56 protein-coding genes and 2 riboswitches (1 of these 58 running past the window's edge) are annotated in these 55903 nt (G+C 74.8%); of the genes, 18 read left to right on the forward strand and 38 right to left on the reverse strand.

Features of this window, described 5'->3' with window-relative positions:
- Positions 1-379 precede the first annotated feature (379 nt).
- Both ABT006_RS00575 and ABT006_RS00580 read left to right on the forward strand, forming a co-directional pair.
- Positions 380-1315, forward strand: coding sequence for an ATP-binding cassette domain-containing protein (locus tag ABT006_RS00575; RefSeq protein WP_350701568.1), 936 nt, complete (start codon positions 380-382; stop codon positions 1313-1315).
- Positions 1312-2136 carry an ABC transporter permease gene (locus ABT006_RS00580; RefSeq protein WP_350701570.1) on the forward strand — a complete coding sequence of 275 codons (825 nt, stop codon included), beginning with the start codon at positions 1312-1314 and terminating at the stop codon, positions 2134-2136. Before ABT006_RS00575 ends, ABT006_RS00580 begins: the two co-directional genes overlap by 4 nt.
- 141 nt (positions 2137-2277) lie before the next feature.
- Here ABT006_RS00580 and ABT006_RS00585 read toward each other — a convergent pair whose 3' ends face one another.
- The 13 genes from ABT006_RS00585 to ABT006_RS00645 form a co-directional block, all read right to left on the reverse strand.
- On the reverse strand, positions 2278-3789 hold the full coding sequence (locus ABT006_RS00585) for a sensor histidine kinase (protein ID WP_350701572.1): 1512 nt from the start codon (positions 3787-3789) through the stop codon (positions 2278-2280).
- A gap of 177 nt (positions 3790-3966) precedes the next feature.
- A complete protein-coding gene (locus ABT006_RS00590) occupies positions 3967-4332 on the reverse strand; it encodes a hypothetical protein (protein ID WP_350701573.1) in 366 nt (121 codons plus the stop codon).
- 44 nt (positions 4333-4376) lie between these two features.
- Positions 4377-5165 carry an ABC transporter ATP-binding protein gene (locus ABT006_RS00595; protein ID WP_350701575.1) on the reverse strand — a complete coding sequence of 263 codons (789 nt, stop codon included), beginning with the start codon at positions 5163-5165 and terminating at the stop codon, positions 4377-4379.
- Positions 5144-6295 (reverse strand): FecCD family ABC transporter permease, encoded by a 1152-nt coding sequence (locus ABT006_RS00600; RefSeq protein ID WP_350701577.1) that lies wholly within the window; start codon positions 6293-6295, stop codon positions 5144-5146. The genes ABT006_RS00595 and ABT006_RS00600 overlap by 22 nt, the downstream gene beginning before the upstream one ends.
- Positions 6296-6336: 41 nt before the next feature.
- Positions 6337-7344 (reverse strand): ABC transporter substrate-binding protein, encoded by a 1008-nt coding sequence (locus ABT006_RS00605; RefSeq protein WP_350701579.1) that lies wholly within the window; start codon positions 7342-7344, stop codon positions 6337-6339.
- A 29-nt stretch (positions 7345-7373) separates the two neighbouring features.
- Positions 7374-7556: riboswitch (cobalamin riboswitch) on the reverse strand.
- An 84-nt stretch (positions 7557-7640) separates the two neighbouring features.
- Entirely contained in the window at positions 7641-8354 is a 714-nt protein-coding gene (locus ABT006_RS00610; RefSeq protein WP_350701581.1) for an ABC transporter ATP-binding protein, read from the reverse strand.
- Positions 8351-9409: an ABC transporter ATP-binding protein gene (locus ABT006_RS00615; protein WP_350701582.1), complete on the reverse strand. Its 1059-nt coding sequence runs from the start codon at positions 9407-9409 to the stop codon at positions 8351-8353. Before ABT006_RS00615 ends, ABT006_RS00610 begins: the two co-directional genes overlap by 4 nt.
- Positions 9406-10275, reverse strand: coding sequence for an ABC transporter permease (locus ABT006_RS00620; protein ID WP_350701584.1), 870 nt, complete (start codon positions 10273-10275; stop codon positions 9406-9408). The genes ABT006_RS00615 and ABT006_RS00620 overlap by 4 nt, the downstream gene beginning before the upstream one ends.
- Positions 10268-11305 (reverse strand): ABC transporter permease, encoded by a 1038-nt coding sequence (locus ABT006_RS00625; protein WP_350701586.1) that lies wholly within the window; start codon positions 11303-11305, stop codon positions 10268-10270. Before ABT006_RS00625 ends, ABT006_RS00620 begins: the two co-directional genes overlap by 8 nt.
- Entirely contained in the window at positions 11275-12867 is a 1593-nt protein-coding gene (locus tag ABT006_RS00630; protein WP_350701588.1) for an ABC transporter substrate-binding protein, read from the reverse strand. Before ABT006_RS00630 ends, ABT006_RS00625 begins: the two co-directional genes overlap by 31 nt.
- Before the next feature lie 368 nt (positions 12868-13235).
- On the reverse strand, positions 13236-13994 hold the full coding sequence (locus ABT006_RS00635) for an SRPBCC family protein (protein WP_350701590.1): 759 nt from the start codon (positions 13992-13994) through the stop codon (positions 13236-13238).
- Between the two features lies 1 nt (position 13995).
- Positions 13996-14622 (reverse strand): ArsR/SmtB family transcription factor, encoded by a 627-nt coding sequence (locus ABT006_RS00640; protein WP_350701591.1) that lies wholly within the window; start codon positions 14620-14622, stop codon positions 13996-13998.
- A 225-nt stretch (positions 14623-14847) separates the two neighbouring features.
- Positions 14848-16098, reverse strand: coding sequence for a hypothetical protein (locus ABT006_RS00645; protein ID WP_350701593.1), 1251 nt, complete (start codon positions 16096-16098; stop codon positions 14848-14850).
- Between the two features lie 208 nt (positions 16099-16306).
- On the opposite strand from ABT006_RS00645, the gene ABT006_RS00650 reads away from it, so the two are divergent.
- From ABT006_RS00650 to ABT006_RS00675, 6 genes are all read left to right on the forward strand, one after another.
- Positions 16307-16822, forward strand: a complete 516-nt coding sequence (locus ABT006_RS00650; RefSeq protein WP_350701595.1) for an RNA polymerase sigma factor — start codon at positions 16307-16309, stop codon at positions 16820-16822.
- Positions 16815-18002: a sialidase family protein gene (locus ABT006_RS00655; protein WP_350701596.1), complete on the forward strand. Its 1188-nt coding sequence runs from the start codon at positions 16815-16817 to the stop codon at positions 18000-18002. Before ABT006_RS00650 ends, ABT006_RS00655 begins: the two co-directional genes overlap by 8 nt.
- Positions 18003-18092: 90 nt before the next feature.
- Complete coding sequence (gene yidD / locus ABT006_RS00660; protein WP_350701598.1) at positions 18093-18470, forward strand: membrane protein insertion efficiency factor YidD; 378 nt, start codon at positions 18093-18095, stop codon at positions 18468-18470.
- A gap of 49 nt (positions 18471-18519) precedes the next feature.
- Complete coding sequence (locus ABT006_RS00665) at positions 18520-18975, forward strand: ATP-binding protein (RefSeq protein ID WP_350701600.1); 456 nt, start codon at positions 18520-18522, stop codon at positions 18973-18975.
- A gap of 88 nt (positions 18976-19063) precedes the next feature.
- Positions 19064-19897, forward strand: coding sequence for an MEDS and STAS domain-containing protein (locus ABT006_RS00670; protein WP_350701601.1), 834 nt, complete (start codon positions 19064-19066; stop codon positions 19895-19897).
- A complete protein-coding gene (locus ABT006_RS00675; RefSeq protein ID WP_350701603.1) occupies positions 19894-20856 on the forward strand; it encodes an anti-sigma factor RsbA family regulatory protein in 963 nt (320 codons plus the stop codon). The genes ABT006_RS00670 and ABT006_RS00675 overlap by 4 nt, the downstream gene beginning before the upstream one ends.
- Positions 20857-20883: 27 nt before the next feature.
- On the opposite strand, the gene ABT006_RS00680 is transcribed toward ABT006_RS00675, so the two are convergent.
- The 3 genes from ABT006_RS00680 to hflX all read right to left on the reverse strand — a co-directional run bounded on the left by ABT006_RS00680 (position 20884) and on the right by hflX (position 23592).
- Positions 20884-21693, reverse strand: coding sequence for a hypothetical protein (locus tag ABT006_RS00680; protein ID WP_350701605.1), 810 nt, complete (start codon positions 21691-21693; stop codon positions 20884-20886).
- Positions 21690-22271, reverse strand: coding sequence for an RNA polymerase sigma factor (locus tag ABT006_RS00685; protein ID WP_350701607.1), 582 nt, complete (start codon positions 22269-22271; stop codon positions 21690-21692). Before ABT006_RS00685 ends, ABT006_RS00680 begins: the two co-directional genes overlap by 4 nt.
- A gap of 172 nt (positions 22272-22443) precedes the next feature.
- Positions 22444-23592: a GTPase HflX gene (gene hflX / locus ABT006_RS00690; protein WP_350701609.1), complete on the reverse strand. Its 1149-nt coding sequence runs from the start codon at positions 23590-23592 to the stop codon at positions 22444-22446.
- Between the two features lie 212 nt (positions 23593-23804).
- Between hflX and ABT006_RS00695 the strand changes: the two genes are divergently transcribed.
- The 3 genes from ABT006_RS00695 to ABT006_RS00705 all read left to right on the forward strand — a co-directional run bounded on the left by ABT006_RS00695 (position 23805) and on the right by ABT006_RS00705 (position 26781).
- Entirely contained in the window at positions 23805-25043 is a 1239-nt protein-coding gene (locus ABT006_RS00695) for a DUF2786 domain-containing protein (protein ID WP_350701611.1), read from the forward strand.
- 98 nt (positions 25044-25141) lie between these two features.
- A complete protein-coding gene (locus tag ABT006_RS00700; RefSeq protein WP_350701613.1) occupies positions 25142-25510 on the forward strand; it encodes a YciI family protein in 369 nt (122 codons plus the stop codon).
- Entirely contained in the window at positions 25507-26781 is a 1275-nt protein-coding gene (locus ABT006_RS00705) for an RNA polymerase sigma factor (protein ID WP_350701615.1), read from the forward strand. The genes ABT006_RS00700 and ABT006_RS00705 overlap by 4 nt, the downstream gene beginning before the upstream one ends.
- A gap of 52 nt (positions 26782-26833) precedes the next feature.
- Here ABT006_RS00705 and ABT006_RS00710 read toward each other — a convergent pair whose 3' ends face one another.
- From ABT006_RS00710 to ABT006_RS00745, 8 genes are all read right to left on the reverse strand, one after another.
- Positions 26834-28351, reverse strand: a complete 1518-nt coding sequence (locus ABT006_RS00710) for an alpha/beta hydrolase (protein WP_502890841.1) — start codon at positions 28349-28351, stop codon at positions 26834-26836.
- Between the two features lie 180 nt (positions 28352-28531).
- The gene (locus ABT006_RS00715; protein ID WP_350701618.1) at positions 28532-28801 is read right to left on the reverse strand and encodes a hypothetical protein; all 270 of its coding nucleotides are present in this window, start codon (positions 28799-28801) and stop codon (positions 28532-28534) included.
- Positions 28798-29154 (reverse strand): ArsR/SmtB family transcription factor, encoded by a 357-nt coding sequence (locus ABT006_RS00720; RefSeq protein WP_350701620.1) that lies wholly within the window; start codon positions 29152-29154, stop codon positions 28798-28800. Before ABT006_RS00720 ends, ABT006_RS00715 begins: the two co-directional genes overlap by 4 nt.
- 139 nt (positions 29155-29293) lie before the next feature.
- Positions 29294-29794 carry a methyl-accepting chemotaxis protein gene (locus tag ABT006_RS00725; RefSeq protein ID WP_350701622.1) on the reverse strand — a complete coding sequence of 167 codons (501 nt, stop codon included), beginning with the start codon at positions 29792-29794 and terminating at the stop codon, positions 29294-29296.
- A gap of 182 nt (positions 29795-29976) precedes the next feature.
- Complete coding sequence (locus tag ABT006_RS00730; protein ID WP_350681140.1) at positions 29977-30150, reverse strand: CsbD family protein; 174 nt, start codon at positions 30148-30150, stop codon at positions 29977-29979.
- A 210-nt stretch (positions 30151-30360) separates the two neighbouring features.
- Entirely contained in the window at positions 30361-32613 is a 2253-nt protein-coding gene (locus ABT006_RS00735; RefSeq protein WP_350701623.1) for a heavy metal translocating P-type ATPase, read from the reverse strand.
- Positions 32614-32623: 10 nt separating this feature from the next.
- Entirely contained in the window at positions 32624-33625 is a 1002-nt protein-coding gene (locus ABT006_RS00740) for a DUF8832 domain-containing protein (RefSeq protein WP_350701625.1), read from the reverse strand.
- 29 nt (positions 33626-33654) lie between these two features.
- Complete coding sequence (locus tag ABT006_RS00745; protein WP_350701626.1) at positions 33655-33864, reverse strand: heavy-metal-associated domain-containing protein; 210 nt, start codon at positions 33862-33864, stop codon at positions 33655-33657.
- A gap of 148 nt (positions 33865-34012) precedes the next feature.
- On the opposite strand from ABT006_RS00745, the gene ABT006_RS00750 reads away from it, so the two are divergent.
- Entirely contained in the window at positions 34013-34315 is a 303-nt protein-coding gene (locus ABT006_RS00750) for a metal-sensitive transcriptional regulator (protein WP_350681148.1), read from the forward strand.
- A 54-nt stretch (positions 34316-34369) separates the two neighbouring features.
- Here ABT006_RS00750 and ABT006_RS00755 read toward each other — a convergent pair whose 3' ends face one another.
- Together ABT006_RS00755 and ABT006_RS00760 are read right to left on the reverse strand one after the other, a co-directional pair.
- On the reverse strand, positions 34370-34999 hold the full coding sequence (locus ABT006_RS00755) for a DUF305 domain-containing protein (protein WP_350701628.1): 630 nt from the start codon (positions 34997-34999) through the stop codon (positions 34370-34372).
- Positions 35000-35076: 77 nt separating this feature from the next.
- On the reverse strand, positions 35077-35649 hold the full coding sequence (locus tag ABT006_RS00760; protein ID WP_350701630.1) for a hypothetical protein: 573 nt from the start codon (positions 35647-35649) through the stop codon (positions 35077-35079).
- 418 nt (positions 35650-36067) lie between these two features.
- Between ABT006_RS00760 and ABT006_RS00765 the strand changes: the two genes are divergently transcribed.
- A complete protein-coding gene (locus tag ABT006_RS00765) occupies positions 36068-37420 on the forward strand; it encodes a YibE/F family protein (protein WP_350701631.1) in 1353 nt (450 codons plus the stop codon).
- A gap of 166 nt (positions 37421-37586) precedes the next feature.
- Positions 37587-37718: riboswitch (cyclic di-AMP (ydaO/yuaA leader) on the forward strand.
- A 3-nt stretch (positions 37719-37721) separates the two neighbouring features.
- Positions 37722-38741 carry a coiled-coil domain-containing protein gene (locus tag ABT006_RS00770; protein WP_350701633.1) on the forward strand — a complete coding sequence of 340 codons (1020 nt, stop codon included), beginning with the start codon at positions 37722-37724 and terminating at the stop codon, positions 38739-38741.
- A 190-nt stretch (positions 38742-38931) separates the two neighbouring features.
- On the opposite strand, the gene ABT006_RS00775 is transcribed toward ABT006_RS00770, so the two are convergent.
- The gene (locus tag ABT006_RS00775; RefSeq protein ID WP_350701635.1) at positions 38932-39720 is read right to left on the reverse strand and encodes a carbonic anhydrase; all 789 of its coding nucleotides are present in this window, start codon (positions 39718-39720) and stop codon (positions 38932-38934) included.
- 206 nt (positions 39721-39926) lie between these two features.
- Between ABT006_RS00775 and ABT006_RS00780 the strand changes: the two genes are divergently transcribed.
- Positions 39927-40253: a helix-turn-helix transcriptional regulator gene (locus ABT006_RS00780; protein ID WP_350701637.1), complete on the forward strand. Its 327-nt coding sequence runs from the start codon at positions 39927-39929 to the stop codon at positions 40251-40253.
- Between the two features lie 50 nt (positions 40254-40303).
- Positions 40304-41554, forward strand: coding sequence for a type VII secretion-associated serine protease mycosin (mycP, locus tag ABT006_RS00785; protein ID WP_350701639.1), 1251 nt, complete (start codon positions 40304-40306; stop codon positions 41552-41554).
- A gap of 155 nt (positions 41555-41709) precedes the next feature.
- On the opposite strand, the gene ABT006_RS00790 is transcribed toward mycP, so the two are convergent.
- The 10 genes from ABT006_RS00790 to eccCa all read right to left on the reverse strand — a co-directional run bounded on the left by ABT006_RS00790 (position 41710) and on the right by eccCa (position 51863).
- Positions 41710-43002, reverse strand: a complete 1293-nt coding sequence (locus ABT006_RS00790) for a WXG100 family type VII secretion target (RefSeq protein ID WP_350701641.1) — start codon at positions 43000-43002, stop codon at positions 41710-41712.
- Positions 43003-43019: 17 nt separating this feature from the next.
- Positions 43020-43601: a hypothetical protein gene (locus ABT006_RS00795; RefSeq protein WP_350701643.1), complete on the reverse strand. Its 582-nt coding sequence runs from the start codon at positions 43599-43601 to the stop codon at positions 43020-43022.
- A 33-nt stretch (positions 43602-43634) separates the two neighbouring features.
- On the reverse strand, positions 43635-45134 hold the full coding sequence (locus ABT006_RS00800) for a S8 family serine peptidase (RefSeq protein ID WP_350702657.1): 1500 nt from the start codon (positions 45132-45134) through the stop codon (positions 43635-43637).
- Between the two features lie 118 nt (positions 45135-45252).
- Positions 45253-45531, reverse strand: coding sequence for a WXG100 family type VII secretion target (locus ABT006_RS00805; RefSeq protein WP_350701645.1), 279 nt, complete (start codon positions 45529-45531; stop codon positions 45253-45255).
- 28 nt (positions 45532-45559) lie between these two features.
- Positions 45560-45868 (reverse strand): WXG100 family type VII secretion target, encoded by a 309-nt coding sequence (locus tag ABT006_RS00810; RefSeq protein ID WP_091592956.1) that lies wholly within the window; start codon positions 45866-45868, stop codon positions 45560-45562.
- A gap of 171 nt (positions 45869-46039) precedes the next feature.
- Complete coding sequence (locus ABT006_RS00815; RefSeq protein ID WP_350701647.1) at positions 46040-46300, reverse strand: hypothetical protein; 261 nt, start codon at positions 46298-46300, stop codon at positions 46040-46042.
- Positions 46301-46327: 27 nt separating this feature from the next.
- Positions 46328-47053 carry a hypothetical protein gene (locus ABT006_RS00820; RefSeq protein ID WP_350701649.1) on the reverse strand — a complete coding sequence of 242 codons (726 nt, stop codon included), beginning with the start codon at positions 47051-47053 and terminating at the stop codon, positions 46328-46330.
- Between the two features lie 31 nt (positions 47054-47084).
- The gene (locus ABT006_RS00825; RefSeq protein WP_350701650.1) at positions 47085-47378 is read right to left on the reverse strand and encodes a hypothetical protein; all 294 of its coding nucleotides are present in this window, start codon (positions 47376-47378) and stop codon (positions 47085-47087) included.
- A 17-nt stretch (positions 47379-47395) separates the two neighbouring features.
- Positions 47396-47818: a YbaB/EbfC family nucleoid-associated protein gene (locus ABT006_RS00830; protein WP_350701651.1), complete on the reverse strand. Its 423-nt coding sequence runs from the start codon at positions 47816-47818 to the stop codon at positions 47396-47398.
- 82 nt (positions 47819-47900) lie between these two features.
- Entirely contained in the window at positions 47901-51863 is a 3963-nt protein-coding gene (gene eccCa / locus ABT006_RS00835) for a type VII secretion protein EccCa (RefSeq protein ID WP_350701653.1), read from the reverse strand.
- Positions 51864-52031: 168 nt separating this feature from the next.
- Between eccCa and eccD the strand changes: the two genes are divergently transcribed.
- Positions 52032-53432, forward strand: coding sequence for a type VII secretion integral membrane protein EccD (gene eccD, locus ABT006_RS00840; protein ID WP_350701655.1), 1401 nt, complete (start codon positions 52032-52034; stop codon positions 53430-53432).
- A gap of 146 nt (positions 53433-53578) precedes the next feature.
- On the opposite strand, the gene ABT006_RS00845 is transcribed toward eccD, so the two are convergent.
- Positions 53579-54760: a type VII secretion protein EccE gene (locus ABT006_RS00845; RefSeq protein ID WP_350701657.1), complete on the reverse strand. Its 1182-nt coding sequence runs from the start codon at positions 54758-54760 to the stop codon at positions 53579-53581.
- 150 nt (positions 54761-54910) lie between these two features.
- On the opposite strand from ABT006_RS00845, the gene eccB reads away from it, so the two are divergent.
- On the forward strand, positions 54911-55903 hold the 5' portion of the coding sequence (gene eccB, locus ABT006_RS00850) for a type VII secretion protein EccB (RefSeq protein WP_350701659.1). 600 nt of this gene lie beyond the right edge of the window; 993 of the gene's 1593 nt are visible here — the first part of the coding sequence; its start codon is at positions 54911-54913; the stop codon falls past the right edge of the window.

The following is a 55903-nucleotide window of genomic DNA, read 5'->3' on the forward strand; positions in this document are numbered from 1 at the left end:
ACGTCGGGGTGCCTCGGCGACGGGCGGTCGAGCAGCGCCCGGGGTCGCTGGCGGAGGTGCTGGTCGAAGAGGCGGTGAGGTAGACGCGTTGGGAGGTGACGATCCGGCCCGGGTCGACGGTGCCGATCAGGCCGGCGACGAGTCCCTCCGGCAGCGGGAACGCCGCGGCGAGCTGCGGCAGCAGCACCTGGTGGTCGGTGAAGGTGAAGTGCTGGCCCTCGGGGACGGTCACGGGCCACCGTCCCGGCCCCGCGCTTCTCGACGGCGGGCGTACCCGGGTCCTGACTTTCGTCAGGTCCGGCCGGTGCCGATCGGCGGCTGTGCCGCACCCGGCGGATTCCTACCGTCGACGCGAGATGGCACATCCACCGGGAGAAACATGATCACACTACGCGGGTTGACGAAACGTTTCGGCGCGACGACAGCCGTCGACAACCTGACCCTGGACATCACGCCGGGCCGGGTCACCGGTTTCCTCGGCCCGAACGGTGCGGGGAAGTCCACCACGATGCGCATGATCGTCGGTCTGGACCGGCCCACCGCCGGCGAGGCGCTCGTCGGCGGCCGGCGGTACGCGACCCTGCGGCACCCGCTGCGTGAGGTCGGTGCGCTGCTCGACGCCAAGGCGGTGCACCCGGGGCGGAGCGCCCGCAACCACCTGCTGGCGATGGCCCGCAGCAACGGCGTCCCCACCCGACGGGTGGACGAGGTGCTCGCCACGGTGGGCCTGGCCAACGTCGCCGGCAAGCGGGCCGGCGCGTACTCCCTCGGCATGGGCCAGCGCCTCGGCATCGCCGGCGCCCTCCTCGGCGACCCGGGGGTGCTCATGTTCGACGAGCCGGTCAACGGGCTCGACCCGGACGGGGTGCGCTGGGTCCGCGAACTCATGCGGTCCCTGGCAGCCGAGGGTCGGACTATCTTCGTCTCCAGCCACCTGATGAGCGAGATGCAGCTCACCGCCGACCAACTCGTGGTGGTCGGCAAGGGCCGGCTCATCGCCGACGCCCCGATCGCCGACGTCATCGGGGGCAGTTCGTCGACGGCGGTGCTGGTGCGCAGCCCCCAACCGGCCGGCCTGGCCGAGCTGCGGCGCCGGCTCGTCGCGGCGGGCGTCGCGGTCGAGCAGGAGAACCACGGCGCACTCGTCGTCACCGGTGCCGGCGTCGAGCAGGTCGGCGACCTGGCGCACGAGATCGGCGTACGCCTGCACGAGTTGAGCGTGCGCGAGGCGTCACTGGAGGAGGCGTACATGGAACTGACCGCCGACGACGTCGAGTACGGGGCCCTGGCGACCGGATCGGGGGCACGGGCATGACGACGGCCACGACGACCCTGCCCGCCGGCCGGTCGACCCGGCGCGGCGATGCGACCGGCGGCGGCCTGACCGGCGCGATCGCCAGCGAGTGGACCAAGCTCTGGTCGGTGCGCTCGGTCTGGTGGAACCTGCTCGCCAGCGCCCTGCTGATGGCGGCGGCAGCCGGGCAGGAGGCCATCTACGTGGTCAACGAGAACACCAACTCCGACCCCGTCGACGACCCGGGGGTGGTCGGTGTCGGTACCGTCGCGATCAGCTCCGTCCTCCTGGCGCAGTTCACGGTGATCGCGCTGGCGATGCTGGTGATCACCGCCGAGTACGCGACCGGCACGATCCGGAGCACGCTGCAGTGGACCCCGTCACGGGGCCGGCTGCTGCTGGCGAAGACCGCCGTGGTCGCCGTGGTCACGTTCGTCGTGGGCGCGCTGCTCGCCGCGCTGGGCTCCGCCGTCGCCGACCCGGTGCTCGGCGAGTGGGGCCGGTTCCGGGCGGCGGAAACCGTCGGCGACGTGCTGGCGGTGGCCGCGTACCTGTCGTTGATCAGCGTCTTCACCCTCGGGCTCGGGACGGCGCTGCGCAGCGCCGTCGGCACGCTGACCACCGTGTTCATGATCCTCATGGTGGTGCCGATCGCGCTCGGCGCCCTCGACATCGAGTTCGTCAACCGGCTCGTCGACGGGCTGCCAGGGGTGGCCGGATCCCACTTCATGAGCGGCGACACCGACCCGTACCCGCCGGCGGCCGGCCTCGCCCTGCTCGCCGCGTGGGCCCTCGCCGCGATGCTCGCCGGTTACGCGGTGCTGCGGTCCCGGGACGCCTGATCCGGGGCCGGGTGGCGGCGGTCCGAGGCGACCGCCGTCACCCGGCGCCGTCCACCGGGCCGGCGTCGCATTCGACCCGCGCGGGTACGCATCGCGGCGACGAGCTGGCGGCCGGGCGGGCCGGGTCGTCGCCGGCCGCCGTCAGTCGGACATCCGGTCCTTGGTCAGCAGCCGACCCTCGGCGAAGCAGAGCCGGTAGGCGGCCTGGCCGAGGGGGAAGTTGCCGTCGGTGTAGAACTCGCAGGAGGCACCCGGGGGCAGCGGCCAGTCCGCCGGGTCCGGCCGTTCGACGACCTGGCGGTCCGGCAGCATGCCCCGCAGTTCGGTGCGGTACTGACCGATCCGCATCCGGTCGAAGTCCGCCGGAGCGAGGACCGCGTCGAAGGTGGCGAACGGGTAGTAGGCCAGTGACAGCACGCCGGCGACCACCACCGGGGCGGTCACCGCGACCACGAGGCTGCGCCGCACCCGCCGCCGCGCCTCACGCAACCCGGTCGCCGACGCCGGCCGGGCCGGACGTACGCCCTCGTCGGCGTCGACCGACGCGGCACCGGCGGCGTGGGGCAGGCGGGCGGTGACCTCGAAACCGCCGCCTCGTGGCCCGGCGCTCAGCGCACCACCGGCCAGCCGTACCCGCTCCCGCAGGCCCAGCAGGCCGGAACCCGTCGAGGACACGCCGGGCAGCAGACCACCCGGCGGCGGCTCGTTGACCACGCTCACCACCGTCTGCTCGGCCGAGCGGGTCAGCACGACGGTCACGGCGGCGCCCGGCGCGTGCCGGGTGGCGTTGGTCAGCGCCTCCTGGACCACCCGGTACACCGCCCGCTCGACCATCGGCGGTGCCGGCGCGTCGAGCCCGTCCCCGCTGAGCCGGACCGGCATCCCGGCGTCGCGGGCCCGCCCCACCAGGTCGGCGACACCTTCGGCGGCCGGCCGGGTCGGAGCCGGCGCGCCGTCCTCGCGGAGCACGCCGATGATCTGGGCGAGCTGCTCGGTCGCGGCGGTGACGCTGGCACGCAGCTCCCCCGCCGCCCGCCGGTGCCGCTCGTCGAGATCGGTGGCCAGCTCCAGCCCGCCGGCCTTCAAGGCGATCAGCGCCAGGTCGTGGCCCAGGGAGTCGTGCATGTCCTGCGCGATGCGGGCCCGCTCCCGCATCCGGACCCGCTCGGCGGCGGCGCGCTGCTGCCGTTCGAGCAGGTCGGCGTGTTCCCAGCCGGCGTGGACGAGCGCCCGCTGCTGGCGGCGGTAGCGGCCGACCAGCCAGGGGAACACCCCGACGAAGAGCAGGGTGGTGGTGAGGAAGAACCAGGTGGTCACGCCCGAGCCGAGGACGCCGACCGTCAGCGCGGTCCCGCCCGCCGCGATCGCGGCGAACGTGTACGCGGCCGGGCGGGCCCGGGGCATCCGCAGACCCACCAGGTAGCTCATCACCGGAACGGCGAACACGAAGTTGCCCTCGAACGCGGTCGGCACCACGACGATGAGCAGGGAGATCGTCGGGTGGTGCCGGCTGACCACCACCGCGAGGGCCATCAGCAGGAGCGAGCCCGCCAGCCGCCAGCCGGCGTACGGGCCGGTCGGGGCGACGACCAGGTCCCAGGCGATCGGCGCCGACAGGACCGCCCAGAGCGACACGTCGGTCAGGACCGTCACCCACGATCCGGCCCACCCGCCGGAGGGCGGCCCGCCGGACCGGGGAAAGGGCAGCCACCGCCGCCGCCCGCCGCGCCACCAACCTGCCACGCGGCCCAGGCTACAAAGCCCACCACCTGCGTCGTCACCCACGAAAGTCAGGTCGTCGGCACGACGGCCCGGGCAGCCCCGACCGCCTCACCCACCGGTGGGGAGCACCGGAGTGACCACCGACAGCTCCAGTGCGGCGGGCAGCGGCGCGACGCCCGGCCCGCCGGCGCGCACCCAGGCGGTGATGTCGTCGACCACGGAGTCGTGCAGGACGAGGCCGAACCAGACCGGCCGCGCGCCGGCCCGTCGCGCCGGCGGCGCGGGGTGGACGACGACCAGGTTGGACTGCGCGCAGAGGTCGAGGCAGGCGCTGACGCGTACCCGGTGCGGCGCCGGCAGCGCGGCCCGCAGTCGCCGCAGCTGCGCGTCGTGGTCGACGGCGGGGTGTTTGCGGGTGCTGCCACAGCAGCAGTCGCGGCACACGGTGACCAGACAGCCCGGTGCGTCGGTCATGTCCGACTCCTTGGTCCCGGTCGAGCCCGACGGCACGTGCCGGGTCATGACGCGGGCGGGTGGTAGGTGATGGTGGGCCGCCCGGTGCCCGGGTGCGTCGCCACGTCGGCCTGGACGCCGTAGACGTCGGCGAGCAGCCCGGGTGTGAGGACCTCGGCGGGCGGACCGGCGGCGACGACCCGGCCGGCGGCCAGGACGACCACCGTGTCGCAGAACATGGCGGCCAGGTTGAGGTCGTGCAGCGCGGCGAGGGTGGTGACCCCGGTGCGGCGGACCAGGTGCAGCAGCTGCAACTGGTGGCCGATGTCGAGGTGGTTGGTGGGCTCGTCGAGCAGCAGCAGGAGCGGTTGCTGGGCGAGCGCGCGGGCCAGCTGGACCCGCTGCCGTTCGCCGCCGGAGAGGGTGTGCCAGCGACGATCGGCGTACCCGTCGAGGTCGACCCGGGTCAGCGCGTCGGCCGCGGCGGCGCGGTCGGCGTCGCTGTCCGACCATCGCGAGCGTCGGTGCGGGGTACGGCCGAGCAGCACCACCTCCCCGACGGTGAGGTCCAGGTCGGTGTCGGCGTGCTGGGCGAGCAGCGCGGCACGGCGCGCCAGCGCGGCACGGGGCAGGGCGGCGACGTCGTCGCCGCCGACGGTGACCCGTCCGCTGTCGGGCGCGGCGAGCCGGGCGACGATCCGCAGCAGGGTGGTCTTGCCGCAGCCGTTGGGGCCGAGCAGCCCGACGAGGCTGCCCGCCGGCACGGCGCAGGTGACGTCGTCGAGGATCCGCCGGGCCGCGACGGCCCAGGACACGTCGGTGACGGTGAGCATCAGTCGCGCGCCTTCCGGCACCCGGCCCACCGTCCCCGGGGGGGTCGCCGCGAGTCGGCCGGCTGCGCCCGGTGCAGCAGGACCACGAAGGCGGGCACCCCGAGCAGCGCCGTCAGCACGCCCACCGGCAGTTCGCGGGGCGCGAACAGGGTCCGCGCGGCGGTGTCCACCCAGACCATGAAGATCGCGCCGGCGAGGACGACGACGGGCAGCAGGCGCCGGTGGTCCGCGCCGGTGAGGAACCGGGCGGCGTGCGGCAGGATCAGCCCGACGAAACCCACCGCGCCGCTGATGGCGACCAGCGCCGCGGTGAGCAGCGCGGTGGCGACCAGCAGCAGCCACCGGACCCGGGTGACGGGCACGCCGAGGGTCTCGGCGGCGTCCTCGCCGAAGGCGAAGGCGTTGAGCGTGCGGGCGTACGCCGCCACGAGGGTGAGCACGGCGGCCAGCACCGGTACCGCCCAGGCCAGGGCGGCCCAGTCGACGCGGGCCAGCGAGCCGGAGAGCCAGAAGGTGATGCTCTGCGTGGCGTGCGGGTCGGCGACCCAGACGATGACGAACGACGTCGCCGCCCCGCACAGCTGCGCGACGGCGACCCCGGCCAGCACCACCCGGGTGGGTGCCAGCGCGGCCCGCCGGCCGGCCACCACCGCCACGACGGCGAACGCGGCCAGCGCGCCGGTGAAGGCGCCCCCGGTGAGCGCCGCGACCCCGCCGCCGACGCCGAGGACGAGCACCGCGACCGCGCCGAGCGACGCCCCGGAGGAGACCCCGAGCAGGTACGGGTCGGCCAGCGGGTTGCGGGTGACGGTCTGCGTCACCGCCCCGACGGCCGCCAGCCCGGCGCCCACCACCGCGGCGCCGAGCACCCGGGGCAGGCGCAGCCGCCAGACGATGTGCTCGCGCAGCAGCGGCATGTCGGCGTGGGCCAGGCCCAGGCGGTCGGCCACGACGGCCCAGACCGTCGACACGGGGATGTCGGCCGGCCCGACGGTGACGGCCGCCCCGATCGACACGACCAGACCCGCCAGCAGCGTGACCAGCAGCGCGACCGTGCCCACGGGACGGACGGGCCGGCCGCGCCGGACCTCGGAGGCGGTGGCGCCGGGGTCCGCGCCGGCCCGACCGCGCACGGCGCGGCGACGGGCCACGGCGAGACGGTGGGCCACGGCGGTACGGCGCGCCACGGCGGTCAGCGGTTCGCTCCGGCGGGAAGCTGCGCCACCCCCGCGGCGAGCGCCTCGACGCCGAGCACCGCCCGCACCCCGGCGGAGGTGGACGAGAACGGGACGACGACGAACCGCTGCCCGGCCACCGCGGGCAGATCCTTGAGGGTGGGGTGCCGGGCCAGGAACGCCTGCTTCGCGGCGGCCGGGTCCCAGGTCGCGTCGACCAGCACGATCGCGTCGGGGTCGCGCGCGACGACGCTCTCCCAACTGGTGTCGGCCCAGCCGCCGGCGAGGTCGCCGAGGGAGTTGTCGACCCCGACCGCCGACATGATCATGTTGGGGCTGCCGCAGCAGGCGCCCACGCTCGGGGCGTCGGTGCCGGCGTCCCACCAGAGCACGGAGACGTCCCGCGTGCCGTCGAGCGTGGCGGCAGCGGCGGCGATCCGGGTGCGGTGGTCGGCGATGAGCCTCTCGGCCCGCTCCGGCACCCCGAAGACGGCCGCGACGTCCCGGATCTCGGCGAACACGTCCTCGACGGTGAGCTTCCCCGGCCGGTGCGGCTTCGGGCACCCGGCGGGTGAGAGGTAGGTGCCGATGCCGAGCCCCGCCAGGGCGGCCCGGTCGCCGACGCCCTCGTCACCGAAGGCGCTGTGGAACGAGGCGTAGACGAAGTCCGGCGCCGTCTCCAGGAGTTTCTCCTTGGCCGGGTACTTTCCGGACAGCACCGGCACCGATGCGTACGCGGCGGCGTGCTCGGGCAGGATCGCGTCGTCCAGGTACGCCGTGCCGGCCATGCGGTCGGCCAGGCCGAGCGCCAGCATGATCTCGGTGGCGGGCTGGTTCAGCGTGACCGCCCGCTGGGGCGGGGCGGCGACGGTGACCGGCGTGCCGCAGTTGGTCAGGGTGGCCGGCGCGCCGGATGCCGGGGCGGGGTCGTCGTCCGTGGCGCAGGCGCCGAGCAGGACGAGGAGGACGGACAGGGGCGCGGCTACGCGCCGGGACAGGGTGGACCGCACAGCGCGTACGCGCATCGGGACCGCCTTCCAGCACCTCGTGGACGGGTCATCGCAGTGCCGTGGCCGGTCTCCTGGCTGACGGGAGGTGCGTCCGTGGCCGGCCTTCCCAGGCGTGCGACACGCCCAGTGACCTCTGACGACGAGGGCCGCGGACTTCCCGATCACAGTGGCGAGGGCCGCACCGGTCTTCCACCGGCTTCCCGAACACCACGGCAGCGTCACCCTAGCCTGCGCCCGACCCCGAATGCCACGGTGACGAATGCCATGGAGCGGCCTTTCTCACCACTGTGGACGGTGCGGCGCGCGGCGGTTCACGCTTCCGGCGGGGGCGGAAGGTCGACGACCCGGGTCGCCCAGCGGGCCATCAGGGCCGGGTCGTGGGTGATCAGCAGGACCCCGGCGCCGTGCTGTCGCTGGTAGTCGGTGATGACGGCGGCGAGGTGGGCCTGGGTGGAGGCGTCGAGCATGGCGGTGGCCTCGTCGCAGAGCAGGTAGGCCGGCCGGTGCACGAGCGCCCGGGCGAGGCAGGCCCGTTGCAACTGCCCGTCGCTGACCGCGTGCGGGCGGCGGGCGAGCAGGTCCGTGGTGAGGCCGACGAGGTCGGCCAGCTCGGCCGCGCGGGCCCTGGCCTGCTCGGCCGGCACGCCGGTGGCGCGGAGCGGTTCGGCGACGATGTCCGCGAGGCTGAGCCGCGGGTCGGTGGCGGCGCGTGGGCTCTGGAACAGGATCGCGACGCGGGTGCGGACGGCCGCCGGCAGCCGGTGGCGGACTCCGGCGACCCGGTGACCGTCGAGGGTGACGTGCCCGGCGTCGGGGGCGTGCAGCAGGGCGAGTACCCGGGCCAGGGTGGACTTGCCGCTGCCCGAGGGGCCGCGCAGCCCGACCGTCTCGCCGGGGGCGACGTGCAGGTCGACGCGGTCGAGGACGCGCTGCCGACCGTAGGCGACGGTGACCTGGTGGGCGGCGAGCGCGGTGGCGGTCGCCTCCGGTCCGACGTGTTGACGGGTGGCCGTGGTCGTGGTCATGCCGGCGCTCCGACGGGCAGCGGGTGGTGGCAGGCGACCTGGCCGGAGCCGTCCACGACCGGGGTGGGCGGCGTGCGGCAGATGTCGGTGGCGCGGTCGCAGCGCGGGGCGAAGGCGCAGCCGGCGGGCAGGTCGGTGAGCATCGGCGGGTGGCCGGGCACGGGGCGGAACGCCCGCTCGGGCAGGGCGTCGAGCAGGCCGGCGGTGTAGGGGTGGGCGGGCGCGGCGAACAGCGCCTCGGTGGGCCGGCGCTCGACGACCCGGCTGGCGTACATGACGGCGACGGTGTCGGCGACGCGGCGGGCGGCGGCCAGGTCGTGGGTGATGAGCAGGACGGCGTTGCCGGCGTCGCAGCGGCGGCGCAGCAGGTCGAGGGTGTGGTCGACCAGGGGCCGGTCGAGGCCGGTGGTGGGTTCGTCGGCGAGCAGCAGCGGCGGGTCGGGGGCGAGCGCGAGGGCGGTGGCCAGGCGTTGCGCCATGCCGCCGGACAGCTCGTGGGGGTGGCGGTCGAGGTCGGCGGGGTCGAGCCCGACGTCGGCGGCGACCCGCTCGGCCGCCGAGGGCGCGTCGCGGCGGGCGTGCCCGTGGGCGCGCAGGGTCTCCGCCAGCAGCCGCCGGCCGGTGCGTACGGGGGTCAGCGCGGTGGCGGGGCTCTGCGGCACCAGCCCGACCGCGCGGCCGCGTACGGCGCGGGCGAGGTGGCGCTCGGTGCAGCCGATCAGGTCGACCTGGTCCCCGCCGGGCGGGCGCAGCCGGGCGTGGCCCGAGACGGTGGCGTTGCCGGGGAGCAGGCCGAGCAGGGCGTGAGCGAGCACCGACTTGCCGCAGCCGGACTCCCCCACCACGGCCACCAGTTCGCCGGGGTGGACGGTCAGGCGCAGGTCGGTGACGGCCCGCACCACGGCGTCGCGGAGCTGGAAGCGGACGGTCAGCCCGTCGACCTCCAGCAGCGTGGGGCGCGGGCCGGCGGCGGCGGCGCCGGCCGTGGCGGGCGTGGCGTCGCCGGTGGCGGCGGTGCCGGCCGTGGCGGCGCGGGGCTCGCGGGTGGTGGTCACAGGTTCAGCTCCGCTCGTACGCGCGGGTCGAGGCGGTCGCGCCAGCGGCCGGTGAGGGTGGCCAGGGCCAGCGTGACGACGACGAGGAGGAGGCCGGGGACGAGGCTGGCCCACCAGGCGCCGGTGAGCAGGGACCGCTGCCCGTCGTTGATCATGTTGCCGATGGAAGCCAGGTGCGGGGGCAGGCCGAGACCGAGGAAGGACAGCGCGGTCTCGTGCCAGACGGCGTGCGGCACCATCAGCGTGGTGGCCAGGGCCAGCCGGGGCAGCACGTGCGGGAGCAGGTGCCGGGTGATCACCCGCGCGCGGCTGGCGCCGCCGGCGATCGCGGCGTCGACGAACGGCCGGGTGCGCAGGCTGAGCAGCTCGGAGCGGACGATGCGGGCGGTGGAGAGCCAGTGTGTCAGCCCGATCGACACGATCACCGCGCCGAGGCTGGGGCGCAGCATCGCGACGATGAAGATGCCCAGCAGCAGGTGCGGCAGCGCCGCGATGGTGTCGACCACCCGCATCAGCACCCGGTCGACCCAGCCGCCGAGGGTGCCGGCAACCGCCCCGACGAGGCCGCCGATCACGGTGGCCACGAGCGCGGCGACCGCGCCGACGAGCAGGGAGACGCGCAGGCCGTAGAGGCTGCGGTGGGCCACGTCGCGGCCCAGGTCGTCGGTGCCGGCCGGGTGCGCGGCCGAGGGCGCGAGCCGGGTACGCGCCAGGTCGACGGCGCTCTCGTCGAGCGGCCAGAGGACGGGGGCGAGCAGGCAGGCGGCGACCGCGCCGACGAGCACGGCCCACGCGACCGTGGTACCGGCGCGGCCGGCACGCGGCTTCGGCCGCCGGACGCGGGCGGGGCGGGCGAGGTCAGTCATCGAGGCGTACCCGGGGATCGGCGGCGGTGTAGGCGAGGTCGGTGGCCAGGTTCGCGGCCAGCACCACGACGGTGGTGGCGAGGGTGGTCGCGGCCAGCAGCGGGAAGTCGCTGCCCAGCGCGGCCTGCACCGTCACCGCGCCGAGACCGGGCAGGGAGAACACGGTCTCGACCAGGACGGCGCCCCCGATCAGCTCGGGCAGGTGGGTGCCGACGAGGGTGAGGAACGGCAGCAGCGCGGTGCGCAGGGCGTGGCCGAACAGGACGGTGCGGCCGGGCAGGCCCCGGGCCCGGGCGGCGAGGACGTGGTCGTCGCGGAGGCTCTCGGCGACGGCGTCGCGGATGAACAGGACGAACCACGGCGCCTGGGCGACCGCCAGCACCGTCACCGGCAGGACCAGGTGCCGGGCCACGTCGGCGGGATCGGTGGAGGTGGCGGTGACGTCGGTGAGCCCGCCCGCCGGCAGCCAGCCGAGGGTCAGGGCGAACAGGGCGATCGCGGCCAACCCGATCCAGAACACCGGCATGGACTGCACCGCGTACGCGCCGGCGCGCAGCGCCCGGTCGAACCAGCCGCCGCGCCGGTACGCGGCCAGGGTGCCCAGCAGCAGGCTCGCCACGAGGACGAGGGCAAGGGCGGCGCCGACGAGCAGCAGGGTCCAGCCGGCGCGGGCGGCCAGCACGGAGGTGACGGGTTCGTGCCGGCTGGTCGACCAGCCCAGGTCGCCCTGGAGCAGGTTGCCCACCCAGCGGAGGTACTGCACCGGCAGCGGGTCGTCGACCCCCCAGTTGGCGCGGATCTGCGCCAGGTTCTCCTCGCTGGTGGTGAACGCCGCCGCGCCCGCGTACTGGTGGGCGGGGTCGATCGGCGAGGCCGCGCCGAGGGCGAACATGCCGACGCTGGTGGCGGCGAGGATCGGCACGGCCACCAGCAGACGCCGGCGGACCACGGCACCGGCTCCCGCCAGCCGTCGGCGGCGGGCGGGGGTGGCCGGTGCGGTCACTTCCTCGTCCAGGTGTGGATGTTCCACCAGAGGCTGTTGGCCACGTCGTGCTCGTGCGGCTCCACCCGCGGCGTCACCCCGGCGAGGCCGTCCTTCACCACGTAGGTGTGCTTGAGGTAGGTGAGGAACACCCACGGCAGGTCGGTGGCGAGCTGCTTCTGGAACGTGGCGTACGCGGCCTTGCGGGTGGCCGGGTCGGCGTTGTCGCGGGCGTCCTGCAACGCCTTGTCCACGACGGCGGACCGGTAGGAGCCGGGGTTGAAGAAGCCCTGGCCGGCGAAGTCGGAGCGGAACAGCTTGTAGGTGAGGAAGTCCGGGTCGTACGGGGTGCCGAAGCCCATGACCACCGCGTCGTGCTTCATCCGGGGGGTGATCGCGTCCCAGGTCAGGCCCTCCGGGGTGATCTCGATGCCGACCTTCTTCGCGTCGGCGGTCACCGCGAGGGCGAGTTCCTTGCGCAGGCTGTCGGTGGCGGGGTACATCAGCGCGAAGGCCGCCCGCCGGCCGTCCTTCGCGCGGATGCCGTCCGGGCCCGGCTTCCAGCCGGCGGCGTCGAGGGCGGCGGTCGCGGCGGCCGGGTCGGCGGTGGGCCTGCCGACGATCGACGGCTCGGCGAAATCCGACGACGACGGGACCGGCCCGAACGCCGGCTCACCCGCTCCGCCGAGCAGGCCGGTGACCATCGCCGCGCGGTCCACCGCCGCGTTCAGCGCCCGCCGCACCGCCGGGTCGCCGGTGACCGGGTTGCCCATCGGCAGCACCACGCCCCGGTAGTCGGCGGTGGACACCCGCTCCACCCGGTGGCCGGCCAGCCCGTCGAAACCGGCGGCGAGCTTCGGCGCCAGCTCCGCCGCGTCGAACTCGCCCGCCCGCATCCGCTGCGCGCGGACGTTGTCGTCGGGGACGAACGCGACCACGACGCCGGAGTTGGCGGGCCTGCCGCCCCAGTACTTCTCGTTGGCCGCGAGCACGAGCCGGTCGCCCGGCGTCCACGACGTCACCCGGTACGGGCCGGTGCCCACCGGCCTGCGGTTGAACTCGGCCTTGTTGACGTCCTGCCCGGCCAGCGCCTTGGCCGGCACGATGCCCAGCGCCAGCCGCTGCGGGAACGGCGCGTAGGCGTACTTCAGGGAGAACACCACGGTCGACGGGTCCGGGGCGGTGACCGAGGCGAGCATGTCGAGGTCGGAGCGGAGCGTGGAGTCGACCTTCGGGTCCAGCACCGCCTGATAGGTGAAGACCACGTCCTGGGCGGTCAGGGGGCTGCCGTCGTGGAACAGCACCCCGTCGCGCAGCTTCACGGTGACGGTCCTGCCGTCCGCCGACACGACCGGCAGCTCCCGCGCCAACGCCGGCACCAACTGGTTGCGCGCGTCGCGTTCGACCAGCCCGTCGAAGATCAGCGAGCCGCCGTCGACCCCGTAGTTGAGCACGGGGTTCAACGCCTCCGGCTCTCCCGCCGTCGCCACGACGAGGGTGTCGGCCGCGCCCGCGCCCGTCGACGTGCTCGTCGGGGACGAGCAGCCCGCCACGGCCAGGACGGCGCCGACGGCCATCGCCGCCACGCGCGCGGACACAGGCGTACCCATCACATGCTCCCCGGGTCTGTTCGTCGCACGACCCCGGCGTTCGCCGCGCCGGGGCCCTGAGGTGGGCCGGCCGTCACCGCGGCCGATGGTGCGCGGCGTGGCCGGTGGCGGGCCGGATCGGCGCCGCGCGGTGGGGAACTCCCACCGTGCGGCCAGATGATCTCCAGCGCCGCTGCCGCAAGCATCCCGCAATTGCCAAAGATGTGCAAGAAGCGCCCGGGGCGCCCGCCCGTGGTCTCCGGCCCGGACAACGCGAAGGATCCACCCACCGCTGGCGCCGGGGATCTTCAGCCGGGCCAGGGCGCCCGGAAGCGGCCCTCCGCTCGCGGAGAGCCGCTTCCGGGCCGCGGGGTGGCGCCGCCGGCGGTTCAGCCGATCGGCAGGGCCGTCACCCAGCTCTGCCAGGCCTGCTCGGCGCGGACCGGATCCTGGTCGGCCGCGAAGACGTGGTGGCCGAGGACCAGGGCGTCGCCCCGCTCGGCGCCGGAGTAGAGGAACCGGTAGAGCCCGTCGGCGGTGCGGACGCCGACGTACGTCGGGAGGCAAGCGAGGTCGACGACCCCCTCGATCGGCGGCAGACCGTCGACGGCGAGCCGGACCGGCTGCCCCTCCGCGACCGGGCCGTCGAGGCCGAGGGCGCGGGTCACCGCCGCCCACACCTTGTCCGGGCCGCCGGCCCCGGGACGGAACGCCGAGACCGGGGCGGCGGTCCGACCGGGGAAGTGGGCGAGGTACGCGGCCAGTGTCCCCAGATACATGTCCCAGCCGACCGCCATCGCCTCGTACTCGGTCTCCCAGTTGTCCCCGAGGACGCCGCTCTGGACGAGCCGCAGCACCGTACTGCCCTGGTCGCGGCCCTCGATCAGGTATTCCATGGCCATGAAGGTGCCGTCCGGGCCCGGCTCGGTGCGGTCCGCGAACCGCTTCCCGGGCTCCCAGGCGGTGATCGTCGCCTCCTCGACGTGGCCGGCCATGGTCAGCCGGGTCCGCCCGCCCTCGCCGGGCTCGACCTCGCTGCGGCCCATGAACCAGGAGTCGATGCCCGGGCCCGTGGCGATGGCCTCCCACACCTGCTCGGGGGTGGCGGCCAGCTCGACGTTCTTGTGCAGCTCGAAGCGGTGTCCCATGTCAGTGCCCTTCGATCGGTGTGTCGGTGTCGGACGAGGTCGCCGAGGCGGGTTCGGCGCTGGGGTGCAGGGCGAGCACGACGCGGTGGTCGCGGCCGCCGGGGGTGCTCTCGTCGTGGTACCGGGCGACGAGGGTGGTGATGGTGGAGGCGAGTTCCTCGGCGAAGGCGGCGCGGTCGGCGGGGGTGGCGAAGCGGACGGTGGCGTCGACGGCGAAGGTGGCCACGCGTTTGCCGGCGCGGTCGGCGCCGGTGACGAGGGAGCCGACGTCCTGGACGAGGCGGGCGGCGAGGGCGAGCAACCAGCGGGCGGAGAGCCGGTCGGGGGCGTGGGAGGGGTCGGGCCGCACGGCGGCGAGAGCGGTCGGTGAGATGACGTAGGAGGCGGCGGTGGCGCGCAGGACGCGTTCGGTGACGTTGCCCTTGCGACGTTCCTCGACCAGCTCGACGAGGCCGTGTTGCTCGAGCGCGCGCAGGTGGTAGTTGACCTTCTGCCGGGGGAGGCCGACCCGGGCCGCGAGCATGGTCGCCGAGGCCGGCTCGGCGAGCTCGGCGAGCAGCCGGGCCCGGGTGGGGTCCAGCGACGCCTCGGCCGCCGCCGGATCCTCGATCACCGCGATGTCGAACATGGCACCACTCTCCCACCGACAATTTTTCTTGTCAAGACAAGATTGGTTGTCGGTGGCGTCCGTCGGCGAACCCACGTCCGGGGAGGCGGGCCCGCACCGCATGGGTGGGGCCAACGGCGTCGCGAGCCCGGTGCTCCCGTCAGCGCTGTCGAGCTGGGCGACGCCGGACGCGGCGCCGGGGAAACCGCAGCCCGCAGCCGGCCGGCCAGCGCGGGCGGTCGCGCGTCAGGGCCCGGCCGGCGGGCAGAGAAGCCGGTCCAGCAGGGGCAGCCGGAGGACGTCCAGACAGAGGTCGACCGTGGCGGGCTCCGACGCCGGCGGCGCGGCGGTCGGGGCCGGCGCCGGGGCGACCGGCGCGGTGGTGGTCGGCGCCGGGGCGGCAGGGGGCGTCGGGGCGGGCGGGGCCGGGGCGGCGCCCGGCGGCGGCGAGGGCACCGGACCTCTCGCCGGGGCGGCCGGCGGAACGGCGTCACCCCGGCTCACCACGTCCTGCCGCACGAGCGGCACCCGCGCTCCCGCGGCGACGCGGGCCCGGGGAACCGCCGTCCCGCCGGTGCCCGGCCCGACCTCGTCCGGCACCACCGGCTCCTCGACAGTGGTCGCGGTGACGGTCGGCACCACCGTCACGGCGGGAAGGCTCCCGGCGCCCCCGTCCGCCCGGTACGACGGGCCGGGCTGCTCCGACCCGGACGTGCCGACGGTCAGCATCGCGTACGCCAGCGTGGCGACGGCGGCGGCGAGCGCCGTCCGGCGATCGGGGCGCAGCGCGGTCAGCGGAGCCTGGCTCGGCGCGGCCGGCGACGGCGGGACCGGCCGCGCGTGCTGGTGGGCGGCCAGCAGGGCGTCGAGCTGCGCGGTGACGGCGGCGCGTTCCCCGACGGCGGTGGCGAGGGCGAGCGTGAGATAGAAGCGGAAGTTCACCGTGGCGGTGGCCGGCACCCGCAGCCCGGCGAGCCGACCGCCGTCGGTGGCGTGCAGCAGGGTGAGCGGGACGTCGGGGTGGTGCGCGGGCCCGAGCATGTCCGCGTACGCCCACTCGCGCCGGCCCGCACGGCCGGCGAAGGCCACCCGGCGGTTGGTCACGACGGCCGGGCCCGCGTCGACGACCCGGAGCCCCTTCGGCAGCGCGCGGCCCGCCGCCGCGACCTCGGTCGTGGCGACCGTCAGCCCCGGCGCGGGCAGCCCGGGCACGTGCCGGGCCTCCGCCTCGACCAGTTCCGCGGCCGGCAGCACCCGGAACACGACCTCGTCGTCGCCGAGGTCCACCGGCAGGCCGGTACGCGGCTGCGCGTACCCGAGGAAACCGGCGGCCTCGATCCGCAGCCGGACCAGGTGGTCGTGGCGCCGGCGCCAGCCCTCGACCTCGGCGTCGTACGCGCAGGACCGCCGCCCGCTCTCGCGCTCCGCCCACCTGACCCGCCAGGCCGGGCAGGCTGCCGCCGGGATCGCGATGTTGGTGCGTGGTTCCACCGTCACGCCAGGTACAACCGCCCGCCTTCCGTCCAGGACACGTGCAATGATCGATACTTCCCATTGTTCCGATAGGTGGCGGTGTGTGAACCGCAGGGATCTGTCGCCGGCCGAGGGCGACCCGCTGACCATCGGCCGATCTTCCGCACGCAGCGGATGCAACCCGTCCGCTCTGCCGCTGGTCCGTGTAGTAGGGGCGGCAGAAGGAGAGCGGATGGACGGCGTGACGGCGGTGCACGAGGCATACCGGGCGCACTACCGCCGGCTGGTGGGTCAGGTGTACGCGTTGACGGGCAGCCTGCCCGAGGCGCAGGACGTGGTGCACGAGGCGTTCGCGCGGGCGCTGGCTCGGCCCGCGCGCTTCCTCGCCGTGCACGACCCGGAGACCTGGCTGCGGACGGTCGCGATGAACCTGGCGCGGACCCGGCACTGGCGGCAGCGGTTCCTCGACCGGCTGATCCGCAGCGGCCGGGCCGGGCCGCCCGACGACCATCCCGGGCTCTCGCCCGACCGGGTCGCGCTGGTGGCCGCGCTGCGCAAGCTCCCTCGCCCGACCCGCGAGGCGGTAGTCCTGCACTACCTGGCCGACCTGCCGGTGGTGGAGGTGGCGGCGGCGCTGGACGTGCCCGTGGGCACTGTCAAGGCCCGCCTCTCCCGAGGCCGGGCCGCGCTCGCCCGGCACCTGACCGACGAAGCCATCAGCGACGAGAGGACGATGCGGTATGCCTGAGCCGGACTTCCACGGACTCCGCGACGAGGTCGACCGGCTCGTGCGGCAGCCCGACTTCGACACCGTGCGGCAGCGGGCCGGCCGGCTGCGGACGCGGGCCCGGGTCGCGGCGGCCACCGGCGCTCTCGGGGTGCTGGTCGCCCTCGCACTCGGTGCGGCCTCCGTGCTGCCGTTCCTGCGGACGCCAGTCGCCCCAGCGGCGGGCGAGTCCCGCGTGCTGTGGGCCGGTGGCGGCGACCGAAACCACCTGTACGCGGTGCTGGTCGACTGTGCGACCTGCCCACACCGCCTGGTCGCCTCGACGGACGGGGGACGCAGTTGGGACCACCGCGTGGATTTCCCGTCCAGTGGTGGCGACCCGGTCACCGTGACCGTGCTCGGCCCGAAGTTCCTGGTGGCGCGGGTCCCGGTGGGACCGGCCGGTAAGGGCGGAGGCGAGACCGTCCGGCGAATCAGCACCGACGGCGGCGCGACCTGGCGGGACGCCGGCCCGGGCGGCACGCCGCGCGCCGCGGCCGTGCCGGACACCCGGCTCTGGGGCTGCCTGATCCACGTTCCGCAGGGCTGCGACATTCTGGTGCCCGATCCGGGGAGCGCCGCCGTCGTGCCGCTGGCGACGCAGCCACCGCTGGACGCGGCCGTGCCCGTCGACGCGCCACCGGCGGCCGGATACTGGGTACGCGGCTGTGATCCGGCGACCGGGCGGAGAGCCGTCGCGGTGAGCCGCACCGGCGGCCGGAGCTGGCAGAAGATGGTCTTCGACCGGGAACCGGAAGCCGACCGTCCGGTCGACTGCGCGTTCGATCTCGCCACCACCGACGGCAGTACGGTGTTCGCGACGCTCTCCGACGGGCAGGGCGTCCCGCGCCGGGTCTACCGCAGCGTCGACGGCGGGGGCACCTGGCAGGCAGCGGACCCGCGACTGCCGGATGGCTGGGTCGTGCAGGCCGGTTCGACGGTCACCGCGGACGGAACCCACGTCCTGCTCGCTGAGCGTGAGTCCCGGTTCGGGCTACTGACCAGCCGGGACGGACGGGCCTACGCGCCACTGGCGGTCGACGGTCCGGTGCACCACGACGCGCCGCAGGCCGTGGCCCTGGACCGCTGGATCCGCCACGACGAGCGGACGGTGTACCTGTCCGACGACGGCCTACACTGGCGACCCCTGGACCTCGGCTGAGTGACACCGAGGCGACCGCCGCGTACCGGTGCGCCGAGCGGGCTGGGGGTCGACGACGGGCCGGTGGCGGCACTGGCCCATGATCGGGCCATGTTCAGGCGCATGCGGGAGACGGCCCGCGAGAACCGGCGGCAGCAGCAGCGCATGTCGAGGTCGAAGAACCCCGACGGCTGCTGCGACTGCTGCGACCTCGGGCTCTTCTCCACGCTGCTGATGTTCGGGTCGGCGACGGCCGCCGCGACCCGGGCGCCGGTGCTGGACCGGGCCGGGGTGGCCGCGATCCGGGGCTACCGCCGGTGGCTGTCGCCGCACTGGCCGGGGCGGTGCCGGTTCTCCCCGACCTGCGGAGCGTACGGATTGACGGCGGTGGAGCGGCACGGTCTGGCGGTGGGCGGCCGGATGGCGGCCGAGCGGGTGCGCCGCTGCCGTCCCGGTATGCCGCGCGGCACACACGACCCGGTGCGCTGATCGACCCGTTCCCGGCTTGAGCCTGGCGGGGACGGGGTACCACCCCGCCATGGGTCAGCTCAGCAGTTCGCCACCCCCGCCGCAGGCCGTCGAGCTGCGGCGGTGGACGTTGTCCGAGGGGGCGGACCTGCGCGGCCTGCGGGCGTCCCTGCACGAGGAGTTGACCGGCGACGTGCTCGGCGAGGGCGAGGCCCTGGAGGAGGTCCCCGAGCTGGTCGTGCTGATCGCCACGGAACTCGCCACGAACGCCCTGCGCCACGGGAGACCGCCGACCATCGTCCGGCTGCTCGCCACCGAAGACCACCTCGTCCTCGACGTCGCCGACCACGACCTCGGCTCCCTGCCGGAGCTCGCCGACACGCAGCCCGAGGGTGCCGGCGGGCGCGGTCTGCAACTCGCCCGCGCCCTGTCCCTCGACGTCGGCTGGTACGCCACCGGCACCACGAAGAACATCTGGGCGTCCTTCCCCCGCACCGCCCGGCTGGGCGGCGCGCGGCGCGCCTGACCGGCGGTCCGCCCGCACCGGCCGGGCAGTTCGGGCCCCTGGCCCCCGTCTCCCGACGACCTACACTGGTTGCCGTGGGGCAATCAGCGTGATCACCGAAGGGCGGCGGACCGCGCCGCGGGGGCACTTCTGCTGGGCGTACGAGGACCTGGGGTCGCTCGCCGCCCAGGCGGAGCGCTACCTGCTCGCGGGCCTCGCCGCCGGCGAACGCGTCTGGTACGTCACGCCGCACCCCGCGGACGCGGTGGCCGACCGGCTGCGCCGCCTGCCCGGCTTCGCCGCCGCCGTGCGCCGGGGCGCCGCCGCCGTGGTCCCCCTGTTCTCGACCTACTCGCACGGCCACGTCGTCGACCCGCCGACGCAGGTCGCCGCCTACACGGCCGCCACCGACGAGGCGCTCGCCGCCGGGCACACCGGGCTGCGCGTGGCCGCGGAGGCCACCGAGCTGGTCCGCACCCCGGCCCAGCTGGAGAGCTTCACCCGCTACGAGCACCTCGTCGACCGCTACATGCGCACCCGGCCGTTCTCGGCCATGTGCGCCTACCACCGGCCCGGGCTGGGCGACCGGGCGGTCGCCCAGCTCGCCTGCCTGCACCCGGCCAGCAACGTCGACGACGTGCTGTTCAAGTTGTACGCCGTCGCGCCCGCCGACGGGCACGCCGCGCTGGCCGGCGAGCTGGACCTGTCCAACCACGAGCTGTTCCGCGCCGCCCTGGACCGCGCCGACCTGCGCCCCACCGACGGTGAGCTGGTGCTGTCCGCGGCCGGGCTGCGCTTCCTCGACCACCGCGCCCTGACCCACCTCGCCGAGTACGCGCGCCGCCGCGGCGCGACCGCCGTGCTGCGCACCTCCCGCTCGGCGGCGGCCCGGCTGGTCGACCTGCTGGACCTGCCGGGCATCCGGGTGGAGGTCGCGCGATGAGGACCGGCGCGGCCGCCCAGCACCACGGCTACTACCACGAGGCCGTCCGGTACGACTCCGACGACGAACTGCTCGCCGTGGTGGTGCCGTTCCTGCTCGGCGGCGTCGAGGCGGGCGAGCCCACCTACGTGGCCCTGGGCGAGCGCACCGGCGGGCTGGTCCGCTCGGCGCTGCCCGCCGGCCGCGGGGTGGAGTTCCTGCCCGGCGGCGACGTCTACACCCGGCCCGCCTCCGCCATCCGGTCCTACCGGGAACTCCTCGCGGCACAGGTGGCCGCCGGCGCCCGGCAGATCCGGATCCTCGGCGAGGTGCCCCCGGCCGCGTTCGGCGCGACGTGGGACTGGTGGGCCCGGTACGAGTCGGCGATCAACCACGCCTACGACGACTTCCCGCTGTGGAGCATGTGCGCGTACGACACCCGGTGCACGCCGCCGGAGGTGCTGGCGGACGTGGCCCGCACGCATCCCCGGTTCGCGACCGCCGACGGCCGGCACGTGCCGAGCACGACCTGGACGTCACCAACGGATTACCTGCGGGAGACCCGGCGGGTCGTGCCCGACCCCCTCCAGGCGGAGCCGCCGGTCGTCGAGCTGACCGACCCGACGGCGGCCGAGGCGCGCGCCGCCGTGCACAAGGCCGACCGGGGCCAGGTGTCGGCCGACGACGTGGACGATCTCGTCGTCGCGGTCAGCGAGATCGTCACCAACGCGCTGCGCCACGGCCGGCCGCCGGTCCTGCTGCGCGTCTGGTCCGGCGACGACCGCATCGTGGCGACGGTCCGCGACGGCGGCGACGGGCCGGGGGATCCGTTCTGCGGGCTGCTCCCCGCGTCTGGCGGCGCCCCGGGCGGGCTGGGCCTGTGGATCACCTACCAGTCGTGCAGCCACGTGACCTGGCACCGCGACGGCGAGGGCTTCACGCTCCGGCTGACGGCCGGGAACCCGCACGCCGCCCGCTGACCGACCGGCGCTCTGCCGGGGGCGGCGTCACCGCCCCCAGGGCTCGGCCGGTCGGCAGTCACCGCCGGGCCGGCCGTACACCACCGTGCCGGCGGGGTCGACGTAGCAGTGCTCGAACTCGTTCGAGGGTTGGAACAACCGGCGGCGGTCGATCTCGGCGCCGGCGGCGTCGTAGCTGACCAGGCGCGGCCCGTCCTCGTCGAGGTCGGCCCCGACCGTCATGACGGCGAAGACGCCACCGGAGATCCGGGCGGTGGTGGTCTTCCCGTCGCCGTGTTCCAGCACCAGGCGGGCGACCCGGGAGCTGACCCGGCCGCTGACCGTCACGTCGCCACCGGACCGCTCCGTGGAGGTGAGCAGGAGCCGTTGCACCGGGCCGGGCAGCAGGTCGTGCGAGGGCCAGCGGTCGACGGAGCGCGCGCCCGACACCTCCGCGCCCGCCGGCCGGTCGACGTCGCAGGTCACGTAGCCCCTGTCGGTCAGGAAGAACACGACCGCGCCGTCGCCCCGCTCGGCCGCCATCGCCAGATCGGCCATGGTCGGCTGCACCTCCCCGTCCCGCGGGCCCCACTCCAGGCACTGCCGCGCGGCGGCCCGCAGGGTGGGCGACAACTCGCCGTACCCCATCGCCAGCACCTCCACCGTCTCGACGTCGGAGGGCTCCCGCACGGCGAATCCGGCCGCGACCACCGCCAGCGCGGTCAGGCCCACGGCGAACCGCAGGCGGATCCGTCCCGTCGTCGGGCGGCCGACCGCACGGAGGACGTCGGCCCGTATCCGGTTCGTCACCCGGGGCGGCAGGTCCCGCTCGCCGGGCGGTTCGAGAGCCCTCGTCATCGCTGCTCCTCCTCGTTCTCGTCGGTGACCAGCCGCGCCAGCCGTTTCCGGGCGCGGCTGACGCGGGACCGGACGGCGACCTCGCTGACGCCGAGGGCCGCCGCCGCGTTCGCGTACGACACCCCCGACCAGAGGCAGAGCGCGACGGCCTCCCGCTCCGCCCGGGGCAGCCGTCGGGCGGCGGCCAGGATCGCCCTCATCCGCCGCTCGTCGTCCAGCCGCTGCGCGATCTCCTCGGCCGGGTCGTCCGCCGCCTGCCGGTCGGCCGGCAGCCGGCGCAGCAGCGCCGCCCACCGCCGCGCCGAGCGCCACTCGGTGCGTACGGCGTTGCTTGCCACCACCAGCAGCCAGGGCAGCACCGACCCGTCCACCAGGCGTGCCGCGTCCCGCCTCCGCCAGGCGACCAGGAAGGTGGCCTGGGTGACGTCCTCCGCCGTGCACCAGGAGCCGGTCAGCCGGAAGGCGTGGTTGTAGACCGCCCGCGAGTGGCGGTCGAAGAGCCGCCCGAACGCGCCCTCGTCGCCGGCGGCGACCGCCGGCCAGAGCTCCTCGTCGCAGGGCGGGGTCTCGGTCTTCACACCCCACTATTGCCGGGTCGCCCGGTGTTGTTGCGGCAGCCGCCCGCCGGCACCCGGACCGCCGACCGGGCGGTCGCCGGGCGGGGCCGCCACGCGTCCACGGGCCGCGGCCGGCACCGGTGGCAGCGGGCGGCGAGGACGGGCCGGCGGAGGTCCGGGACGCCCGGTCGGGTCACCGGCGGGCCAGGCGGGCGGCCAGCGCGGCGCGCAGCTCGTCCATGCCGGCGCCGGTCAGCGCCGACACGGCCACCGCGCCAGGGTGGGCTCGCCGCAGCGCGTCGACCCACTCCACCGGGGTGACGTCGATCTTGTTGAGCACCAGCAGCTCCGGGACGTCGCCGGCGCCGATCTCGTGCAGCACGCCGTGCACGGTGGTGATCTGGTCGAGCGCGTCCGGCGCGGAGGCGTCCACCACGTGCGTCACGAGGTCGCTGCGGCTGACCTCGTCGAGGGTCGACCGGAACGCGTCGACCAACTGGTGCGGCAGGTGCCGGACGAACCCGACCGTGTCGGTCACGGTGAAGAGCACGTCGCCGACGCGGATCCGGCGCACGGTCGGGTCGAGGGTCGCGAAGAGCACGTCCTGCACCTGGGCGTCCGCGCCGGTCAGCCGGTTGAGCAGGGCGGACTTGCCCGCGTTCGTGTAGCCGGTGATCGCCGCCGAGGGGACCTGGTTGCGGGCCCGCCGCTCCCGGTTGCGCTCCCGCCGCCGGGTCAGCTCCGAGGCGTTGCGGCGCAGTCGGGTGGCCCGCTGGCGCAGCCGGCGACGCTGGGTCTCCAGCCGCATCTCGCCCGGCCCGCGTACGCCCATGCCGGCGCCGCCGGCCATCCGGCCGCCACCGATGCGGGACATCGAGCGCCCGTCGCCGCGCAGCCGCGGCAGCTGGTACGCGATCTGCGCCAGCTCCACCTGCACGCGGCCCTCGCTGGTGCGGGCGTGCTCGGCGAAGATGTCCAGGATCAGCGCGGTCCGGTCGACCACGCGTACGCCGACCCGCTCCTCCAGGTTGCGCACCTGGCCCGGGGTCAGCTCGCCGTCGGCGATGACCAGGTCGGCGCCGGTCCGCTCGGCCAACGCCGCCAGCTCGTCGACGGTGCCGGAGCCGACGAAGGTGGCCGGGTCGGGGCGGGGCCGGTTCTGCACCACCTCGTCGACGACGGCGAGCCCGTCGGTGTCGGCGAGCCGGCGCAGCTCGGACAGCGACACCTGCGTCCCCGGCCCGGTGTCGCCCGCCTCGTGCTGGTGCACCGCGACCAGCACCGCCGTCGGCCGCTCCGCCGGCGTGCCGGAGCCGTTGCCCAGCAACCACGATCCCGCCATCACGAAACCTCGCATCACCTCGCGCCGGCCCCCGATCTACCCCGGACCGGGCGAAGCATGCCGACGCCGTCGGCCGGGGAGAGCCGGCGTGCGGCGGGCTCCGGTGGCACCCGTCACGACCGGCGGACGGCGGGCAGGCCTGGGGGTACGTTCGGCGGGCAGGCGACGATCGTTTCCGGGCGCGCCGGAGCAGACCCCAGGAGGACGCGGCCGTGCCGGACGCCGAGGAACTGATCAGCGACGCCCTCGCGGCGGTACGCGGCACCGACGTACGCCTCGCGGAGCGGCAGCTGGACCGGCTGATGATCGGCACCGGCGCGGCGGACGGCGCGGCGGCCGTCGACGCCGCGCTCCTGCGCCGCCTGGTCCGCGGGGTCGGCCGGCTGGCGCCGCGCGGCTGGCAGCCGGTGGACCTGGCCCGGCTCGCCACCCGCCGGCTCGGTGCCCGGTCGGCCGGGCTGGTGACCGACGCCCTCGCGGCGCACCGCCGCGACCTGACCGGGCCGGTGCCCCCGTGGTGGGACGACCAGCTCCGGGACCTTGGCGCGCGGGTGTGGTGGGACGCCGACGAGGGCCACCTGGCCGCCTGGTCGGCCCGCGCCGGATGGGACCGGTTCACCGCGCTGCGCGCGGCGGTCGACGCGCTGGCCCTGGTCGAGGGGCTCCCGCCGGTCGCCGTGCTGCGCCCGCCGCCCGGCGCCACCGGGGCGGTCGCCGCGCGCGGCGGCTCCGGCGGCGGGTCGCGGATGCTCGACCGGGTGCGGGCGCTGCTGGCCAAGGCGGAGTCGACGACCTACCCGGCCGAGGCGGAGGCGCTGACCGGCAAGGCCCAGGAGCTGATCGCCCGGCACAGCATCGACCAGGCGCTGCTGGCGGGCGTCGCCGAGCGCGCCGACCAGCCCGGCGGGGTGCGCCTCGGCACGGACCCCCCGTACGCGGGCGCCAAGGCGCTGCTGGTGCAGGAGGTGGCGGCGGCGAACCGCTGCGAGGCGGTGTGGTCCGACGACCTGGGCTTCACCACCGTGCTGGGCTGGCCGGCCGACCTGGAGGCGGTCGAGCTGCTCTACACCTCGCTGCTGGTGCAGGCCACCACCGCGATGCTGCGCGGCCGGGACGAGCGGCGGACCAAGGGTGCCGGCCGGCGCACCCGGGACTTCGACGAGTCCTTCCTCAACGCCTTCGCGCTGCGGATCGGCGAGCGGCTGCGGGCGGCCACCGAGGACGCGGACCGGCAGGCGGCCACCGAGGCCGGGCCGGAGCGGCTGCTGCCGGTGCTCGCCACCCGCGCCGAGGCGGTGCGCGAACGCCTCGACACGCTCTTCCCCGGCGTCACCCGGGCCCGGCTCACCGTCCGCGACGCCGACGGCTGGTCGTCCGGCACCTCCGCCGCCGACCGCGCCTCGCTCGGCGGCGGCCCCGGCCCGAAGCGCCAGGTACGCGGCCGGCGCTGAGAATCTTCCCGCACCGCTGTCGGATCCGGCGGGTCGGCTCCGACCCTTCACCGGAGACGCGTCACCATGGGCGCGGCCGAGCCGACGAGGAGCACCCGATGAAGTACATGCTGCTGATCTGGAACCGTCCCGGGTTCGCCGAGGAGCTGTCGGAGCAGGAACGCACCGCGCTCTTCGGCGAGGTCGACGAGATCATGCGCGAGCTGACGGAGTCCGGCGAGCTGGTCGGCGGCCAGGCGCTGGCCGACCCGTCGCAGGCGCGTACGGTCCGGCTGACCGGTGACCGGCCGGAGGTGACCGACGGGCCGTTCATGGAGAGCAAGGAGCAGTTCGCCGGCTACCTGATGGTCGACTGCGACGGCCCCGAGCGGGCCGCCGAGATCGCCAGCCGCTGGCCGGACGTGCGGCTGGGCTTCGGCGCGCTGGAGGTGCGGGCGGTCATGAACGAGGCCGGGACGGACATGTGAGCGGACGGCACGTCGAGGACCTGCTGCGCGACCTGGCGCCGCAGGTCCTCGGCCTGCTCGTCCGCCGACACGGCCAGTTCGACGCGGCCGAGGACGCCGTGCAGGAGGCGCTGCTCGCCGCCGCCATGCAGTGGCCGGAACAGGGCGTGCCGGACAACCCCCGGGCCTGGCTGCTCACCGTCGCCGGCCGCCGGTTGACCGACGAGTGGCGCAGCGAGCGGGCCCGCCGGGACCGGGAGGTCGCGGTGGCCGTCCGCGAGCCGGCGTACGCGACGGTCGCGCCCGCGGCCGACGAGGAGCCGCCGGCCGGGGACGACACCCTGACCCTGCTGTTCCTCTGCTGCCACCCGGCGCTGGCCCGGTCCGCGCAGGTCGCGCTGACGCTGCGCGCGGTCGGCGGCCTGACCACCGCGCAGATCGCCAGGGCACACCTGGTGCCCGAGGCGACCATGAGCCAGCGCATCCGCCGGGCCAAGCAGCGGATCGAGGCTGCCGGGGCCCGGTTCCACATGCCCTCGTCCGGGGATCGGGACGAGCGGCTGCGGGCCGTGCTCCAGGTGCTCTACCTGATCTTCAACGAGGGCTACACCGCCTCCGGCGGGCCGGACCTGCACCGGGCCGACCTGACCGCCGAGGCGATCCGGTTGGCCCGCACGCTGCACCGGCTGCTCCCCGACGACGGCGAGGTGAGCGGGCTGCTGGCGCTGATGCTGCTCACCGACTCGCACCGGGCGGCCCGGACCGGGCCGGCCGGCGAGCTGGTCCCGCTCGCCGAGCAGGACCGCGACCGCTGGGACGCCGCCGCCATCGCGGAGGGGATCGCCCTGGTCACCGAGGCGCTGACGTGGTCGCCGCCCGGCCCGTACCAGCTCCAGGCGGCGATCGCCGCGGTGCACGCCGAGTCGTCGTCGGCGGAGCTGACGGACTGGCCGCAGATCCTGGCGCTCTACCGGCTGCTCGCCCGGATCACCCCGAACCCGATGATCACCCTCAACCAGGCGGTCGCGGTGGCCATGGTGGACGGTCCCCGCGCCGGTCTGGCCCTGCTCGCCCCGCTCGACGCCGACGACCGCACCGCCGGGCACCACCGGCTGGCCGCCGTCCGCGCCCACCTGCTGGAGCTGGCCGGCGAGCCGCGGGCGGCGCGGGCGGCGTACCTGGCGGCGGCCCGGGGCACGACGAGCCTGCCGGAGCAGCGCTACCTGGAGCTGCGCGCCGCCCGGCTGGCGACACCGACGAGTCCCGGCGGGCCCGGCCGAGAGCCGCGCTGACGGGCGCGCCGGCCGGCGTGCGGCACGGGGGCGCACGCCGGCCGGCGCTCCGTCAGGCGACCGGGACGGCCGGGCAGCGGGTGTCGCGGGCGGGCACGTCGACCGAGATCAGATAGCGGTCGACCGCGTCCTGCACGCAGGTGCTGCGGGTGTAGTTGCCGTGCCCCCAACCCTCGTAGGTCAGCAGCACCCCCGAGCGGCCGAGCTGCCGCGCCACGTTCGTCGCCCAGTTGTGGCCGCTCGCCGGGTCGTGCCGGGTGTTGGCGAGCAGCAGCGGCACGTCGGTGCGGACCCGCAGCCGGTGCTGCGGGTTGGCGACCGGGGCCGGCGTGCCGAGGCACGTCGCGATCGCCAGCAGCCCCTGCGGGTAGCGCAGGTCGGGCGCTATCCGGGCCATCCGGCGCAGGTGGGCGGCGTACTCCCGGTGGTCGCGGACCGGCAGGTGCCAGTCGGCACAGAAGACCGCGAAGGGGTGCGGCCGCACGGCGTCCTCGCCCGCGGCAGCGGCGGTGGCGGGGAGCCCGGTGGGAGCGGGCGGGGTCGCCCGCAGGGCCACGATGTCCCGGGCCAGTCCGGCCCAGTCCGGGCCGTACAGCGCGCGCTGGGCGAGCCGGCTGAGGTCGTACGGGGTCAGCGCCGTCCCGGGCCGGTCCGGGTCCGCCAGCTCGCCCCGCTCCGCGCGGGGGAACAGGCCCGCCCAGGCGGCCCGGACGTCCTCGCCGTGCAACGGGCAGCTCGGCGTACGGGCGCACCAGGCGACGAACTCGTCGAAGGAGTCCTGCGCGGCGGCGCCCTGGGTGTCGAGGAACGCCCGGGTGCCGAGGCTGTGGTCGACCACGCTCTCCAACACCATGGCCCGGACCCGGTGCGGGAACTCCTCGGCGTACTGCGCGCCGAGCAGGGTGCCGTACGAGCTGCCGTGGAAGGTGAGCCGGGGCTCGCCGAGCGCCGCCCGGACGGCGTCCAGGTCCCGCGCGGCGCTGCGGGTGTCGACGTGGTCGAACAAGGGCCCGGTCCGCTGCCGGCAGTCCTCGCGGAGCAGCGCGTTGTCGGCCAGGGTGGCGTCGAACCGGGCCTGGTCGGTGATGACCTGGGGCTGCCGGTCGAGCAGCGCCGCCGAGCAGAGCACGGGGTTGCTCCGGCCGATGCCGCGCGGGTCGAAGCTGACGATGTCGAACCGGCGGCGCAGGTCGTCGCTGAACCGGTCGTTCCGGATGATCCGCCGGACGCCGGAGTCCCCCGGCCCGCCCGGGCCGAACACCAGCGAACCGATCCTGGCGGCCGGGTCGGTGGCGGCGCGGCGGGCCAGGTGGAGCGTGAACCGGTCGCCGTCCGGCCGGTCCCAGTCGACGGGGAGCGACAGGGTGCCGCACTCGGCGGTGCGGTCCTCCGTGCAGGGCTGCCAGGCGATGCCCGGCGCGGCGGCCGGCGCCGGTGGGGCGGCCAGGGCGGGCGCGGGTGCCGGCAGGCCCGCCGCCAGCAGCGCGGCGGTCGCGCCGAGCGCCAGCGCCCGGAGCCGGAGCGGACGCCGGGGTCCGCCCTCCGCGTCCTGTCGGCCCGGGTCGTCCACGACGTCGGGCACCCGGGGCCGGTCGCCGCCACGAGGGGCGGACTTGCGTACGCGCAGCACGAGATGCTGTCCTCTCCGTCGAAGGAGCGTTGCGATGAGAACTCGCCCACGGGCGAGGTGGTGCTGCTTCCACCCGGGCTGTCGAGTTGGCGCTCGACGGCCCGGGGCCTTTCCGCTGCGCTAGTCGACGTCCTTCAGGACGCGTTCCAGCGACACCAACCGGGACTCCATCCCGCCGAGCCGGCCGTCGAGGGCCGCCAGCACCCGGGCGGAGGCCGCCTGGGCCTCGACGGCGGTCTGGGCGAGCCGCCGGTACTCCTCCTCGCGGGCCCCCGCCGCCCGGGCCCGCCGGGTCTTGGCGACCTGCACGATCGTCACCGTGATCACGCTGACGAGCAGGGCGAAGATCCCGATCGCCCCGACCACCTCGGTCCAGTCGTGCTCGCTCATGCCCGCCGTCCCTCGTCCTCGTCCGGCCCCGCGCCGGATCCGGCGGTGAGCGTGTCGGCCGCCACCGCGATGGCGGCAGGCGTGAGCGTGTACGCGAACGGACTCACCTCGTAGTACTTCATGGCCTTCCCGTCCTCCGACAACTCCAGGTGCGCGGACACGAGGCCGGCCGCCGCGAGCCTGCGCAGGTGCACCTGCACCAGCGCCCGGCTGATGCCGAGCTCGCGGGCGAGTTCGCTGACGTACGCGCGGCGTCGCGCCAGCACGGCGACCACCCGCATCCGGTGCGGGTTGGCCAACGTGGCCAGTACGCGCACCAGTTCGTCGCCGGTGGCCGTCGGACCAGCGCTCATGACCAGCCCTTGCACATGCAAACGGACGCTAGCGGGTCAGCCGCCGGCACGTCACCAGTGGACGGTCGATCTCAGGGACGGGTGGGGGATGCCCCCTGGTCCTCCCCCGGAGCCACCGGAGATCGGCACAGGGGTCGGCTCAGGCGTGGCACGCGCGGGTCAGCCGCGCCGGGATGCCGGTGAAGGTGGTGCTCATCCACGCGGCCGGGCGGGACGCCCGGGAGCCGGCGTCGATCCGGTCTGCGGTGTCCTCGATCAGGGCGCGGATCTGCGGGTCGGCGGCCCGGCGGGCCTGGGCGCGTACGTCGTCGGCCAGGTCGGCCAGGTTGCGCCGGAGCTGGTCGGTGACCTGCTCGCCGGTGAGGTCACGGCGGACCGAGGCCGTCGAGTCGGTGGCGATCTTCTGGCTGCCGGTGAGGATGACCCGGTCCACCTGCCGGCAGACGTCGGCGGTGTTGGCGGCCGTCGTGGCGACCGGGGACGGGCTCGCGGTGGCACCCGCCGGAGCGGTCGGGCTCGCCGACGACGCGCCGGTCGGTGCGCCGGCCTCCTCCTGGGGGGCGTCCTGGCAGCCCACGGCCAGCACCCCGAGCGCCACCGTGGTGGCGGCGCGCCGCGCGTACACGACGGATCGGGACATGGGACCTCTCGTTTCGCGGGTCTCGGCCGTCCGGCGGACGGCACGGGGTCGACCGACGCCGGGCGGCGAGACATCGTCCTGCCAACGAGCGGGGTCGCCTCCGGGACACGTCGGCCGTCGCGCCGCGACACACGGTCCGCCGGGCCGGCGAGGGCCGGCCCGGCGGTTCGCGCGTACGCGGGTCAGCTCCTGAATGCGTCCTTGACCTTCTCGCCCGCCTGCTTCAGTTTGGCGCTGGTCTGGTCGTTGCGCCCCTCGGCCTCGAGCCGCTCGTTGTCGGTGGCCCGGCCGGCGCCCTCCTTCAGCTTGCCGGCGGCGTCCTCGGTCGCGTTGTTGATCTTGTCGTCGAAGCCCATGTCAACCTCCGATTGGCAGTGCCGGTACGTCCTCGGGGTACCCCGCCCGGCCGGCGCCCAACCCGCCCCGACCGCCCACCGTCAACGCGGCGACCCGCGTCGGGTCCGTGCCGACCGCGGCCGGTCGGCGGACAAGGGTCCTGCGAGGACCGCCCCGAACGACCGCGCCGCCGGCCCCTTCAGGGAGGACCGGCGGCGCGGTGGGCAGGGTCAGGCGACCGGGCGGAAGCCGCGCAGCCGCAGGCTGTTGGCGACGACGAAGACCGAGGAGAAGGCCATCGCGGCGCCGGCGATCATCGGGTTCAACAGGCCCGCGGCCGCCAGCGGCAGGGCCGCCACGTTGTAGGCGAAGGCCCAGAACAGGTTGCCCTTGATGATGCCGAGGGTGCGCCGGGAGAGCCGGATCGCGTCCACGGCGGCCATCAGGTCGCCCCGCACCAGGGTCAGGTCGGACGCCTCGATCGCCACGTCGGTGCCGGTGCCCATGGCCAGGCCCAGGTCGGCCTGGGCCAGCGCGGCGGCGTCGTTGACGCCGTCGCCGACCATCGCCACGGTCCGCCCCTCGCCCTGGAGCCGTCGCACCACGTCGACCTTGTCGGCGGGCAGCACCTCGGCGATCACCTCGTCGATGCCCACCTCGGCGGCCACCGCGCGGGCGACCGTGGTGTTGTCGCCGGTCAGCAGCACCGGGGTCAGACCCAGCTCCCGGAGCCGCGCGACCGCCGCCCGGCTCGTCGGCTTGACGACGTCGGCCACCGCGAGCACGCCCCGGGCCCGCCCGTCCCAGCCGGCCAGCACGGCCGTCCGTCCCTCGGCCTCCGCCGTGGTCGCCGCCCGCGCCACCTCCTCCGGTACGTCGAGGCCGCGCTCGCGCAGCAGCCGGAGCCGGCCGACCAGCACCTCGCGGCCGTCCACCGTGCCGGTCACGCCGAGCCCCTCGACGTTGGCGAAGCCGGTCACCGGCAACAGCGCACCCTCCTCGGCCGCGCCGGCGGCGACCGCCTGGGCGATCGGGTGCTCGGACGCGGCCTCCAGCGCCCCGGCCAGCCGGAGCAGCTCCGCCCGGTCCTCGCCGGCCGCCGGGAGCACGTCCACCAGGGTCATCCGACCGGTGGTGACGGTGCCGGTCTTGTCCAGCACGACGGTGTCCACCTGCTTCGTGGACTCCAGCACCTCCGGACCCTTGATCAGGATGCCGAGCTGGGCACCGCGGCCGGTGCCGACGAGCAGGGCGGTCGGCGTGGCCAGCCCGAGGGCGCACGGGCAGGCGATGATCAGCACCGCCACGGCGGCCGTGAAGGCGGCCGTCGCGCCCGCCCCGGTGCCGAGCCACCAGCCGAGGGTGCCCGCCGCGAGGGCGATCACGATCGGCACGAAGACGCCCGAGATCCGGTCGGCGAGGCGCTGCACCGCCGCCTTGCCGGTCTGCGCCTGCTCGACCAGCCGGGCCATCTGCGCCAGCTGGGTGTCGCCACCGATCCGGGTGGCGGTGACGACGAGGCGTCCGCCGGCGTTGACGGTGGCGCCGACGACGGTGTCGCCGGGGCCGACCTCGACCGGGACGGACTCGCCGGTGAGCATGCTCGCGTCGACCGCGGAGGTGCCCTCGTCGACCACCCCGTCCGTGGCGACCTTCTCGCCCGGCCGGACCACGAACCGGTCCCCCACCGCGAGCTGGTCCACCGGGATCCGGGTCTCCACGCCGTCGCGTAGCACCGCGACGTCCTTGGCGCCCAGCTCGAGCAGGGCGCGCAGGGCCGCCCCGGCGGTCCGCTTCGCGCGGGCCTCGAAGTAGCGGCCGGCGAGGATGAACGCCGTCACCCCGGCCGCCGCCTCCAGGTAGATGTTGCCGGCGCCGTCGGTGCGGCTGATGTCGAGGGTGAACGGGTGGGTCATCCCCGGCTCCCCGGCGGTGCCGAGGAAGAGCGCCCAGACCGACCAGCCGAACGCGGCCAGGGTGCCGAGCGAGACCAGGGTGTCCATGGTCGCCGCGCCGTGCCGCAGGTTGACCCAGGCCGCCCGGTGGAACGGCAGGCCGCCGTAGACGACGACCGGGGCGGCCAGGGTCAGCGACAGCCACTGCCAGTAGGTGAACTGCCAGGCGGGCACCATCGCCAGCGCGATCACCGGCACGGTGAGCACGAGCGATACCCACAGCCGGGTACGCAGGCCGCGCAGCTCGTCCACGGGCTCGGCGGCCGGCTCCGCGCCGGCGGGTGCGGGCGGGGGCGGCAGGGCGGCGGTGTAGCCGGTCTTCTCCACCGTCGCGATCAGGTCGTCCGGGCTGACGTCGTCGGTGTACCGGACGCTGGCCTTCTCGGTGGCGTAGTTGACCGTGGCGGTCACGCCGTCCATCCGGTTCAGCTTCTTCTCGATCCGGGAGGCGCAGGAGGCGCAGGTCATCCCGCCGATCGCCAGCTCGATCTGGTTGGGTGCCATCTGCAGCGGCTTGGTGGTGGTCATCACGGTCCCGTCAGTTGTGCCCGTGACCGGGGGCGCCGTGGCCGGCGTCGGCGGTCGGGGAGCTCGTGGCGGCGGGCGTGCGCGCCGCCGGGGTGCCCGTCGCGGCCGGCGAGGCCGACCCCGTCGGGGTGCCGGCGACGACGGTGAACTCGGCGGTGCGCACCACGCCGCCGTGCTTGAAGTCCAGGTAGAGCCGGTAGGCGCCGGCCGACGGCACCTCGGCGAAGAACCTCACCTCGGGGCCGGGCTTCGTCCGCCCGTCGCCCGGCTCGCCGTCGGGGTGCACGTGCAGGTACGCCAGGTCGCCCTGACGCAGCGCCACCAGGTGGCCGTACGCGCCCAGGTAGGGCTCCAGGTCGGTGACCGGCGCGCCGTCGCGGTTGACGGTCAGGGCCAGCTCGGCGGTGCGGCCGGGCTGCGGGGCACCGGTGAGGGTGACGGTGTAGCCGTCGACCGTCGTGCTGGCCGCCGGGGCGGGCAGCGGCTGCTCGGTCAGCGCCCCGGGAACGGTCACGTCGACGCCGAGGGTCAGCGCCTCGCCCCCGGTGGGGGTGAAGTCCGCGAACGCCCGCCAGACGCCGGGCCCGCCCAGCGGCGAGTCGACCCGCCAGGTGCCGTCCGCCGTCATCTCCGGGTGCACGTGCCGGAAGCCGGACAGGTCGCGGCGGGCCACGATCAGGTGCATGCGCTTGTCGTGCGCCACGTCGTACGCGGTGACCGGCCGGCCGTCCGGGCCGGTGACCTGGAAGGCGAACTGCCCGGCCGGGGCGTCGACCGGTCGGAGGGTGTAGCCGCGGTCGGAGACGAGCAGTCCACCGGGCAGGTGGGCCGCCGCGCCGCCCTCGTCGCCCCCGTGGCCGGCCCCGCCGGTGTCCCCGTGGCCGTCCGCGGCGTCGTGGCCGGTCCCGGCGGCCGGGGCCACGGGGCCGGCCACCTGGCCGACCCCGTACGCCGCGCCGAAGACCGCCGCGAGACCGAGGACGAAACCGCTCAGTTTCGTCGCCGTGTTCATGGTGTACCTCGGTTTCCCCGTGCCCGCCGTCAGGCGCCGACGAGGTCGTAGCCGGCCTCGTCGACGGCGGCGCGCACGGTGTCGGTGTCCAGTGGGCTTTCGCTGGTGACGGTGACCCGCCCGGTGGCGAGGTCGACCTGGACGTCGCTGACGCCCGGGATGGCGCCGACCTCGGCGCTGACCGAGCTGACGCAGTGCCCGCAGGTCATGCCCTGCACCTGGTACGTCGTGGTGACCATCGAACTCTCCTCTCGACGCCTCCAGCATATACCCCCCAGGGGTAATGAGGAGGCGGACGGATGCCTGCCCTGCGTACCGATACCCGGTGGGGGTATCGGACACGGAGGACAGTACCATACCCCCGAGGGGTACGCTATCCTGGATCGCATGACCACACCGACGCCCGCCCCGACCAGGGGCTACACCGCCAGCAAGGACCAGTTGCTCGCGCGGCTGCGCCGCGTCGAGGGGCAGGTCCGCGGCATCGAGAAGATGGTCGACGACGACCGCTACTGCATCGACGTGCTCACGCAGATCTCCGCGATCCAGGCCGCCCTGGACAAGGTCGCCCTCGGCCTGCTCGACGGGCACGCCCGGCACTGCATGCACGAAGGGGCGGCCGAGGGCCGGGCCGACGAGATGGCCACCGAGATGATGGCCGCCGTCGGCCGCCTCATGAAGCGCGGCTGACCCGGCCGGCGGTGCCCCGGCGCTCGCCCGGTACGAGCGCCGGGGCGGCCCGGGTCAGAGCCGGTCGAGGATCTTCTCCATCGTGTCGATCTCGGCCTGCTGGGTGGTGACGATCTGCTGGGCCAGGGCCTTGGCCTCCGCGTTCACACCCCGGGCCAGCTCGTCCCGGGCCATGGTGACGGCGCCCTCGTGGTGCGCGATCATCATGGTCAGGAACTGCCGGTCGAACTCCCGCCCGGAGGCCGCCGCCAACTTCTCCATGTCGGCGTCGGACATCATGCCGGGCATGCCGTGGTCCATGTGCGGCGTCTCGGCGCCGGGCGACGGCACCGGCCGCCCCCAGGCCGACAACCAGCCGCTCATGGTGGCGATCTCGGGCGCCTGGGCGGCCTTGATCTCCCCGGCGAGCCGCTTGACCTCCGGGTCCGCCGCCCGCGTGGCGGCCAGCTCCGCCATCTCCACCGCCTGCCGGTGGTGCGGAATCATCATCTGGGCGAACATCGCGTCGGCGTCGCCGAAGGCGGCCGCGCCGGACGCGGTGGCCGCCAGCCCGCTGGTGGCGGGCGTGCCGTGCCCCGCGCCCGGGGACGAGTGCCCGTCGCCGCCGCAGGCGGTCAGGACTAGGGCGGCGGTGACGGTGGCGCCGGCCAGGGCGGCACGGCGCGCAATGGTACGAGTAGTCACGTCTGGGCCTTTCGGTGTCAAAACGTACGCAGCAGGACGGGGACGCGGACCGGCTGACCGGGCCGCGCCGGGGCGTCCTATCTGCGCAGCACCGAGACCGTGGCGAGCCGCAGGCCGACCGGCCGGGACGGCGGGGCACGGGGCGACCGGGCCGGCCCGCCCGACCCCTGGGCCGCCAGGCCGGCGGCCTGCACGCCGGCCAGCAGCAGCACGGCGAGCAGCAGCGGAACGGCGAGCGCGCCCAGCACCGCCAGGCACACGCCCCACCAGGGCAGCTCGCCGCCCGCCCCGCCGGACGGGAGGAACCGCTCGTGCGGGCAGTCGCCCGGGCAGCCCACGACGCCGGACAGCGCCGCCGGGACGACGTACGCGATGGCGGGGTCCTGACCGAGCGGCGCGGCGGTGTCGTGGCGGGGCAGCGCGGCGGTGACCTGACTGAGCGGCGCAAAGGTGTCGTGACGGGGCAGCGCCTGCGCCGCGCCGCCGTGCGCACCCGCTGCGGCAACGGCGTGCGCGGAAAACTCGGCGGGATGGCCCACGGCGTGCGAGCCGTGGCCGAGGGTGTGCATCGCGGCCAGGCCGAACAGCGTGCCGACGAGCAGCAGCAGCCGGACCCATCGCCCCGCCGTCACTGTCGCCGCCGCCCGCACACCGACCACGGTAGCCCCCGGGGCCGGCGCGTCTGGGGGCGACCGGCGCACCCGGCGGCGAATCCACCCCGGACGAGACCGCCGTGTCGGCCACGACGGGGCGGTCGACCCGCGGTGACCGGGCGGCGACCAGCGGTCGCCGGACGGGACGGCCCGCGGCCGACACCAGCCCTCACGACCTGCGCCCGGATGTCGGGATGGCTACCATTCGGCCGGTGGCCCTCCGCACTCCGCGCCGCCCGCACCGCTGCCCCGACCGGGCGGCGGTATCGAGCGACCGCGACCGGCCGGGCCGGGCCGTCGCGGTGCGTGACCGGCCCGACACCACAGGGCGATCCGCCGCGGCGGCCACCCGGGCACGCCGAACCGACCGGCCCGCCGGCACGTACCCCGCCCTGGATTCGTTGGGAGACACTCGATGGGCGCCGACCACACCCGTCCCGCACCGTCCGCACCGCCGGGGGTGCGACGGATCCTCGTCGCGACGGTGGTGCCCCTCTTCGTCGCCACCCTGATCGCGGCCCTGCTGCTCTGGCCGTGGGACGCCCCGGACGCCGCGCCCGGCACCGATCCGCCCCGCCACCACGGCACGGTGACCCGGGTGGTGACGGAGCCGTGCCCGCCCACCCCGGAGACGCCGGAGGGCGCCCCGGGCGCCGCGGAGGGCCCCTGCGGCACCGTGACCGTACGCGTCGACGACGGCCCCGACGCCGGCCAGCAGGTGGAGACGCCCGTACCGGCAGGGCCGGGGGCGCCGACGGTCGCGGTCGGCGACGAGATCATCCTGGTCCAGCTCACCGATCCCGCCGACCCCTCGGCGAGCGCCTACAACATCGCCGAGCACCAGCGCGGCAAGCCGCTGCTCTGGTTGGTGGTGCTCTTCGCCGCCGCGATCGTCGCGTTCGGGCGGTGGCGGGGGCTCGCGGCGCTGGCCGGCCTGGCGGCGAGCTTCGCCATCCTGCTGACCTTCGTGCTGCCCGGCATCAGCGCCGGCAGCCCACCGCTGCTGGTCGCGGTCGTCGGCGCGGCACTGATCATGTTCGTGGTGCTCTACCTGACGCACGGGGTGACCGCGCAGACCTCGGTCGCCGTGCTCGGCACGCTGGGCAGCCTGGTGCTGACGGGCGTGCTCGGCACGATCGCCACCGCGGCGACCCACCTGACCGGGTTCGGCACCGAGGACGCCACCACGCTGTCGATGTTCCAGGCCGACGTCGACCTGCACGGCCTGCTGCTCGCCGGGATCATCATCGGCTCGCTCGGCGTGCTCGACGACGTCACCGTGACGCAGGCCGCGACGGTCACCGAGCTGGCGCACGCCAACCCGGGGCTGTCCCGGATGCAGCTGTACCGGGCGGCCACCCGGGTCGGTCGCGCGCACATCGCCTCGACGGTGAACACCATCGTGCTGGCGTACGCCGGGGCCTCGCTGCCGGTGCTGCTCCTGCTGACCGCCGACTCCCGGGCGGTGAGCCAGATCCTGACCAGCGAGTTCCTGGCCCAGGAGATCGTCCGCAGCGCGGTCGCCACCCTGGGCCTGATCGCCGCCGTGCCGCTGACCACCGGGCTCGCGGCCGTGGTGACCACGGCCGGCCGGCGCGGCGGCGAGTCAGCCGACCGCGGCGCACCGCCGACCCCGCCTGCTCCCCGACCGGCGGCCGACCGGTCCGAGGCGCTGGAGGCCCTCAGCGGGCCGCGCGCCGGAAACACCGCCTCCGCAGCCCCCGCCGGGTGGCCCGACCGCGACGGGAGCACGGACACCGCATGGTGAAACTCCTCAGCGTGACCGATCAGGACGTCCCGCCTGATAAACGCGTCACTGCTCACCCTCCGCCGTTACGAAATAACGCATTTAGTCGGCTTAGGGACGTAGATCCCCGGCAGGGCTCTCGGGTAACCTCGCTGCCGGTCACCGCCGAAGGCGCGCAGCGGCGCCTGCGGTGCCGCCGCCCAATCGCCGCCAGGCGAGCCGGGGACCCAGGTACGTGGGGTGAATCCGCGACAGCGGTAGGGGCCACTTCCGCCCCGAACCCGTCAGCTAACCCGGTCGGCGGTCGACGGAAGGGAAAAATGTGACGGCACCCCTACGCCGCTGGTTGACACCTGTGGTGGCCGTGATCGCCGCCCTGGCCGTCTTCGCCGGGCCCCTCCCGGCGGCGGCCGCACCCACCCCACCGCCCCAGCCCTCCGGCCACGGGGACGACGAGCCCAAGCTGCTCAACGACCTGATCGAGACGCGGAACCGCAACTACGTCCAGGCCAAGGCGAAGCTCGCGAAGTCGAAGAAGCGCCAACTGGAACTGGCCCTGGAGGTCGACCGGGCGCAGGCCGACCTGGCAGCGCTGGCCCCGCAGGTGAGCCAGATCGCCGCCCAGTCCTACCGGACCGGGCGGATCGGCGCGGTGTCGATGCTGCTGGACACCGCCAGCCCCGACTCGTTCGTCAAGCGCGCCGCCGCCCTCGACGAGCTGAACCTGGTCAACTCCAAGAAACTCGCCGAGGTGAACGCGGTCAAGAACCGCGCCGAGCAGGCCAAGCTGGCGCTCGACGCCGAGGTTCGCGAGCAGACGAAGCTGACCAACGAGATGGCCCGCGGCAAGCGCGAGGCGGAGAAGGCGCTCGCACTGGTCGGCGGCAGGGGGCTGACCAGCGGCAAGGTGGTCGCCACCTCGCCGGTGGCCCGGATGGCACCGGGTCGTACTGCCGACGGCGACTGGAAGCCCCTGTCCTGCACCGAGGACGACCCCACCACCTCCGGCTGCATCACCGCGCGCACGCTGCACATGTACAAGGAGGTCAAGCGGGCCGGCTTCAACCGCTTCGTCGGCTGTTACCGCTCCGGCGGGCCGTACGAGCATCCGAAGGGCCGGGCCTGCGACTGGTCGCTGCAGAGGAGTGGCTTCTCCCCCTGGCACAACGACGACACCTACATGTACGGCAACAACCTGACCGCGTTCCTGGTCCGTAACGCCGACCGGCTCGGCATCTACTACGTGATCTGGAACCGGCAGATCTGGTTCCCGGCGACCGGCTGGAAGTCCTACAGCGGCCCGTCGAACCATACGGACCACGTGCACGTGTCGCTGCTCTGACGGCAGCCAACGACAGGGCCGCCCCGCAGTCGCGGGGCGGCCCTGTCGGCGTCTGTCGCCGTGTCGGCGTCCGTGACCCTGCTGGCGTCCACGGCCTGTGGTCGCCGCCCGTGGCCCTGCCGACGCCTGTGGCCCTCGTCGCCGGGCGTCGTCGGGCGTCCGGGCCGGGCCGGGCGAGCGTGGGAACCGGTCAGGCGAGGGCGGCGCTGGCGGCCGGCTGTGCCCCGTCGACCGCGCCCGGCCCGGTGGGCGCGGCGGCGACCCCCCGCGGCTCGCCGGTCGGCACGGCGGTGACCGCCCGCGCCTCGCCGGCGGCCAGCCGGTATGACATGCCCACGACGGCGCAGCGCCCGGCGGCAACCTCGGCGGCGAGTACGGCCGACCTGTCCAGCATCGCCTCGACGGTCTGCGCGATGTGGATGTCGACGATCCGGTCGATGTCGTCCACGCCCTCGGCGGCGGCGCGGCGCAGGCTGGGCACCACGGCGTCCACCACGGCGCGCAGGTGCCCAGCCGGGGGCGCGCCGGTGGCGTCCGCCGCACGGGCCGCCTGGACGGCCCCGCAGGAGTCGTGCCCGAGGACCACCACCAGCGGCGTGCGCAGGACCGTCACGGCGTACTCGACGCTGCCCAGCACCTCGGGGCCGACCGTGTGTCCGGCGGTGCGCACCACGAAGAGGTCGCCGAGGCCGCGGTCGAAGATGATCTCCGCGGCGAGCCGGGAGTCGGAGCAGCCGACGATCACCGCGAACGGGTGCTGCCCGTCCGCGACCGCGGCACGATGCCCGGCGTCCTGGTTGGGGTGGCGTGGAGTGCCGGTGACGAACCGGTGGTTGCCGGCCTGCAACTCGGCGAACGCCTGCTCCGGGTCGCCGGGAGTGGGGAGCGCGTCCCGCACGGCGGTCGAGCCCCCCGGTGCCGGCTCCGACGGCTTCCGCTCCGGGCCCGGCTGCGCGCCGGGAGATCCGGGACGATTCATCTCCCTCACCTCGTCCCTCACGTGAACGACCTGGTCATCCCGGCCGACGCTGGACGCGGGCAGTCCCCACGGTCACACGCACTCGAAGGTACGTCAAGGGATGCGTGATATGCATTTCATATGTTCGCGCCCGGCTGCGGACGCCGGGCGGGCCTCCCGCACGAGGGCGCGGCGGAAACCCGAAAGGCGCGCCATACGATGACGACATGGCGACGACAGGGGAGAACGGGAGCACCCGGAACTGGACGTTCCTCACGAACCACGGGCACGTGCTGCTCGCCATCGCCCGCAACCCCACCGCCCGGCTGCGCGACGTCGCGGACGAGGTGGGCGTCACCGAACGGGCCGCCCAGGCGATCGTCGCCGACCTGGAGGCCGGCGGCTACCTGAACCGCACCCGGGTGGGCCGGCGTAACGAGTACACGATCAACCCGGCCGGGCGGTTCCGGCACCCCGCCGAGGCCGACCGGCAGGTGGGTGACCTGCTCGCCCTCTTCACCGACATGACGCCCGAGAGCGCCGACCGCCCCTGACGCCGGAGGCGGCGGCCACCGCCGCCGACGCGCGACGGTAATCTCACCGCGTGCGCGAGAGTTTCCGACCGGGCGGGACCGAGCCGGCCCGCCGTCCTGGGCGCGGCGCCCGCGCCGTCCTCTGTGGAGCAGCCGCAGTCCTGCTCGGCACCGCCGTCGTCGCCCCGTCGCCCGCCGCAGCGGCGGTCCCCCGCTGCGGCCCTGCCGGCGAGGCCGCTCCCGCCGAGAAACCGTGGCCGATGCACCGGCTCGAACCGGAATCGGCCTGGCGGCTCTCCCGGGGCGCCGGCGTCACCGTCGCGGTCATCGACTCCGGCGTCTCGGCCAGCCACCCCGTCCTGCAGGGCCAGGTCAAAGTGGGCCGGGACTTCAACGGCCTGTCGCAGCAGCAGGGCCGCTGCGACCTGGCCGGGCATGGCACGATCATCGCCGGCATCATCGCCGGGCGGGACGACACCGGCGGGCCGTTCACCGGCATCGCGCCGCAGGCCAAGATCCTTCCGGTACGCGTCCTGCCCGACACCAAGACCAGGGTCGACGAGGAACTGCCCGGGCAGATCGCCGAGGCGATCGAGTGGTCGGTGCGAAACGGCGCCGACGTGATCAACCTGTCGCTGACGACCCTGGACACGGAGCGACTCAAGTCGGCCGTCGACTACGCCCTCGACGAGGGTGTCATCGTGGTGGCCGCCGCCGGCAACCGGCAGGAGAACCAGCAGGACCGTGCCAAGTTTCCGGCCGCGTACGAGGGCGTGATCGCGGTCGCCGGGGTGGACGAGCAGGGCGGGCACGTGGACAGCTCGGTGGCCCGGGACTACGTCTCCATCGCGGCGCCCGGGCTGAACATCCTCGGTCCCGCGCCCGGCGGCACGGGCTACCTGTTCCTGCCGCAGGGCGGCACCAGCTTCGCCGCCGCGTACGTCTCCGGGGTGGCCGCGCTGGTCCGGGCCGCCCACCCGAACCTCACTCCGGCCCAGGTGAAGGATCGGCTGATCCGGACGGCCGACAGCCCGCCGGAGGGGCGGAACGCCGAGGTCGGCCACGGCGTGGTGAACCCGTACCGGGCGGTGGCGACCCTGCTCGGCACCCGTACCGACCCGCCGGCCGGCGCGATGCCGCCGCCGCCCCCCACCACGGACCCGCTGGCCTGGCAGGGCACCGTCGCGGTGTGGGTCGCCGCCGTCGGCGCGCTCCTCGCCACGCTGCTGCTGGCCGTCAAGCCGATCCTGATCCGCGGCCGGCGCCGGGGCTGGCGCCCGGGCCGCCGCCCGGCCGGGCCCGACACCGCCCCCACCGCCTGACGCCGACACATCCGACGGCGGAAACGGGAGCGGGCGGAGTACCGGACCCGGCCGCGGCGGAGACGGCCCACGTCGCCGGTCGACGGCGCGGAGGATGCCGGACAGCGCCGAGCGCCGCCCACCACGTCAGGTGGACGGCGCTCGGCAGGACGATGTCAGCGCAGGATGCCGGGCGTGCCGCCGCCGTCCGCGCCCCAGACGTCCTCGTCCTCCTCCAGCCAGGTGTTGCGGGGAAGCTCCTCCTCGCCGTAGCCGGCGCCGCCGGCGCCACCCATCCCGGCGATGCCGGCGCCGCGTACGCCGGCACCCTTGGCGCCCGCGCGACCGCCACCACGGCCGGCGTTGCCGGCCGCGCCGCCGCCCATCATCGGCCCCATGCCGCCCGCGCCGAGCTTGCCGGCGCCGAGCTTGCCGCCCCGGCCGCCGCCCCTGTTGGCGCCGGCCGCGCCGCCGCCCATCATGGGCATCATGTTGGGGGTCACCGGGCGGCCGAGCGAGCCGCCGCCCGGGATCGGGCCCCCGCCGCCCAACCCACCACCGCCGCCGCCGCCCAACCCACCGGAGCCGAGACCCGACGTCCCCGGCAGCCCACCGCCGCCGAGGCCGGGCGTGGTCGGGGCGGCACCGGCCAGACCGCTGCCGTAGTCGTCGGGGAGGCTGTCGGTGCTCGGCGTGTAGCCGCCGCTCGGGTCGTAGCCGCCGCCGGTGAGGTCGGGGTGCGTGCTGGAGCCGATCCCCGTGTTCCCCGTGCCGGGCATGTCGGCCGAGTTGAGCGACGGCGTGCCGCCCATGCCCGGCATGCCGCCGGTGGAGGGCATCCCGCCCATGCCCGGCACCTTGCCGGTGCTGCCGGCGCCGGGGCCACCGCCGATGTTCGGGGTCTCGACCTCCGGGGTCTGGGTGCCGAGCGGGGTGGTCTGGCCGGGCGTGCCGGAGTCGATCGTCGTGTACTCGCCGCTGACCTGGTTGTAGACCTTGGCCGCGTCCTCGGACTTGTCGTTGATCCAGTCCGCGAGCGAGGTGAGCGGGTCGAGCAGGCCGAGGAAGTCGGGCTTGACCTTCATCTCGAAGAAGCCGGTGCTGATCACGAGGCGGCCGTTGCGCGCCTCCAGCACGTCGTTGACGCAACTCGCGGGGATGGGGAACTCGGCCTGCGCGGCGCTCAGCTTGTCGGCCGCGTCATTGAGCGACCGGACGATGCCGTTCTGGCTCTCGGCGTCCTCGACGATCCGGCCGGTGTCCTTCGCGATCTGCTTGATGTGGGTCTTGAAGGAGTCGTACGCCGGCCCCTTCCACACCTCACCCAGATCGGTGACGTTCTTCTCCAGGCTCTCCTTGACGGAGTTCAGGTTCTTCAGCAGTTGGTCCCAGCCCAGCGCGGCACTGGCGACGTCGCCCGGCCGGCCCGCAATGACGACCTGCTGGCACATCTCTTCCCAGCTCGGCATCCTGTCACCCTCCCCGTTCAGCCGTTGGATCCGCTGGTGGAGGCTTCGCTGAAGGCGCGCTCCATCTCGGCCGCGGACATGGCGTTGGCCTTCTCCGCCGTCTCGTAGTTCTCCTTGACCTCACGCAGCGCGTTCGCCGCCTTGTAGAGGTCCTGGGCGAGCTTGCGGACGTTCTGCTGCGTGGTGGTGAACAGGCTGGAGTGCTTGCGGGCAAGGTCCCCGGCCCGGTCGAATCCGCCGAGCGGGCTCGATCCACCGCCACCCACGGCATTCACGCCGGCGGCGCCCGTGGTGCCGCCCATCTTGTCCTGGATCTCGACCATCGTGTACGACTGCTTGTTCAGGAAGGAGGCGTGCGACTCGAGCCACTCGATGGCGCTGTCCAGGCTGGACGCGTCCCACTCGGTGTTGTCGCCGCTCTCGCCCGCCCCCGGCACCAGGCCGGAGGGCGTCTGCGCCCGGTTGACGTTGTCCATCGTGATGCCGCTGATGTGCACGGTGGGTGCCAGCGGGGTGATGGGCATGTAGGGGGTGTCCACCCGGATCTCGTCCGGCTGCTCCGTCCTGTCCACCCGTGGGCTCGTCCGGTCTTCCGTCATCGGTTCCTCCCCGTCGCCGACTGACAATCTGGCTTACTGCTGGTGCCCGCCGGGAGCCGGCGGAGGTGGCGGTGCCGCCGGTGCGGCACCCTGCGGCGGCCAGGCACCGCTCTGGGGCGCCGGCGGCGCGCCGTTCGGGTGGGGTCCGCCGGTGGGCGTCGGGCCGTAGCCGGGCGGGGGACCCGCCTGGGGCGGGACCGGTAGCCCCGTCGCCAGACCGCCGGGCGGCGGATAACCGGGCGGGCCGACCTGCGGGTTGGCGGGTGGCATCCCCGGTGCGCCGCCGAGCGGCGGGTAGCCGGGGGGCGGCGGGTAACCGGGCGGGCCCGCCTGTGGGCCGCCGGGCGGCGCGAACCCGGGCGGGCCCGGGGGCGTCGGCTTCCGCCGGGACCGGCGCACCAGCACGATCACGAGGATCAGCAGGGCGAGGGGAACAGCCAGGCAGAGCCCCGCCTGGATCAGCGCGCCGGTGCCCTTCTTCATGCTGATCGACACGGCCGGACCGTCGTCCTCCGCCGGGTCGGCCGCGCCCGGCGAGGGGCCGGCGGACGGGCCGGCGCCGGCGAGCAGCGGGTGCGCGTCCACCGCCGGCACGGAACGGGTCAGTGCGGCGAGCGGGTCGACCGCGCCGAAGCCGTACTGGCTGTCGCGGCCGGCCGGGCCCTTGTCGCGGGCGGTGCGGATCAGCCGGTTCACCACGTTGGCCGCGTCGAGGTCCGGGTACTTCGCGCGCACCAGCGCCGCCACGCCGGACATGATGGCGGCGGCGTCGCTGGTGCCGCTGCCGAGGCCGTAGCCGTTGGGCGAGACCGACGTTGGCCTGGGGGAAATGATCTTTTCCATCGGAGCGGCGAGCACGGCCTCCCGGCCGGTGACGCTCTCCCCGAAGAACTCGCCGTTCTTCCCCAGCCCGGTCACCGCGATGACGCCAGGGATGTTCGCCGGGCTGGTGACGATGCGGTCGTTCTGCTTCCGGTTGCCGGCGGAGGCGACCAGCACGACGTCCTTGTCCAAGGCGTACCGGACGGCCGCGATCAGGTCGGGCGGCGCTGCCGCGCCGGTGCCGACGGACATGCTGATCACGTCCGCGCCGGCGTCGGCCGCCCAGCGGATGCCCTCCGAGAGGTCACCCGAGTTGAATGAGTCGCCCATGGAGACGGGCAGGATCTTCGCCGCCGGGGCGATGCCCAGGTGACGCATGGCGCCACCACCCTTGGACGCGATGATCCCCGCCATCGCCGAGCCGTGGGCCAACCTGGCGTCGTCGTCGCGGCGGCCATCGGGGGCCGCACCGGCCGCCACACCCTTACCCGGCAGGACCTGGCCGCGCAGATCGGGCAGGTTCGCGTTGACGCCGGTGTCGATGACGGCGACGGTGACACCCTTGCCCTTGGTGATCTTGTGGGCCTGGGGGATCTTCAGCGAGTCGAGGTACCACTGGAGGTCACGAACGGTGTTGGCGCGTGCCGGATCGGGCGCGACCAGCGGGCCGGTCCCGGCGCCGACGGCCAACGCCACCGCGGCGACGGCCACCCTGAGCAACGGCCGTGAAGGCTTCCCCGTACGCATGAATCCCCCAGGACCTATCGGCGCACAACGCGTCGCGGCTCCGGCCCGGTCGAACCGGACCGGAGCCGCGTCGGCGTTTGCGTCAGTTCCACGCCTTGGCGTTGCTCATCTCGGTGCTGACGTAGTTCTCGCGGGCGATGCCCACCGCGCCACCGATCTCGTTCAGGATCTTGTTGATGTCCCGAACGGCGGCGTCCCACTGCGCCTGGTGCTGCTCGTACGCGGCACGGTCCTCACCGTCCCACTGGAGCTTCGACAGCATCGAACGCAGCGTGTCCAGCTTCTCGTCGATGGTCCGCGAGATGGCCTGCATCTGCTGGTTGCTGCTCTCGAGGACGGCGTAATCAACCTTGATGCTCATGAGTTCCTCCCCTGCTCGTGTCGGCGGATCACGGGTTGAGTGCAGAGTGGAACTTGTCCAGCATCTGCTGCTGCTCTTCGTCGTTGACCTGGTGCGTCGTACCCGACTTGTCGAGCAGGTCGGCGATGTTGTCCATCGCCGTCAGCAGCTTGGCCGTGTCCTCGTTCCAGCGCTGCATGAGCGACTGGAAGCCGGTGGACGCCTGACCCTTCCAGGCGATGGCCAGGTCGTCGACCACGTTCCACAGCTTCTTCAGCTCGCCGTCGACCTCGCTGCGCGTGGACCGCACGTCACTCGCGGCGGTATGTAGAGTCGCTGCTTCGACCTCGAACGCCATGCTTCACACCCTTCCGTCATCTTGTGGCGGCGCAAGTGCCGCGCCCCTCCCCCGCGGCAAGGCAATCACCCCACCGACGGACACTCCTGCGGAAGACCGTAGCGGACGTCGTCCAGTCCGCGCAGCCCTCCCCCGGGCGGCACCGACGGCCACCCGGAAACCCGCTCCCCCTTACGAGGAACGGAAGTACGAGCGGACGTGCAGCACCAGGCCCACCACGAACATGACGGCCAGCATCGATGCCAGCGCCCACTGCGTCGCGTCGTCCGCCAGGGTGCCGAGCGCGACCGCGAACGCAGCCACCCCGCTGAGCAGGACGATCTCCATCGCGCGCCTGGCAATCCGCGAACGGGACATCTGCGCGACCAGCCCGAGGACGAGGAACACCGGGATGGTCGCCAACGCGTACACGAACAAGCCTGTCTGCCACACGATGCCACCCACCTTCCGGCCTGACACTCAGGCCGTGTAAAACCCCGAATCCTGCACCCAGTCGATCTTGATGTCCTTGATGTCGGGGTCGGGCCCCGTCGCGAAGCCCGGCTTGGACTCGGCGGTGAACTGGTGCACGTCGGCGCCGCGGAACGAGCTCGTGATGGTGGAGAACAACGACCCGATGTCCTGGAAGACGAGTGCGATGATGGCCAGGCTGGCGGTGAGGCCCGCCACTCCGATCGCGTTCGCCAGCGGAACGGTCGCCGGGAACGCCTGGAGGGCCACGGCCGCGATGACCGCGATCAGGATCGTCCACAGCACCTGACACAGCGCGTCGATCACGGCGTTGTAGTGCTCCTGGATGCCCTGCAACGCATCCTTGTTGGCGGTCAGCGCCGTGGCGAGCGCCGCGACCTCCATGTTGAGCTGCTGCACGAACTTGTCGAACGCCTCGCGGTCCTCGAAGTTCCACTCCTTGTCGGACGGCGGCACGCTCTCCATCGCCTTGCCGAACTGGTCGCCGCCGAGATAGGCGGCCGCTTCCTCCCAGTTCTTGACGGCCTTGGAGATCTCTTCGTTGTCGAAGGACTCCAGGTGGATGAGGGCGGCGATGACCACACCCGCACCGACCAACCAGACCCAGTTGGCCCGCGCGGCTCCGGCCAGCGTACGGACCGGCGCGGTCTGCGCGGCGACGCTGTGCGTCCCCACCACCGAGCCCGAGGAATTGGCGATCAGGATCTCCGGCATCAGCGCCTCCCTGCGTCCTGTGCCCGCGCGATCACTTGACCACCCAGGGCTGGTCCGACTTCTCCCAGTTGCTTGCGGTCTTCTCGAGGTTGTCGGCGGCCTTCTGGAGGTGCTCGACGCCCTTGCTCAGGTTGTCGACGTGCTCGTCGATCACCGCGTTGTGCCGGTTGACGGCACCGATGCCCAGGATGGTCATGGACAGGCTGGAGAGCTTGACCTCGTCCAGCTTCTCCTTCGCGTTCCGCAGGAAGGCCTTCGGGCCGTCCTCGGCGGCGAGCTTCTTCGCGGCACCCTTGATCGCGCCGACATCGACCGTGTTCGCCACTGTCCTCCCCTTCCCCGTCAGCCGCGCAGCCGGCGCATCGGGTCGTTGATGTCGACCCCGAAGTGGCGGAACCACTCCTCCGGGGTCACCTTCCCGGCCTCGGCCCGCCGGACCAGGTCCGCGCCGCCGACCATCTCCTCCACCAGCTCGCGCTGCCGCTCGGCGTGCGCGGCGTAGGCGGCGTCGATCGCGGCCTGGAGCGACTCGACCAGGCCGAAGCTGTCCAGCCGCATGGCCCGGGGGTTGAGCTGGATGTCGCCGACCTTCATGTCGCCGTCGACGGTGACCTGGACCAGGCCGTCCGGGCTCTCCCCGGTGACCCGCAGCTCGGCGCGCTGCTGCTGGAAGTCCGCCAGCCGACGCTGCTGCTCCTGCGCCTGCCGCAGGAGCCCCTCGAGACCGGCCGCTCCCGCGCCGGGCGTCCACGATGTACTCAACACGGTCCTCTCGTCGGCTGCGACGCTCGTGCCGCAGGTTACCGGATGCGGTCATTCCCGGCCGGCCCCGCAGCCGGCCGGCTCGTCAGCTGGGCTCCGACCAGGCGGTCTGGATGAGCTGCTGGCCGTCCCGACGGCGCACCAGGGTGCCCCGGCCCGGCGGCTGCGGGCTCGGCCGCAACGTGCCGAAGACCGCGCCCTCCTCCCGGTTGCCGGACATCAGCAGGCCGGGCTGGTCCAGCTCGCGCAGGCGCTGGAGAACCGGCTCGTAGAGGGCCCGGGCGACGCCACCCACCCGTCGGGTGATGATCAGGTGCAGGCCGATGTCGCGGGCCTGGGGCAGCAGCTCGTGCAGGGCGCTGAGCGGGTTGTTGCCGCCCGAGGCGACCAGGTCGTAGTCGTCGACCAGGATGTAGAGGTCCGGCCCCTTCCACCAGCTCCGGTCGCGCAGCTGCGCGGTGGTGACGTCCGGGCCGGGCAGCCGGTTGGACAGCGCGCTGCGGATCGAGCCGAGCCCCTGCGCGAACACCTGGTTCGAGGGCGCGTAGTCGAGCAGGTGGTCCCCCTCGACGGCACCGAGCAGGCCACGCCGGTAGTCGGCGATGACCAGCCGGGCCTGCGCCGGCGTGTACCGCTCGGTGATGCCCCGCGCGATGAGCCGCAGCACGTTGGTCTTGCCGCACTCGGCGTCGCCGAAGACCGTCAGGTGCGGCTCGTTGACGAGGTCGAGGTAGACCGGGGCCAGCGCCGACTCGTTGACGCCGATGGGCAGGCCCGGCGCCGACCGGTCGACGACCCGGGCCAGCTCGCTGACGGGCAGCTTGCGCGGCAGCAGCCGCACCCTCGGGGCCGGCCGGCCGGGCCAGGCCGACGCGACCTGCTTGGACAGCGCGACGGACGCCTCGGTCAGGTCGTCGATGTCGCGGCGCCCGTCGATCCGGGAGATGGCGGTGAGGAAGTGCAGCTTGTCGCGGGTCAGGCCGCGCCCGGGCGAGCCGGTCGGGACGTTCGCCGCCGCCCGCCGGTCGATCTCCGACTCGTTCGGGTCACCGAGGCGCAGCTCCAGCTTCGTGCCGAGCAGGTCCCGCATGTTGATCCGGATCTCCGCCCACCGCACGGCCGTCAGCACCACGTGCACGCCGAAGCCCAGGCCCCGGTTGGCGAGGGTCGTGATGGTCTGCTCCAGCTCCTCGTACTCCTGGCGCAGCGTGTTCCAGCCGTCCACGACGAGGAAGACGTCACCGAACGGGTCGTCGGCGAACTCGCCGGCCGCCCGGCGGCGGCGGTAGCTGGCCACCGAGTCGATGCCGTGCTGGGCGAACCGGGCCTCGCGCTCGTCGAGGACGGCCACCACCTCGGCCACGGTACGGCGCACCGCCTCGGTGTCCCGCCGCCCGGCCACGCCGGCCATGTGCGGCAGCCCGTCCAGGCTGCGCAGCGCGCCACCACCGAAGTCGAGGCAGAAGAACTGCACCTCGCGCGGGGTGTGGGTGAGCGCGAGCGACGCGAGCATGGAGCGCAGCATGGTGCTCTTGCCGCTCAGCGAGGCGCCGACGATCACCACGTTGCCGCCCGCGCCGGACAGGTTGACCAACATCGGGTCACGGCGCTGCTCGTACGGCCGGTCCACGATGCCGATCGGAGCGGCGAGCTGCCCGCGACCGCGCCACGAGGCGGTGCAGAGGCCGTACTTCGGGTCGGCGGTCAGCGGCGGAAGCAGCTCGCCCAGCCCCGGCGGCTCGGCCAGCGGCGGCAGCCAGACCTGGTGCGCGGGGCGGCCCCGCCCCTTGAGCCGGTCGATCAGCACGTCGAGCATCGCCACGGCCTTGCCCTCGCCGGTCTGCTCCGGCTCGGGCTCGGTCGGCGCCGGCAGGGTCGGGTTCTGCACCGGCACGAAGTCCACCCCGTACCGGACGATCCGGCGCTGCACCATCGCCCGCGACGACGCGACGGCCTGCCCCGGCGCCCGGTACGGCCCGGACACGTACGCGGCCCGGAACCGCAGCATGGTGCTGGTGTCGGTCTTCAGGTAGCCGTGGCCGGGCGCGCTGGGCAGCTCGTACGCGTCGGGCACGCCGAGCACGATCCGGCTCTCCACCGCCGAGAAGGTCCGCAGACCGATCCGGTACGACAGGTGGGTGTCCAGGCCGCGCAGCTTGCCCTCCTCCAGCCGCTGGCTGGCCAGCAGCAGGTGCACGCCGAGCGACCGGCCGAGCCGGCCGATCATCACGAAGAGATCGATGAAGTCGGGCTTGGCGGCGAGCATCTCGCTGAACTCGTCACAGATGATCAGCAGGCTGGGCATCGGATCCAGCGGTTCGCCGGCCGCCCGGGCCTTCTCGTAGTCGTAGCGCGAGACGTAGTTGCCGGCGGCCCGCAACACCTCCTGGCGGCGGTTCATCTCGCCGGCCAGCGCGTCCCGCATCCGGTCGACCAGCGGCAGTTCGTCCGCCAGGTTGGTGATCACCGCGCTGGTGTGCGGCAGCGCCTCCAGCGAGGCGAAGGTGGCACCACCCTTGAAGTCCACCAGGACGAAGTTCAGTTCCTCGGAGGAGTGCGTCACGGCCAGCGCGCCGACGATCGTCCGCAGCAGCTCGCTCTTGCCGGAACCGGTCGCGCCGATCACCAGGCCGTGCGGGCCCATGCCCTCGTGCGCGGACTCCTTGAAGTCCAGCTCGACCACGTTGCCGTCGGGCCCGACGCCCAGCGGGATCCGCAGCCGGTCCCGTTGGCTGCGCGGACGCCAGGTCTGCTGCACGTCGACCGCGGCGGCGTCGCCGACACCGAGCAGGTCGGGCAGCTCCATGCTGCGCGCCAGCGGCTCGTCCGACGTGGTCTGCTGCTGCGAGAGCCGGTACGGGGCGATCTGCCGGGCCAGTCCCTCGGCGGCGGCCTCGCCGAGCCGGTCCGGCGTGCCGAGGCGGGACGAGGACGTGCCGCGCACCAGGTCGAGGGAGGTGCCGTCGCCCACGTCGAGGCAGAGCAGCCAGCGGCCCGCGTCCCGGGGCACGGTGCCGGAGAGGTCGATCACGGTCGCGCCGAGCAGGCCCGGCCCCATGAGCTGGCAGGTCGCCGAGACCTCACCGCCGTCGATCACCACCACGAGGTGCGCCGCGGTGGTCAGCGGCTTCGCCTCGGGGGCGAACCGGGGCCGGCCGGCCAGGTCGCCGGCGAGCGCCTCCTCGGCCTCGGCGAGGCTGGCGAAGACCATCCGGCGGGCGCCCGCCGCGTCCGTCCGGGCGCTGTGGTGGTTGTGCGGCAGCCACTTGACCCAGTCCCAGGACGGCTGCCGGTCCGGGGCGGCCACGATCGCGATGACCAGGTCGTCCGGGGCGTGGAAGGTGGCCAGCTGGCCCAGGGCGGCCCGGGTCAGGTCGAGCACCGGCACCCGGTCGCCGCGCAGCACCACCCGGCTGAACGCCCGCACCGAGAGCGCGGTCGGCAGGTCCGGCACGGTCGAGTGGGCGCGGACGAAGCGGCGCAGCGCGATGGCGCTCATCGGCTCCAGGTCCTCGACCGGCTTGGTCTCCGGCGGAACGATCTCCACGGCGAGGCGCTGCGGGCCGGTGGCGATCCGGGTCTCGCCGAAGTCGTCCTCGGTGATCCGGCGCTCCCACAGGCGGCGGGAGGCGGCGATCGACCAGAGCGCGTCCGGCTCCGGGTGCCGCCAGGCCATCGCCGCCCGCTGCTGCTCGGCCGCGCGCCGGGTGCGCTTGCGCATCTGCGCCAGGTAGCGCATGTAGTCGCGCCGCTCGGCGTTCAGCTCGGCCTTGTCGTCGTTGCCGTGGCTGAGCGACCCGATCGCCATGCCCAGCATCGAGACGCCGAAGAGGCCACCGGCGATGTACGTCATCGTGCCGCCGCCCCGGCCCGCGTAGAGGAACGCCATCGCGCCCACGCCGCAGACCATGGGCAGGATCATCAGCAGCTGCCCCATCCCGCGTGGGGTCGGTTCGGGCAGCTCCGGAGGCGATTCCAGCACCACCTCGCCTCGCGGCAGCGCAGGCCCCGGCTGACGCGGGAGCCGGCGGAACACCACCGTGCTCACGGCTGTCTCCTCCCCAGAAGCGGCCCTGATGAAGTTTTGTGCGGGACCGGAGTCGTCGGGTGGGCATCGTACGTGCCCGCCATCGTAGGTAATCTCCCGTGGGCGTCAGGAACCCATGCGTCGGTACCGCCGGCCAGGGGCGATCGTAGAAGAGCGCGAGGAGGCCATGTGGCGACGAAGACGGCGACCGGCGGCCTGAGCCGGATCACCATCGTGGCGCCCCGTACCCGGATGGACCTCGCACTACCGTCGGACGTACCGCTCGCCGACCTGCTGCCCACCCTGCTGCGCTACGCGGGTGAGGACCTAGCCGACGAGGGCGTCCGGCACGGCGGCTGGAGCCTGGCCCGGCTCGGCGGGCAGCCGCTGGACGGCGGTCGCACCCCGGCCCAGCTCGGCATCCGCGACGGCGAGGTGCTCTACTTCAACCCGCGGTCCGCCTCCGCACCGGAGATCGTCTTCGACGACGTCGTCGACGCGGTGGCCACCGCCACCAACCAGCGCCCGGGCGCGTGGCAGGTCGGCACCACCCGGTCCTTCGCGGTGCTGTTCGCCGCGGCGGCGCTCGGCGCCGGCGCGGTGGCGGCGCTCTTCACCGGGCCGCCGCACCTCCCGGGCGCGCTGGCCGCGCTGGTCGTCGCGGTCGCCCTGGTGGTCACCGCCGCCGTGCTGTCCCGGGCTGCCGCCGACAGCGCCACCGGGTCGGTGCTCGGGGTCGTCGGCCTGACGTACGCGGGCGTCGGCGGCCTGCTGCTGCTCGCCGGCGACCGCCCGTTGACGGAGCTGGCCGCCCCGCACGTGCTCCTCGCCGCCACGGCGGTGGTGCTCTGCGCCGCGGTGGCCGCGCTGGCCGTCGGCGACCGGCTCCCGCTGTTCTTCGGCGCGGTCGGGGTCGGCGCCGCCACGGGCATCGGCGCGCTGCTCAGCCTCGCGTTCGAGAAGGTCGACGCGCCGGAAGCCGCCGCGGTCGTCGCGGCGATCGCATTCGGCGCGGTGCCGGCCCTGCCGATGGCGGCCTACCGGCTGGCCCGGCTGCCCGTCCCGTCCATCCCGACCGGCCCCGACGACCTGAAGTCCGACACCGAGTCGGTGGACGGCCGGCGGGTGCTCCAGCTCAGCGAGCGGGCCGACGAGTTCCTCACCGGCCTGCTCTGGACGGTGTCGCTGCTGGTGCTCGGCGCCCAGGTGATCCTCGCGTTCGACGGCCGGCTCGCCGCGGTGCTGCTCTGCCTCGTGCTGGCCCTGCTGTCGCTGCTGCGCGCGCGGCCGTTCCTCGGCCGCGCCCAGCGCACCCCGGTGCTGTTCGCCGGCACCGCGGGCCTCGGCCTGACCGCCGCGGCCACGTTCGGCAACGGCTCGACGGGCACCCGCCTCGGCCTGGTCCTCGGCGGCCTGGTGCTCGCGGCCGTGGTGAGCCTCATCTACGGGCTCACCGTGGCCGGCAAGCGGATCTCTCCGGTCTGGGGCCGGCTGCTCGACATCGTGGAGATCCTGCTGATCATCGCGCTGGTGCCGCTGGCCGTCTGGGTCGTCGGCCTCTACGGCTGGATCGTCAACCTCCGCCCCTGAGCCCCTGCAACACCCGCGGAGCCAACCTCCTCGTCGACGGCCCCGACCCTTCGCCCTGGCCCCACCCCGGCCGGGCTCGCCCCTGGCCCGCCGGGCCGGCTCACCGGCCCGTGACGAGCGCCGGGCAGGCGTGGCCGGCCGGGCCGTCAGGCGGCCGGGTCGAGGGTGGTGACGACGGTGGCGACCGGGGCGGTGGCGTAGACGCCGGGGCCGTGCTGGCCGTCCACCGGGCGGGTCGGCGCGCCGGCGCGGCGCGCCACCTCCCGCACCGCCTTGACCAGCGCCTCCACGTGGTTGTCCAGCGCCGCCACGCGGAGCAGGGGCGGGGCGACCCGCCCGCCCGGCAGCACCACGGCGGCCAGCGTGTGCGACGGGGCGGACGTCGCCGTCACCGCGTCCACCAGCGGGCCGAACGGTGCATCGCCCCGGGGCCGCAGCGCCAGGCAGCGTTGCGTCCAGCCGCCGCCGCGCAGCCCGGTCCAGGTCTCCGCCTGCGGGGTGGGTGCCAGGTCCAGCCCGGCTCCCGAGACGACCGCCGCGCGCAGCTCGTCACGGCCGAGCGGCCGGTGGACGAGCCCGGCCGCGGTCAGCGCCTTGCCCAGCCGCCCGATCCCGGCAGCCAGCGTGCGGTGCACCCCCGGCATCCCGCCACCCCGGGTGACCGTCTCGACGCGGGCGTCCCGCACGGAGAGCCGCAGCGCCACCCAGACCGTCCGGTGGGCCGCCGGCGGCGCCCCCGGCGCCGGGTACCAGACCAGGGTGTGCGAGACCACCTGGGCCCGGGTGACCGGGCCGGTGAAGTCGGCGAGCACGCGCAGCGCCCGGTCCACGACACCCGCCTCGACCGAGCCGGCGGGAGCCCCCGCGCGGCCCTGCACCGCCACCGCGGCGAACCAGCCCTGCGCGTCCTGTCCGATGCCGAGCCGGGTCCCCCGGTCAGTGAGTTCTATCACACTCAGCTCGGGGGCCAGCGCCGCCAGCCGTGGATCCGCCGCGCGGCCGGCCGTGACCGTGCTCCTGGCGGCCTCCCGGCGCCGGCCCAGCCGCCGGCGCAGCAGCAGGTCCTCGTACCACCAGCGGCCACCCCGGCGGGCGAAGGCCGCGATCACGACCACCACCGACAGCAACGCCACGGTGCCGGCGAGCCAGGGCGGCCCGCCCAGCGCCGCCCAGACGGCCAGGGCGCAGAGTTCCAGCAGCACGAGCTGGCCCACGGCCACCGGCCCGATGCGACCGCGGTCGCGCCGGTCGGCCGGGATCACCGGCCGCTGGGCGACGCCGGACGGCTGTGGTGCCGGACGACCGGGTGGCGCCTGAACCTGCGTCATCGCTGACAGTCCTCTCTGGACGGCGGAGCGTCCGCCGGTTCGGGTCGGGCGCTGGTCCCGGTGACCCGTCGACGGCCCCTTATCGTAGGGAAGCCCGCGACACCGACTCGGACCTGCTCGTCGCGGACCCACCCCCGCCGGAGGTAAGTCATGCGGACCCGCCGCGATCAGGTGCAGGCGTACCGCTTCGTCACCCGCCGGATCGTCTCGGCGCTTTTGTCGGGCGACCCGGAGACCAGCAACCTGCCGATGCGGCGGCTCGGCATGGCGGTCTTCGGCAGCGTGATCGCCGCTGCGGTGGTGCTCGGCGGCGTCGGCGCGTACGGGCAGTTCACCGGCAACACGGCGCCGCTGGAGCCGAACACCCTGGTGATCGAGCGGGAGACCGGGGCGACGTACGTGTTCGTGGACGGGCAACTGCACCCCACGCTCAACTACACCTCGGCCCGTCTGATCATCAACGAGCCGGCCCCGCAGGTGCGCACGATGTCCCAGGCGTCGATCCGCGAGCGGCCCCGCGGCCGTACGGTCGGCATCGTCGGCGCCCCGGACGCGCTGCCGGACCGGAAGTCGCTGACCGGCCTGCCCTGGTCCGTGTGCGACGTGCCCGACCCGGCCGACCCCCGCCGTTCCGGCAGCACCCAGGTCGTGATCAACCGTCCGCTCCCCGGCGGGGTGCCGCTCGGCGACCGCGCGGTGCTGGTGGAGGTGGACGGCCAGCGGCACCTGCTCACCGGGAACGCCCGGTTGCAGGTGACGGGCGGCGACTCCGCGCTTGCCGCGCTGCGGATGGCCAACGCGCCCCGTCTCCCCGTGGGCCAGCAGCTGCTCAACGCCGTGCCGGCCGGGCCGATCCTGCGCAAGCCCGCCATCGCGGGCGCGGACGAGGCCAGCACCCGGACCGAGCGCCCGGCCAGGGTGGGCCAGGTGTTCCGGGCGGCGGGGCAGCACTACGTGCTCACCCGGGAGGGCCTCAGCGCGATCGGCGAACTCAGCGCGCTGCTGCTGCTGCGCGACGGCGGCGAGGTCACCGACATCACCCCCGCGCAGGCCGGCAAGCTGCTGACCGACCAGCGGGTGGAGGAGTCGGGGATGCCGCAGGCCCTGCCCACGCTGCACCAGGTCACTGTGGGCCGGACGGCG

It is taken from the genome of Micromonospora sp. NPDC002717 (assembly GCF_040295705.1).
Lineage (GTDB): Bacteria > Actinomycetota > Actinomycetes > Mycobacteriales > Micromonosporaceae > Micromonospora.

What these genes read in the sequence shown, in the direction of transcription:
- ABT006_RS00575 (WP_350701568.1), top strand. Translation starts at nt 380, where the DNA reads ATGATCACACTACGCGGGTTGACGAAACGTTTCGGCGCGACGACAGCC.
- ABT006_RS00580 (WP_350701570.1), top strand. Translation starts at nt 1,312, where the DNA reads ATGACGACGGCCACGACGACCCTGCCCGCCGGCCGGTCGACCCGGCGC.
- ABT006_RS00590 (WP_350701573.1), bottom strand. Translation starts at nt 4,332, where the DNA reads ATGACCGACGCACCGGGCTGTCTGGTCACCGTGTGCCGCGACTGCTGC.
- ABT006_RS00605 (WP_350701579.1), bottom strand. Translation starts at nt 7,344, where the DNA reads ATGCGCGTACGCGCTGTGCGGTCCACCCTGTCCCGGCGCGTAGCCGCG.
- ABT006_RS00610 (WP_350701581.1), bottom strand. Translation starts at nt 8,354, where the DNA reads ATGACCACGACCACGGCCACCCGTCAACACGTCGGACCGGAGGCGACC.
- ABT006_RS00620 (WP_350701584.1), bottom strand. Translation starts at nt 10,275, where the DNA reads ATGACTGACCTCGCCCGCCCCGCCCGCGTCCGGCGGCCGAAGCCGCGT.
- ABT006_RS00630 (WP_350701588.1), bottom strand. Translation starts at nt 12,867, where the DNA reads ATGGGTACGCCTGTGTCCGCGCGCGTGGCGGCGATGGCCGTCGGCGCC.
- ABT006_RS00635 (WP_350701590.1), bottom strand. Translation starts at nt 13,994, where the DNA reads ATGGGACACCGCTTCGAGCTGCACAAGAACGTCGAGCTGGCCGCCACC.
- ABT006_RS00640 (WP_350701591.1), bottom strand. Translation starts at nt 14,622, where the DNA reads ATGTTCGACATCGCGGTGATCGAGGATCCGGCGGCGGCCGAGGCGTCG.
- ABT006_RS00650 (WP_350701595.1), top strand. Translation starts at nt 16,307, where the DNA reads ATGGACGGCGTGACGGCGGTGCACGAGGCATACCGGGCGCACTACCGC.
- ABT006_RS00655 (WP_350701596.1), top strand. Translation starts at nt 16,815, where the DNA reads ATGCCTGAGCCGGACTTCCACGGACTCCGCGACGAGGTCGACCGGCTC.
- yidD (WP_350701598.1), top strand. Translation starts at nt 18,093, where the DNA reads ATGTTCAGGCGCATGCGGGAGACGGCCCGCGAGAACCGGCGGCAGCAG.
- ABT006_RS00665 (WP_350701600.1), top strand. Translation starts at nt 18,520, where the DNA reads ATGGGTCAGCTCAGCAGTTCGCCACCCCCGCCGCAGGCCGTCGAGCTG.
- ABT006_RS00675 (WP_350701603.1), top strand. Translation starts at nt 19,894, where the DNA reads ATGAGGACCGGCGCGGCCGCCCAGCACCACGGCTACTACCACGAGGCC.
- ABT006_RS00680 (WP_350701605.1), bottom strand. Translation starts at nt 21,693, where the DNA reads ATGACGAGGGCTCTCGAACCGCCCGGCGAGCGGGACCTGCCGCCCCGG.
- hflX (WP_350701609.1), bottom strand. Translation starts at nt 23,592, where the DNA reads ATGGCGGGATCGTGGTTGCTGGGCAACGGCTCCGGCACGCCGGCGGAG.
- ABT006_RS00700 (WP_350701613.1), top strand. Translation starts at nt 25,142, where the DNA reads ATGAAGTACATGCTGCTGATCTGGAACCGTCCCGGGTTCGCCGAGGAG.
- ABT006_RS00715 (WP_350701618.1), bottom strand. Translation starts at nt 28,801, where the DNA reads ATGAGCGAGCACGACTGGACCGAGGTGGTCGGGGCGATCGGGATCTTC.
- ABT006_RS00720 (WP_350701620.1), bottom strand. Translation starts at nt 29,154, where the DNA reads ATGAGCGCTGGTCCGACGGCCACCGGCGACGAACTGGTGCGCGTACTG.
- ABT006_RS00725 (WP_350701622.1), bottom strand. Translation starts at nt 29,794, where the DNA reads ATGTCCCGATCCGTCGTGTACGCGCGGCGCGCCGCCACCACGGTGGCG.
- ABT006_RS00730 (WP_350681140.1), bottom strand. Translation starts at nt 30,150, where the DNA reads ATGGGCTTCGACGACAAGATCAACAACGCGACCGAGGACGCCGCCGGC.
- ABT006_RS00735 (WP_350701623.1), bottom strand. Translation starts at nt 32,613, where the DNA reads ATGACCACCACCAAGCCGCTGCAGATGGCACCCAACCAGATCGAGCTG.
- ABT006_RS00740 (WP_350701625.1), bottom strand. Translation starts at nt 33,625, where the DNA reads ATGAACACGGCGACGAAACTGAGCGGTTTCGTCCTCGGTCTCGCGGCG.
- ABT006_RS00745 (WP_350701626.1), bottom strand. Translation starts at nt 33,864, where the DNA reads ATGGTCACCACGACGTACCAGGTGCAGGGCATGACCTGCGGGCACTGC.
- ABT006_RS00750 (WP_350681148.1), top strand. Translation starts at nt 34,013, where the DNA reads ATGACCACACCGACGCCCGCCCCGACCAGGGGCTACACCGCCAGCAAG.
- ABT006_RS00765 (WP_350701631.1), top strand. Translation starts at nt 36,068, where the DNA reads ATGGGCGCCGACCACACCCGTCCCGCACCGTCCGCACCGCCGGGGGTG.
- ABT006_RS00775 (WP_350701635.1), bottom strand. Translation starts at nt 39,720, where the DNA reads ATGAATCGTCCCGGATCTCCCGGCGCGCAGCCGGGCCCGGAGCGGAAG.
- ABT006_RS00780 (WP_350701637.1), top strand. Translation starts at nt 39,927, where the DNA reads ATGGCGACGACAGGGGAGAACGGGAGCACCCGGAACTGGACGTTCCTC.
- ABT006_RS00790 (WP_350701641.1), bottom strand. Translation starts at nt 43,002, where the DNA reads ATGCCGAGCTGGGAAGAGATGTGCCAGCAGGTCGTCATTGCGGGCCGG.
- ABT006_RS00795 (WP_350701643.1), bottom strand. Translation starts at nt 43,601, where the DNA reads ATGACGGAAGACCGGACGAGCCCACGGGTGGACAGGACGGAGCAGCCG.
- ABT006_RS00805 (WP_350701645.1), bottom strand. Translation starts at nt 45,531, where the DNA reads ATGAGCATCAAGGTTGATTACGCCGTCCTCGAGAGCAGCAACCAGCAG.
- ABT006_RS00810 (WP_091592956.1), bottom strand. Translation starts at nt 45,868, where the DNA reads ATGGCGTTCGAGGTCGAAGCAGCGACTCTACATACCGCCGCGAGTGAC.
- ABT006_RS00820 (WP_350701649.1), bottom strand. Translation starts at nt 47,053, where the DNA reads ATGCCGGAGATCCTGATCGCCAATTCCTCGGGCTCGGTGGTGGGGACG.
- ABT006_RS00845 (WP_350701657.1), bottom strand. Translation starts at nt 54,760, where the DNA reads ATGACGCAGGTTCAGGCGCCACCCGGTCGTCCGGCACCACAGCCGTCC.